General features: G+C 72.4%; 52 protein-coding genes (1 of these 52 only partly in view). 37 read left to right on the top strand and 15 right to left on the bottom strand.

All coding sequences use genetic code 11. The features are described from left to right. From RM812_RS13705 to RM812_RS13665, 9 genes are all read left to right on the top strand, one after another. Window positions 1-40, top strand: the 3' portion of a protein-coding gene (locus RM812_RS13705) for a hypothetical protein (protein ID WP_217141430.1). 155 nt of this gene lie to the left of the window's left edge; the window shows 40 of its 195 coding nt (coding positions 156-195); its start codon lies off the left edge, out of view; the stop codon is at window positions 38-40. A gap of 268 nt (window positions 41-308) precedes the next feature. Continuing rightward, the gene (gene tatA / locus RM812_RS13700; RefSeq protein ID WP_311572780.1) at window positions 309-596 is read left to right on the top strand and encodes a Sec-independent protein translocase subunit TatA; all 288 of its coding nucleotides are present in this window, start codon (window positions 309-311) and stop codon (window positions 594-596) included. A gap of 47 nt (window positions 597-643) precedes the next feature. Next, the gene (gene tatC, locus RM812_RS13695; RefSeq protein ID WP_311572779.1) at window positions 644-1594 is read left to right on the top strand and encodes a twin-arginine translocase subunit TatC; all 951 of its coding nucleotides are present in this window, start codon (window positions 644-646) and stop codon (window positions 1592-1594) included. Between the two features lie 82 nt (window positions 1595-1676). Continuing rightward, complete coding sequence (locus RM812_RS13690) at window positions 1677-4529, top strand: DEAD/DEAH box helicase (protein WP_311572778.1); 2853 nt, start codon at window positions 1677-1679, stop codon at window positions 4527-4529. Between the two features lie 405 nt (window positions 4530-4934). Then, window positions 4935-6554, top strand: a complete 1620-nt coding sequence (locus RM812_RS13685) for a sensor histidine kinase (RefSeq protein ID WP_311572777.1) — start codon at window positions 4935-4937, stop codon at window positions 6552-6554. 26 nt (window positions 6555-6580) lie between these two features. Continuing rightward, window positions 6581-6958 carry a roadblock/LC7 domain-containing protein gene (locus RM812_RS13680; RefSeq protein ID WP_394816453.1) on the top strand — a complete coding sequence of 126 codons (378 nt, stop codon included), beginning with the start codon at window positions 6581-6583 and terminating at the stop codon, window positions 6956-6958. Further along, the gene (locus tag RM812_RS13675) at window positions 6955-7371 is read left to right on the top strand and encodes a DUF742 domain-containing protein (RefSeq protein ID WP_311572775.1); all 417 of its coding nucleotides are present in this window, start codon (window positions 6955-6957) and stop codon (window positions 7369-7371) included. Before RM812_RS13680 ends, RM812_RS13675 begins: the two co-directional genes overlap by 4 nt. After that, entirely contained in the window at window positions 7352-7972 is a 621-nt protein-coding gene (locus RM812_RS13670) for a GTP-binding protein (protein ID WP_311572774.1), read from the top strand. Before RM812_RS13675 ends, RM812_RS13670 begins: the two co-directional genes overlap by 20 nt. A gap of 54 nt (window positions 7973-8026) precedes the next feature. After that, on the top strand, window positions 8027-9520 hold the full coding sequence (locus tag RM812_RS13665) for a cytochrome P450 (protein WP_311572773.1): 1494 nt from the start codon (window positions 8027-8029) through the stop codon (window positions 9518-9520). Here the strand turns inward: RM812_RS13665 and RM812_RS13660 are convergent. After that, entirely contained in the window at window positions 9514-10482 is a 969-nt protein-coding gene (locus tag RM812_RS13660; protein WP_311572772.1) for an RluA family pseudouridine synthase, read from the bottom strand. The genes RM812_RS13665 and RM812_RS13660 overlap by 7 nt on opposite strands. Before the next feature lie 90 nt (window positions 10483-10572). Between RM812_RS13660 and RM812_RS13655 the strand changes: the two genes are divergently transcribed. Then, window positions 10573-11154 carry a GNAT family N-acetyltransferase gene (locus RM812_RS13655; RefSeq protein WP_311572771.1) on the top strand — a complete coding sequence of 194 codons (582 nt, stop codon included), beginning with the start codon at window positions 10573-10575 and terminating at the stop codon, window positions 11152-11154. 232 nt (window positions 11155-11386) lie between these two features. Here the strand turns inward: RM812_RS13655 and RM812_RS13650 are convergent, their stop codons facing one another. Then, window positions 11387-12229, bottom strand: a complete 843-nt coding sequence (locus tag RM812_RS13650) for a siderophore-interacting protein (RefSeq protein ID WP_311572770.1) — start codon at window positions 12227-12229, stop codon at window positions 11387-11389. Window positions 12230-12435: 206 nt separating this feature from the next. Beyond that, window positions 12436-13341, bottom strand: coding sequence for a 5'-3' exonuclease (locus RM812_RS13645; protein ID WP_311572928.1), 906 nt, complete (start codon window positions 13339-13341; stop codon window positions 12436-12438). A 264-nt stretch (window positions 13342-13605) separates the two neighbouring features. On the opposite strand from RM812_RS13645, the gene RM812_RS13640 reads away from it, so the two are divergent. The 4 genes from RM812_RS13640 to RM812_RS13625 all read left to right on the top strand — a co-directional run bounded on the left by RM812_RS13640 (window position 13606) and on the right by RM812_RS13625 (window position 19008). Continuing rightward, the gene (locus RM812_RS13640; protein WP_311572769.1) at window positions 13606-14694 is read left to right on the top strand and encodes a quaternary amine ABC transporter ATP-binding protein; all 1089 of its coding nucleotides are present in this window, start codon (window positions 13606-13608) and stop codon (window positions 14692-14694) included. Then, window positions 14687-17302, top strand: coding sequence for an ABC transporter permease/substrate binding protein (locus tag RM812_RS13635; protein ID WP_311572768.1), 2616 nt, complete (start codon window positions 14687-14689; stop codon window positions 17300-17302). Before RM812_RS13640 ends, RM812_RS13635 begins: the two co-directional genes overlap by 8 nt. Window positions 17303-17711: 409 nt before the next feature. Next, window positions 17712-18281 carry a helix-turn-helix domain-containing protein gene (locus tag RM812_RS13630; protein WP_311572767.1) on the top strand — a complete coding sequence of 190 codons (570 nt, stop codon included), beginning with the start codon at window positions 17712-17714 and terminating at the stop codon, window positions 18279-18281. A gap of 7 nt (window positions 18282-18288) precedes the next feature. Then, the gene (locus tag RM812_RS13625; protein ID WP_311572766.1) at window positions 18289-19008 is read left to right on the top strand and encodes a helical backbone metal receptor; all 720 of its coding nucleotides are present in this window, start codon (window positions 18289-18291) and stop codon (window positions 19006-19008) included. On the opposite strand, the gene RM812_RS13620 is transcribed toward RM812_RS13625, so the two are convergent. After that, a complete protein-coding gene (locus tag RM812_RS13620) occupies window positions 18935-20092 on the bottom strand; it encodes a TDT family transporter (protein ID WP_311572765.1) in 1158 nt (385 codons plus the stop codon). The two genes, RM812_RS13625 and RM812_RS13620, sit on opposite strands and share 74 nt — an antisense overlap. A gap of 70 nt (window positions 20093-20162) precedes the next feature. Here RM812_RS13620 and RM812_RS13615 point away from each other — a divergent pair, with 70 nt between their 5' ends. Next, window positions 20163-21131: a LysR family transcriptional regulator gene (locus RM812_RS13615; RefSeq protein WP_311572764.1), complete on the top strand. Its 969-nt coding sequence runs from the start codon at window positions 20163-20165 to the stop codon at window positions 21129-21131. Between the two features lie 587 nt (window positions 21132-21718). Here RM812_RS13615 and RM812_RS13610 read toward each other — a convergent pair. Further along, window positions 21719-22441, bottom strand: a complete 723-nt coding sequence (locus tag RM812_RS13610) for a gamma-glutamyl-gamma-aminobutyrate hydrolase family protein (RefSeq protein WP_311572763.1) — start codon at window positions 22439-22441, stop codon at window positions 21719-21721. A 73-nt stretch (window positions 22442-22514) separates the two neighbouring features. Further along, a complete protein-coding gene (locus RM812_RS13605) occupies window positions 22515-23249 on the bottom strand; it encodes a FadR/GntR family transcriptional regulator (RefSeq protein ID WP_311572762.1) in 735 nt (244 codons plus the stop codon). A 73-nt stretch (window positions 23250-23322) separates the two neighbouring features. On the opposite strand from RM812_RS13605, the gene RM812_RS13600 reads away from it, so the two are divergent. The 4 genes from RM812_RS13600 (at window position 23323) to RM812_RS13585 (ending at window position 28003) form a co-directional block, all read left to right on the top strand. Then, entirely contained in the window at window positions 23323-24687 is a 1365-nt protein-coding gene (locus tag RM812_RS13600) for a glutamine synthetase family protein (RefSeq protein ID WP_311572761.1), read from the top strand. A gap of 79 nt (window positions 24688-24766) precedes the next feature. Then, window positions 24767-26146, top strand: coding sequence for an aldehyde dehydrogenase family protein (locus tag RM812_RS13595; protein WP_311572927.1), 1380 nt, complete (start codon window positions 24767-24769; stop codon window positions 26144-26146). After that, window positions 26143-26934: a 3-oxoacyl-ACP reductase gene (locus RM812_RS13590; protein WP_311572760.1), complete on the top strand. Its 792-nt coding sequence runs from the start codon at window positions 26143-26145 to the stop codon at window positions 26932-26934. The genes RM812_RS13595 and RM812_RS13590 overlap by 4 nt, the downstream gene beginning before the upstream one ends. A gap of 37 nt (window positions 26935-26971) precedes the next feature. Then, complete coding sequence (locus RM812_RS13585) at window positions 26972-28003, top strand: DUF2510 domain-containing protein (protein WP_311572926.1); 1032 nt, start codon at window positions 26972-26974, stop codon at window positions 28001-28003. A 10-nt stretch (window positions 28004-28013) separates the two neighbouring features. Here RM812_RS13585 and RM812_RS13580 read toward each other — a convergent pair whose 3' ends face one another. Then, complete coding sequence (locus tag RM812_RS13580; RefSeq protein ID WP_311572759.1) at window positions 28014-29216, bottom strand: amino acid deaminase/aldolase; 1203 nt, start codon at window positions 29214-29216, stop codon at window positions 28014-28016. A gap of 288 nt (window positions 29217-29504) precedes the next feature. On the opposite strand from RM812_RS13580, the gene RM812_RS13575 reads away from it, so the two are divergent. Further along, entirely contained in the window at window positions 29505-30848 is a 1344-nt protein-coding gene (locus RM812_RS13575; protein WP_311572758.1) for a hypothetical protein, read from the top strand. Beyond that, a complete protein-coding gene (gene mycP / locus RM812_RS13570) occupies window positions 30845-32026 on the top strand; it encodes a type VII secretion-associated serine protease mycosin (RefSeq protein WP_311572757.1) in 1182 nt (393 codons plus the stop codon). The genes RM812_RS13575 and mycP overlap by 4 nt, the downstream gene beginning before the upstream one ends. On the opposite strand, the gene RM812_RS13565 is transcribed toward mycP, so the two are convergent. Beyond that, window positions 32011-33099, bottom strand: a complete 1089-nt coding sequence (locus RM812_RS13565) for a serine hydrolase (protein ID WP_311572756.1) — start codon at window positions 33097-33099, stop codon at window positions 32011-32013. The two genes, mycP and RM812_RS13565, sit on opposite strands and share 16 nt — an antisense overlap. Window positions 33100-33216: 117 nt before the next feature. Between RM812_RS13565 and RM812_RS13560 the strand changes: the two genes are divergently transcribed. After that, window positions 33217-33960, top strand: a complete 744-nt coding sequence (locus RM812_RS13560; protein WP_311572755.1) for an SseB family protein — start codon at window positions 33217-33219, stop codon at window positions 33958-33960. On the opposite strand, the gene RM812_RS13555 is transcribed toward RM812_RS13560, so the two are convergent. Further along, complete coding sequence (locus RM812_RS13555) at window positions 33951-34307, bottom strand: DUF1844 domain-containing protein (RefSeq protein ID WP_311572754.1); 357 nt, start codon at window positions 34305-34307, stop codon at window positions 33951-33953. The genes RM812_RS13560 and RM812_RS13555 overlap by 10 nt on opposite strands. 399 nt (window positions 34308-34706) lie before the next feature. Here RM812_RS13555 and infC point away from each other — a divergent pair, with 399 nt between their 5' ends. The 9 genes from infC to RM812_RS13510 all read left to right on the top strand — a co-directional run bounded on the left by infC (window position 34707) and on the right by RM812_RS13510 (window position 44677). Continuing rightward, window positions 34707-35360, top strand: coding sequence for a translation initiation factor IF-3 (infC, locus tag RM812_RS13550; RefSeq protein ID WP_217145413.1), 654 nt, complete (start codon window positions 34707-34709; stop codon window positions 35358-35360). A gap of 110 nt (window positions 35361-35470) precedes the next feature. After that, window positions 35471-35665, top strand: a complete 195-nt coding sequence (gene rpmI, locus RM812_RS13545; RefSeq protein WP_003977225.1) for a 50S ribosomal protein L35 — start codon at window positions 35471-35473, stop codon at window positions 35663-35665. A gap of 95 nt (window positions 35666-35760) precedes the next feature. Continuing rightward, window positions 35761-36144 (top strand): 50S ribosomal protein L20, encoded by a 384-nt coding sequence (rplT, locus tag RM812_RS13540; RefSeq protein WP_003977226.1) that lies wholly within the window; start codon window positions 35761-35763, stop codon window positions 36142-36144. A 208-nt stretch (window positions 36145-36352) separates the two neighbouring features. Then, on the top strand, window positions 36353-37201 hold the full coding sequence (locus RM812_RS13535) for a TrmH family RNA methyltransferase (protein WP_311572753.1): 849 nt from the start codon (window positions 36353-36355) through the stop codon (window positions 37199-37201). Between the two features lie 50 nt (window positions 37202-37251). Further along, complete coding sequence (locus RM812_RS13530) at window positions 37252-38391, top strand: sensor histidine kinase (protein ID WP_311572752.1); 1140 nt, start codon at window positions 37252-37254, stop codon at window positions 38389-38391. A gap of 161 nt (window positions 38392-38552) precedes the next feature. Continuing rightward, window positions 38553-39674, top strand: a complete 1122-nt coding sequence (gene pheS / locus RM812_RS13525; protein ID WP_311572751.1) for a phenylalanine--tRNA ligase subunit alpha — start codon at window positions 38553-38555, stop codon at window positions 39672-39674. After that, window positions 39674-42196: a phenylalanine--tRNA ligase subunit beta gene (pheT, locus tag RM812_RS13520; protein ID WP_311572750.1), complete on the top strand. Its 2523-nt coding sequence runs from the start codon at window positions 39674-39676 to the stop codon at window positions 42194-42196. Before pheS ends, pheT begins: the two co-directional genes overlap by 1 nt. Window positions 42197-42628: 432 nt before the next feature. After that, window positions 42629-43972: a transcriptional regulator gene (locus tag RM812_RS13515; protein ID WP_311572749.1), complete on the top strand. Its 1344-nt coding sequence runs from the start codon at window positions 42629-42631 to the stop codon at window positions 43970-43972. A 144-nt stretch (window positions 43973-44116) separates the two neighbouring features. Beyond that, a complete protein-coding gene (locus tag RM812_RS13510) occupies window positions 44117-44677 on the top strand; it encodes an NUDIX hydrolase (RefSeq protein ID WP_311572748.1) in 561 nt (186 codons plus the stop codon). On the opposite strand, the gene RM812_RS13505 is transcribed toward RM812_RS13510, so the two are convergent. Beyond that, entirely contained in the window at window positions 44674-44931 is a 258-nt protein-coding gene (locus tag RM812_RS13505) for a hypothetical protein (protein WP_311572747.1), read from the bottom strand. The two genes, RM812_RS13510 and RM812_RS13505, sit on opposite strands and share 4 nt — an antisense overlap. Before the next feature lie 245 nt (window positions 44932-45176). Continuing rightward, the gene (locus tag RM812_RS13500; RefSeq protein WP_311572746.1) at window positions 45177-45722 is read right to left on the bottom strand and encodes a TetR/AcrR family transcriptional regulator; all 546 of its coding nucleotides are present in this window, start codon (window positions 45720-45722) and stop codon (window positions 45177-45179) included. Between the two features lie 136 nt (window positions 45723-45858). On the opposite strand from RM812_RS13500, the gene RM812_RS13495 reads away from it, so the two are divergent. Further along, window positions 45859-46872: an NADP-dependent oxidoreductase gene (locus RM812_RS13495; RefSeq protein WP_311572745.1), complete on the top strand. Its 1014-nt coding sequence runs from the start codon at window positions 45859-45861 to the stop codon at window positions 46870-46872. A 197-nt stretch (window positions 46873-47069) separates the two neighbouring features. Further along, window positions 47070-47552, top strand: a complete 483-nt coding sequence (locus tag RM812_RS13490; protein ID WP_311572744.1) for a nuclear transport factor 2 family protein — start codon at window positions 47070-47072, stop codon at window positions 47550-47552. A gap of 158 nt (window positions 47553-47710) precedes the next feature. Here RM812_RS13490 and RM812_RS13485 read toward each other — a convergent pair whose 3' ends face one another. Further along, window positions 47711-48583 (bottom strand): 3-hydroxybutyryl-CoA dehydrogenase, encoded by an 873-nt coding sequence (locus RM812_RS13485; RefSeq protein ID WP_311572743.1) that lies wholly within the window; start codon window positions 48581-48583, stop codon window positions 47711-47713. A gap of 177 nt (window positions 48584-48760) precedes the next feature. On the opposite strand from RM812_RS13485, the gene RM812_RS13480 reads away from it, so the two are divergent. Beyond that, window positions 48761-50032, top strand: a complete 1272-nt coding sequence (locus RM812_RS13480; protein ID WP_311572742.1) for a glycoside hydrolase family 10 protein — start codon at window positions 48761-48763, stop codon at window positions 50030-50032. A 1-nt stretch (window position 50033) separates the two neighbouring features. Here RM812_RS13480 and RM812_RS13475 read toward each other — a convergent pair whose 3' ends face one another. Together RM812_RS13475 and RM812_RS13470 are read right to left on the bottom strand one after the other, a co-directional pair. Further along, window positions 50034-50228, bottom strand: coding sequence for a DUF1918 domain-containing protein (locus RM812_RS13475; RefSeq protein ID WP_311572741.1), 195 nt, complete (start codon window positions 50226-50228; stop codon window positions 50034-50036). Between the two features lie 28 nt (window positions 50229-50256). Continuing rightward, window positions 50257-51183: a DMT family transporter gene (locus RM812_RS13470; protein WP_311572740.1), complete on the bottom strand. Its 927-nt coding sequence runs from the start codon at window positions 51181-51183 to the stop codon at window positions 50257-50259. Here RM812_RS13470 and RM812_RS13465 point away from each other — a divergent pair. Both RM812_RS13465 and RM812_RS13460 read left to right on the top strand, forming a co-directional pair. After that, the gene (locus tag RM812_RS13465) at window positions 51182-52621 is read left to right on the top strand and encodes an aminotransferase-like domain-containing protein (protein WP_311572739.1); all 1440 of its coding nucleotides are present in this window, start codon (window positions 51182-51184) and stop codon (window positions 52619-52621) included. The two genes, RM812_RS13470 and RM812_RS13465, sit on opposite strands and share 2 nt — an antisense overlap. A gap of 53 nt (window positions 52622-52674) precedes the next feature. Then, complete coding sequence (locus RM812_RS13460; RefSeq protein WP_311572738.1) at window positions 52675-53115, top strand: GNAT family N-acetyltransferase; 441 nt, start codon at window positions 52675-52677, stop codon at window positions 53113-53115. A 329-nt stretch (window positions 53116-53444) separates the two neighbouring features. Here the strand turns inward: RM812_RS13460 and RM812_RS13455 are convergent, their stop codons facing one another. Then, on the bottom strand, window positions 53445-53936 hold the full coding sequence (locus RM812_RS13455) for a DUF6314 family protein (RefSeq protein ID WP_311572737.1): 492 nt from the start codon (window positions 53934-53936) through the stop codon (window positions 53445-53447). Between the two features lie 139 nt (window positions 53937-54075). On the opposite strand from RM812_RS13455, the gene RM812_RS13450 reads away from it, so the two are divergent. Continuing rightward, window positions 54076-56550, top strand: a complete 2475-nt coding sequence (locus tag RM812_RS13450; protein ID WP_311572736.1) for an alpha-L-arabinofuranosidase C-terminal domain-containing protein — start codon at window positions 54076-54078, stop codon at window positions 56548-56550. Window positions 56551-56592 lie beyond the last annotated feature (42 nt).

Genomic DNA, 56592 nt, shown 5'->3' with positions numbered 1-56592 from the left:
CGCCACCGAGAGCGCCGCCCGCGCCGTGGACGCGTTGTGAAAGTCACGGCTGACGTTCGTGCGTGACATGGGTGGACGCCGTGAGTCGCGTTTCGGGGCACTTCGCCCTGTCACCCCAAGGGCCCCTGAAGGTACGCTGCTGGTCGCGGCCAGGAAAACGAGGCCCGGCCGCGGACGGGAGTACGCACAGGGATTGCCTCACGTTTACTCCTGAGCGTTACGATCGCTGCACAAGACGATCGATCGGATGTACGTCCGACCGGTCGGACAGCACCCACCCAGCCGCCTCGGTGAGAAGGTAAAGACTTATGTTCGGAAGGCTCGGCGCCCCCGAGATCATTCTCATCCTCGTCGTCATCATCCTGTTGTTCGGCGCGAAGAAGCTTCCGGACATGGCGCGGTCGCTCGGCAAGTCCGCCCGGATCCTCAAGAGCGAGGCGAAGGCGATGAAGAGCGAGAGCAAGTCCGACGACTCCGCTCCCGCAGACCCGCCCACCCCCGAGCAGGCGGCGAACCAGCGCACCATCCAGGCCGCCCCCGGCGACGTGACCAGCTCCCGACCGGTCACCGAGCCGACGGACACGACCAAGCGCTGACGCAGGGCCGGTGACCTCCGGCCCGCCGCACGAGATGGGAACGTGGGTTGCTGAAGCCTGCCCGCAACAAGGAGAAGGATCCCGAGGGGCGGATGCCCCTCGCGGAGCACCTTCGTGAGCTCCGCAACCGGCTCGCCAAGGCGCTGCTGGCCATCGTCGTGGTCACGGTCGTCGCAGCCTTCTTCTACAACGACATCATCAACTTCTTCACCGACCCGGTCCTGGACTCGGTCGGCTGTGCGAAGTCGTTCGAAGAGCTGGCGAAGTCGTCGGCCAACACGGACCCGTGCGCGCAGATCACCATCAACGGTCTGCTCGGTCCCTTCACGCTGGCGCTGAAGGTGTCCCTGATGGCCGGTGTCGTGTTCGCCTCGCCGGTCTGGCTCTACCAGCTGTGGGCGTTCGTCGCCCCCGGACTGCACCGGAACGAGAAGAAGTACGCCTACGCGTTCGTCGCCACCGGTGCCCCGCTCTTCCTCTTCGGCGCCTACTTCGCCTACGTGGTGCTGCCCACCACCGCGAAGGTGCTGATCGAGTTCACGCCGTACGAGGTCGACAACCTGCTTCCGCTGGACGACCTGCTGGACCTCGTCACGCGCATGGTCGTGGTCTTCGGTCTCTCCTTCGAGCTGCCGCTGCTGCTGGTGATGCTCAACTTCACCGGGGTGCTGACCGGCAAGCGGATGCTCAGCTGGTGGCGCGCCATGATCATGGGCATCACGCTGTTCGCGGCCATCGCCACGCCGAGCACGGACCCGCTGACCATGTTGTGGCTGGCCGGTCCGATCTGGGTCCTGTACTTCGCCGCGGTCGGCGTCTCCCTGCTGAACGACCTCCGCAAGTCCCGCCGCGAGGCCCTGGAGCCCGACGACGACGAGGCGTCCGAGCTGGACCTCACCCCCGAGGACATCGGCGAGGTCGAGGCGGTGACCACCGCCCGCGCGCTGCCCGAGCAGGCCACGAAGGACCGGGTCAACGGCTACGACGACGTGACCTGATGACCCGGTCGGGGCGGTGACGGCGCGCGTCACCGCCCTCACGGAACGTGCCGCGGGGTCCCCCACCGGAACGATCCCGATAATGATCGTCCTGTTGTCAGTGGGGCCCGGTACGCTCGAAAGTACGATGACAGAGGATCTCTCACCGGCCGAGCGGTACGCGGCAGCCCGTCAGCGCGCTGCCGAGCAGGCCACCGCACTCGCGTCCTTCCGCGAGATGTACGACTTCGGCCTCGACCCCTTCCAGATCGAGGCCTGCCAGGCGCTCGAGGCCGGCAAGGGCGTGCTGGTGGCGGCGCCCACCGGCTCCGGCAAGACGATCGTCGGCGAGTTCGCCGTCCACCTTGCCCTGCGGCAGGGCAAGAAGTGCTTCTACACGACGCCCATCAAGGCGCTGTCGAACCAGAAGTACGCCGACCTGTGCCGGCGCTACGGCGCGGACAGGGTGGGCCTGCTCACCGGCGACAACAGCGTGAACTCCGACGCCCCCGTGGTCGTGATGACCACCGAGGTCCTGCGGAACATGCTGTACGCCGGCTCGCAGACCCTCCGCGGCCTCGGATACGTGGTCATGGACGAGGTGCACTACCTCTCCGACCGCTTCCGCGGCGCCGTGTGGGAGGAGGTGATCATTCACCTCCAGGAGTCGGTGACCCTGGTCTCGCTCTCGGCGACCGTGTCGAACGCGGAGGAGTTCGGCGACTGGCTCGACACCGTCCGCGGCGACACCCAGGTGATCGTCTCCGAGCACCGGCCCGTGCCGCTGTTCCAGCACGTGCTGGCCGGGCGTCGGATGTACGACCTGTTCGAGGAGGGTGAGGGCCACAAGAAGGCCGTCAACCCCGACCTCACGCGCATGGCCCGCATGGAGGCGAGCCGCCCGTCCTACCAGGACCGCAGGCGCGGCCGTGCCATGAAGGAGGCCGACCGGGAGCGTGAGCGCAGACAGCGCTCCCGCATCTGGACGCCGAGCAGGCCGGAGGTCATCGAGCGGCTCGACGCCGAGGGGCTGCTGCCCGCGATCACCTTCATCTTCAGCCGCGCCGCCTGCGAGGCCGCCGTCCAGCAGTGCCTGTACGCCGGTCTCCGGCTCAACGACGAGGACGCGCGGGACAGGGTCCGCGCCCTCGTCGAGGAGCGCACGGCCTCCATCCCGACCGAGGACCTGCACGTCCTGGGGTACTACGAGTGGCTGGAAGGCCTGGAGCGGGGCATCGCCGCCCACCACGCGGGCATGCTGCCGACGTTCAAGGAGGTCGTCGAGGAGCTGTTCGTGCGCGGACTGGTCAAGGCCGTCTTCGCCACCGAGACCCTCGCCCTCGGCATCAACATGCCCGCCCGCTCCGTGGTGCTGGAGAAGCTGGTCAAGTGGAACGGCGAGCAGCACGCCGACATCACCCCCGGCGAGTACACCCAGCTCACCGGCCGGGCCGGCCGGCGCGGCATCGACGTCGAGGGACACGCCGTCGTGCTGTGGCAGCGCGGTATGAACCCCGAGCACCTCGCGGGGCTGGCCGGCACGCGCACGTACCCGCTGCGCTCCAGTTTCAAGCCGTCGTACAACATGGCGGTCAACCTGGTCGAGCAGTTCGGCCGGCACCGTTCGCGGGAACTGCTGGAGACCTCGTTCGCGCAGTTCCAGGCGGACAAGTCGGTCGTCGGTATCTCCCGGCAGGTGCAGCGCAACGAGGAGGGGCTGGAGGGCTACAAGGCCTCCATGACCTGCCACCTCGGCGACTTCGACGAGTACGCGCGGCTGCGCCGTGAGCTGAAGGACCGGGAGACCGAGCTGGCCCGGCAGGGGGCCAACCAGCGGCGGGCCGAGGCCGCCGTGGCGCTGGAGAAGCTGAAGCCGGGCGACGTCATCCACGTCCCCACCGGGAAGTACGCGGGCCTCGCCCTGGTGCTGGACCCGGGCCTGCCCGCCGGGCGGTCCAACGGCCACCGCGGCTTCGAGCACCACGACGGTCCGCGCCCGCTGGTGCTGACCGCCGAGCGGCAGGTCAAGCGGCTGGCGTCGATGGACTTCCCGGTGCCGGTCGAGGCGCTGGAGCGGATGCGGATCCCGAAGTCCTTCAACCCGCGCTCGCCCCAGTCCCGCCGGGACCTCGCCTCCGCGCTGCGCACCAAGGCCGGCCACATCCCGCCGGAGCGGGCCCGCAAGAAGCGGTCCCAGGCCGCCGACGACCGGGAGATCGCGCGGCTGCGCAAGGCCATCCGCGCCCACCCCTGCCACGGCTGCGACGACCGCGAGGACCACGCACGCTGGGCCGAGCGCTACCACCGGCTGCTGCGCGACACCTCGCAGCTGGAGCGCCGGATCGAGGGCCGGACGAACACCATCGCCCGCACCTTCGACCGCATCGTCGCGCTGCTGACGGAGATGGACTACCTGCGCGGCGACGAGGTCACCGAGCACGGCAAGCGCCTCGCCCGGCTCTACGGCGAGCTGGACCTGCTCGCCAGCGAGTGCCTGCGCGAGGGCGTGTGGGAGGGCCTCTCCCCGGCCGAGCTCGCCGCCTGCGTCTCGGCGCTGGTCTACGAGTCGCGGGTCGCCGACGACGCGATGGCGCCGAAGCTCCCCTCGGGCAAGGCCAAGGCCGCGCTCGGCGAGACGGTCCGCATCTGGGGCCGCCTCGACGCCCTGGAGGAGGACTTCCGGATCAGCCAGACCGAGGGCGTCGGCCAGCGTGAGCCCGACCTCGGTTTCGCCTGGGCCGCGTACATGTGGGCGTCCGGCAAGGGCCTCGACGAGGTGCTGCGCGAGGCGGAGATGCCGGCCGGCGACTTCGTGCGCTGGTGCAAGCAGGTCATCGACGTCCTCGGCCAGATCTCGGCAGCCGCGCCCACCGACGGCTCGACGGTCCCCAAGAACGCGCGCAAGGCGGTCGACGGTCTGCTGCGCGGGGTGGTCGCCTACTCGTCCGTGGGCTAGACCCGCCAGTCACAGGCCCGGCAGGGCGCAGTCCGTCCGGGAGTCCGGGGCGGGAGCGCCCCGCCGGGCCCTGGTGCGTCCGGGGTGCTGTGGCGTGGGTGCCCTGGCGCCTCTTTCACTGATCACGGTGAGTGGCGTTCGCATGCCCGCACACGCTTACACACGGTGTTCGAATGACTCCTCGGCGTGCAAATGGGCCCGAGACTACTCCAGTCCCCGTGCCCGTCTCAGGTGCTTGCTGAATATGACATGGCGATGATCCCCCCGGACTAGGCTCGCCCGCAGCGCACCGAGTTGAGGTGAAATCGCGCACTTGTTCCCAATGTGCCGAAGATCCCGACAACTCACTGACATACCCCGCCGCAAGCTCCCCCATCCCAGCCGATTCGTTTTCAGAGGGCCTACATGGTGAGTGTTGATTCCCCTCCAGGTCGCCGTGAACTTCCTTACGCGCGAACGCTGTTGCTGCCGGCCATAGTGATGGCCGCGGCCACCGGGGCCGCCGTCGCCCTGGTGGCGGAACCGGCCCGGCTCGCCGTCGGCTGGTGCGGCGCCGTCGCCACGCTCCTGGTGATCGCCACGGCGGCCGAAGCGGTTCGTCGCGGCCGTACCCTGCGGGCCCTGCGCATCGAGCACGCCCGTCACAGTGCGTATCTGGAACGCCGGGTCGCGGGCCATCACGAGGAGATGACCTACCTCGGTGAAGAGGTCCTGCCCGCCGTGCTGCAGTACATGCGCCGGGGCAACACCCCCGCGGAGACGATGCGTCACCTGGGGGACATCGACCCGTCGTACACCGATCTCGGCGAGCCGCAGCGCAGGTTGATCCGCATGGTGTGCGAGATCGTCGACCACGAGGACGCGATGCGTGAGTCGGCCGAGCGTTCCTTCGTGGACATCGCCCGTCGCGTCCAGGCGATCGTCCACCAGCAGAACAAGGAACTCCGCGAGATGGAGGAGGACCACGGCCGCAACCCCGAGGTCTTCGACGACCTCCTGCGCATCGACCACGGCACCGCGCTGATCGGCCGCCTCGCCGACTCCATCTCCGTCATCGGCGGCGGCCGGCCCGGACGCCAGTGGCCGGATCCGGTCGCCCTGTACAGCGTGCTGCGCGGTGCCATGTCCCGGATCCTGGAGTACCGCCGGATCAACCTGGCCTCCATCGCCAAGGTCAACATCAAGGGCACCGCGGTCGAGCCGGTCATCCACGCCGCCGCGGAGCTCCTCGACAACGCCACCCGCTACTCGCCGCCCGGGTCCAAGGTGCACGTCACCGCGACCGAGGTGCAGAGCGGCGTGTGCATCGAGATCGAGGACGCCGGCGTCAGCCTCAGCGAGGAGTCCCGCGCCCGCATCGAGGGCCTGCTGGAGGACGCCAAGCGCGGCACCGACGTCCAGGACCTCAGCCAGCACCCGCGTCTCGGCCTGTCCGTCGTCGGCCGGCTGTGCACGCAGTACGGCATGGACGTGTCGCTGCGGGCCTCCGCGTACGGCGGGGTCCGGGCCATCCTGATCGTGCCGAGCAAGATGATGACCACCGAGCCCGGCGTCGGACTCGCCCACGGCATCGGCGCGACCTCGATCCCCACCCCGGGCCCGGACGCCCTTCCCGGGCCCCAGCGCCGGCCCAAGAAACGCCGTCCCACCAGCCCCCGCATCCCGGCCACGGTCTCCCTGGAGGACGAGGTCCCCGAGGTCACCGAGTGGACGGCGGGCGGCCTCCCGCAGCGCCGCAGCCGGGTCAAGATGCCGCTCAGCCAGCGGCTCGCCGAACAGGCGGCCTGGGAACGCGAGGAGGCCGAGCGCGAGGCCCGGGAGGCGGCCGAGCGCGCCCGGAACGGCTTCCCGGCAGCCCCGGAACCGGAGCCCGAGGGCGAGAAGGCAGAGGAGCTCCCGCCGGGGCACTGGATCGGGGCCTTCTGGGAGGGCCTCAAGCAGTACCCGGGCATCACCCAAGCCCACCAGCAGTCCAGCAGTGAGCCGGCCCACGCCCCGGCAGACGACGAGGGGAACCTCAAGTGATCGAGCAGCAAGGCAAGTTCGACTGGATGCTCCGGGACCTCTACGACGGCGTCCCGGGAATCGAGATGATCGTGGTGCTCTCCGCCGACGGCCTGCGCATCGCCCGCTACTCCGGCGACCCCGACGCCGCCGACCGGGTCGCCGCCGCCTGCGCGGGCCTGCAGAGCCTGGCGGGAGCCGTCTCCCAGGAGATCCCGACCAGCGACGGCGACATGAAGATGGTCCTCATCGAGATGAACGGCGGCTACTTCTACCTGATGGCCGCCGGCCCCAACGCCTACCTCGCCGTGCTCTCCGACGTGCGGTGCGAGCCGGGCCGGATGGCACTGAGCATGGCCGACCTGGTCGCCCGCATCGGCCCCCATCTGACCAGTCCCGCGCGGCGCAACGGGCAGACCGTATGACTCCTCCGCAACGCCAGAGGCGAACTCCCGGTCAGGAGCCGTCCGCCACGTCCGACCCCGCCGTTCCGTCCGCCAAGGCCGGCGAGGTCCGCAACCCCGAGCGGCTGTTCGTCATCGGCGGGGACGGGGGCGGCGAGCGCGCCGACCTCGACCTGGTCACGCTGATCGTGGCCCGCGCCGACCCGCCGGTGTCCGCCACGCCGGAACAGGCGGCCCTGCTGCGGCTGTGCGTCGCACCCCTGTCCGTGGCCGAGCTGTCGGCCTACCTGAGCCTGCCGTTCAGCGTGGTGACCGTGCTGCTCACCGACCTCCTGGCGACGGAACTGGTGCAGGCCCGCGCCCCGATCGTCCGCCAGAAGGTCGCCGACCGAACCCTCCTCGAAGCGGTGATGCATGGACTTCAAAGACTCTGACACGATCCCGGGCCCACGGACCGAGGACCGGCTGCCGCACACGGCCGAGGCCGCCGTGAAGATCGTCATCGTGGGCGGTTTCGGGGTCGGCAAGACCACCATGGTCGGCTCGGTCAGCGAGATCAGACCGCTGACCACCGAAGAGACGATGACCCAGGCCGGCATCGGGGTCGACGACAACTACGGCTCCGCGTCCAAGACGGCCACCACGGTGGCCATGGACTTCGGCCGCATCAGCATCACCGACCAACTGGTGCTGTACCTCTTCGGCACGCCGGGCCAGGAGCGCTTCTGGTTCCTGTGGAACGGCCTGTTCGAGGGCGCGCTCGGCGCGGTCGTACTCGTCGACACCCGTCGTCTGGAGGTCAGCTTCGACGTCATGGGGCGACTGGAGGAGCGCGGCGTGCCGTTCGTGGTCGCCGTCAACTCCTTCCCCGACGCCCCCCGTTATCCCGTCGCGGAGCTCCGGACGGCGCTCGACCTGCCCGAGGAGATCCCCATCCTCGACTGCGACGTGCGGCGCCGGGCCTCCAGCCGGGACGTCCTGATGACGCTGATGCGCTTCCTGCACTCCCTCGCGATGAAGGGCGCGCTCACCTGACCGGGCGCGGCCGACCGACCCCCCTGACCCACACTTCTGTTGCGGAGCGACACTGTGACGCCTGAACGCCACTCCCTGACCGGAACGGGCGACCCCCTGCTCGAACCACCGCCCGGCTGCCCCGCGCACGGCCTCGGGCCGGGCGGACTGCGCCGGCTGCACGAGGCGGACGACCTGGACGAGCTGTACCAGCGGCTGCGCGAGGAGCACGGACCGGTGGCACCGGCGCTGCTCCACGACGACGTACCGATGTGGGTGGTCCTCGGGCATGCCGAGAACCTGCACATGGTGAGCACCCCCGCCCAGTTCTGCCGTGACAGCCGCATCTGGACGCCGCTCAACGAGGGCATGGTCAAGCCCGACCATCCGCTCATGCCGCACATCGCCTGGCAGCCCATCTGCTCCCACGCCGAGGGCGACGAGCACAAGCGACTGCGCGGCGCGGTCACCGGCGCCATGTCCACCATCGACTTCCGGGAGCTGCGCCGGCACATCAAGCGGTACACCCAGCGCCTCGTCAACCGGTTCTGCGAGGAGGGCCGCGCCGACCTGATCAGCCAGTTCGCCGAGCACCTGCCGATGGGCGTGATGTGCCATCTCCTCGGCATGCCCGACGAGTTCAACGACCGGATGGTGGAGGCCGCCCGCGACACGCTCAAGGGCACCGAGACGGCGATCACCAGCCACGCCTACGTCATGGACGCCCTGGGCCGGCTCACCGCTGCCCGCCGGGCCCGGCCCGAGAACGACATCGCCGGCCATCTCGTCACCCACCCCGCCGGACTCACCGACGACGAGGTCAGGGAGCACCTTCGGGTGGTCCTCCTGGCCGCCTACGAGGCGACCGTCAACCTCATCGGCAACGTGCTGCGCGTGGTGCTCACCGACCCGGGCTTCCGCGCCCAGCTCAGCGGCGGCCAGATGACGGTGCCCGAGGCGGTCGAGCAGTCCCTGTGGGACGAGCCGCCGTTCAGCACGGTCCTCGCCTACTTCGCCAAGCAGGACACGGAACTGGGCGGTCAGCGCATCCGCGCCGGCGACGGACTGCTGCTCGGCATCGCGCCGGGCAACGTCGACCCGCGCATCCGTCCCGACCTGTCCGCCGGCATGCAGGGCAACCGCTCCCACCTCGCCTTCGGCGGCGGCCCGCACGAGTGCCCCGGCCAGGACATCGGGCGCGCCATCGCCGACGCGGGCATCGACGCGCTGCTGATGCGGCTGCCGGACGTCCGGCTCGACTGCGACGAGGACGAACTGCGGTGGCGTTCGTCGATCGCCTCGCGGCACCTGGTGGAGCTGCCGGTGCGGTTCGAACCCAAGGCACAGCAGGAGGTGACGCAGCAGCCCAGCCACGCCCCGGTCCCGCAGCAGCGTGCCGACTGGCACGTCGGCATCCCGCAGCCCGAGCCGTCGGCTCCGCCCGCCCCGTCGCTCCCGCCGGAGCCCGTGTCGGTGGCGGCCGCCCGGCCGCAGCCGGTCGCGGGACCGGAGAGTCCGCGTCCCCGTGGCGCGTGGCAGCGCTTCCTGCTCTGGTGGCGCGGCTACTGAGGGCCGGCCCAGTCCTCGTACGCCGCCCAGGCGTCGAGGGACCGTCCGCTGCGGAACCGGTGTTCGCGCCCCGTGACCGGATCGGTGAACCCCAGCTCCCGCGCCAGCAGTTGCAGCGGACGCCGGAAGTCACCGGCCGGCACGGCGGCGGCCACCTCGGGGTACAGGGGGTCGCCGAGGATCGGCACGCCGAGCGCGTTCATGTGGACGCGCAACTGGTGGGTCTGGCCGGTGCGCGGCACCAGCCGGTACCGAGCCAGGCCCGGTTCCGCCGCCGGGCCCGGGCGGTGGGCGATCAGCTCGACGCGGCTCACCGCGTTGGGCTCGCCCTCGACCTCCCGGGCGGCCAGTACCCCGCGTTCCTTCAGGATCCGGCTGCTCATGGTCCGGGGCAGGGCGAGCGCGGGATCGTACGGGGCGACGGCCTCGTACTCCTTGTGCACCCGCCGGTCGCCGAACAGCGTCTGGTACGCGCCGCGCTCCTCGGGGCGCACCGTGAACAGGACCAGTCCGGCGGTGAGCCGGTCCAGGCGGTGCGCGGCGCCGAGCGCCGGAATGCCCAGCTCGCGGCGGAGCCGGGCGAGCGCGGTCTCGGTGACGTGGCCGCCGCGCGGGGTGGTGGCCAGGAAGTGCGGTTTGTCGGCGACGACGATGTGCTCGTCGCGGTACACGATCTCCAGCGGGAAGGGCACCGGAACTTCGGCGGGCAGCTCGCGGTGGAACCACACGAACATCCCGGGCTCGTACGGCGCGTCCCCGGGCACGGCCCGCCCGTCCGCCCCGACGACCAGCCCCGCGTCGAACATGCCGTCGACCACACCGGCCCCCGCGCCGGACAGCCGCTCCACCAGGTGTTCACGCACCGTGGACCACGGTCCGGCCGCGGGCAGCCGCACCCGCACGGCGTCGATGCCGTCGCGCTGCGGCAGGGGCGAGGGCGGGGGAGGGGTACGGCGTCTCATCACCCGACAGCGTAGCCAGCGCACGAGGCGCGTGGACGACGCCGGAAAACCAGTGGGCCGCCGGCCCGCGCCGTTGGCACGATGCGGGGCATGCCCTTCCTGACGCGCCCGGTACTTCCCGCGGGCACCCTCGCCCGCACCCCGCAGCCCACGATCCCCACCGGCGACGGGCTGTTCCTGCGTCCGTGGCGGGCCGAGGACGCACCCGCCGTCCACGCGGCCTTCCAGGACCCGCTGATGCACCAGTGGCACATCCGCGCCGCCGACTCCGAGGCGGAGGTGCGCGGCTGGATCACCGAATGGCAGCAGGCCTGGGAACAGGAGCGGAGCGTCCAGTGGGCCGTCGCCGACGCGGCCGACGACCGGCTCCTCGGCCGGGTCGCGCTGCGGGGGATCATGCTCGGCGACGCGGTGGCCGAGGTCGCGTACTGGACCACGGCGGCGGCTCGCGGCCAGGGCGTCGCCGCCCGCGCCACGGCCGTGCTCGCCCACTGGGCCCTCGACGAGATCGGCTTCCAGCGCCTGGAACTCAGCCACTCCGTCGCCAACCACGCCTCCTGCCGGGTCGCGCAGAAGACGGGCTTCGCCCTGGAGGGCACGAAGCGCAGCGCGCTGCTGCACGCCGACGGCTGGCACGACATGCACCTCCACGCGCGCGTACGCGGCGACTGAGGCGGAGGCCCGCCTTGCGGGTGTGGGTGGGCACTGCCGACAGGGTCGCCGCTCGCATGCGGGGAGCGGGGCACGGGGGTGCGGGCGGCGCGTGGTGGTGACGGCTGCGGCGCTGTGGTCGGCGCGTGGAGGGGTGCCGGTCGGCCAGGCATTGCCGCCGCGGGCCGGGGCGTTGCCGCCGTGCAGTCGGCGCCGCCCGTTCGGCCCGCGGTGTCCGGGCGGGCGGCGCGCGTTACGCGGTCGGCGTGCCCTCCTGCTCCGCCTCGACGCGTGCGTTCCATTCCCGCTTCGACGCCTGCCAGCCGTCCTCGTTGTGGCCGAGGCGCCAGTAACCGGAGATGGACAGGTCCTCGCGGGGGATCCCGCGCTCCACCCGCAGGAGCTTGCGCAGTTCCTTCACGCAGCCCGCCTCCCCGTGCACGAACGCGTGCACCCGGCCCTCGGGGAAGTCCAGGGCGCGCACGGCCTCGACCAGTGCCTGGCCGACCGGCCGGTCGCCGCGGTGCAGCCAGACGACCTCCACGTCGGAGTCGATCTTCTGCTCCTCCTGGCCCCCGTCGACCTCGATGAAGGCGAACGCGCGGGCGCCGTCGGGCAGCGCCTCCAGGGCACGGGCGATCGCGGGCAGCGCGCTCTCGTCACCGGCGAGCAGGTGCCAGTCGGCGGCGGGATCGGGGGCGTAGGCGCCGCCGGGGCCCAGGAAACGGACGGTCTCGCCCGGCTGGACGCGCTTCGCCCAGGGGCCGGCCAGCCCCTCGTCACCATGGATCACGAAGTCCAGGGTGAGCTCACGGTGCTCGGCGTCCCACTGACGCACCGTGTACGTCCGGGTCACCGGCCACTGTTCGCGCGGGAACTCCTCGCGGATCCGCTCCATGTCGAAGGGTTCCGGATAGGTCGCGCCCTCGGCGGGGAACAGCAGCTTCACATAGTGGTCGGTGCAGGTGTCCGCCGAGAATGCGGAGAGTTCCTCGCCGCCGAGCACCACGCGCTGCATGTGCGGGGTCAGCCGCTCGGTGCGGACGACCCGCGCGGTGTGCGGTGTGCGCGGCTTGCGCCCCGGACGGTCTGCCATGACGGCCTCCCTGCTCCCTGCGTGAGGGTCCCTGAGTTAGGTATACCTAAGCTAACATCCCTGTCTCGCTTGTCACCTCATGGACGAAGGCCCGACGAAGCCTCGACGAAGCCCCGCGCAGGTACGGCTCCCCCTCCTCGGGTCTCCCATGCGCCGCCGCGCGGGCATCCGCCCGCGCGGGCGGATGCCCGCCCGGACGGCCCGGCTCAGGCGGTGAGGGTCGTCAGCAGCCGCTCCAGCGAACCGCCCAGTCCCCAGCGGGCCGCCAGTCCGTCCAGCGCCGCGGGGTCGCGCGGCGTGTGCGGCAGCGCGGTGTCGACGTCCGGCAGCGGGACGTCGTCGGCGACCCTGACGACCTTCGGGGCGACCGCGAGGTACGGCCGGGCCTCGGTCAGCCGCTTGCGCTGCGAGGGGGTGAGCTTCGCGTCGGGATCGTCGACCGCGGCCTGGATCCCGGCCAGGTCCCCGAACTCCGCGAGCAGCTTGGCGGCCGTCTTCTCGCCGATGCCCGGCACCCCCGGCAGGCCGTCGCTCGGGTCGCCCCGCAGCAGCGCCAGGTCGGCGTAGCCGCGGCCGTCCACGCCGTACTTCTCGCGCAGTGCGGCCTCGTCGGTGAGGTGGAGCGTGCCGACGCCCTTGACCGGGTAGAGCACGCGCACGCCACGGGCGTCGTCGACGAGCTGGTACAGGTCCCGGTCGCCGGTGACGATGTCGACCGGGCCCTTCGCCCGCGCCGTGTACGTGCCGATGACGTCGTCGGCCTCGTACTCGGCCACGCCGACGCGGGCGATGCCGAGCGCGTCCAGGACGGCCTCGATGACCGGCACCTGCGGCGAGAGCGTGTCGGGCACCTCCTCGGTGTCCGGGCCCGCCGGGTGCTCCTCGGCGACGCGGTGCGCCTTGTACGAGGGGATCAGTTCCACCCGCCAGTGCGGGCGCCAGTCGGCGTCCATGCAGGCGACCAGGTGCTCGGGCCGGTGGTCCTTCACCAGGCGGTCGATGAAGTCGAGGAGTCCGCGCACGGCGTTTACCGGCGTGCCGTCCGGCGCCTTCACGGAGTCCGGTACGCCGAAGTAGGCGCGGAAGTAGAGGGAGGCGGTGTCGAGAAGCATCAGTCGTCCGGTCACGCCTCGCAATCATGCCGCAGGTGATGTGCGCGAGCGGTGGAGGGCATGTGAACTGGATCACTCAAATGTTTGGGTCGGGATGATCAGGGCAGGCGCGCATCCGGGCCGAAGCTGGTTGATGCATTCAACTGTTAGCGAGTCTTCGCATCAACGAGTCGTATCGACGAGTCCTCTCAACCAGTCGTGTCGACACGTCGTGACAGCGAGTCTTCACGGCCCCTGCCCCTGCCCCCGATCCAAGAGGTAAGCGTGTCAGCCAGGCTAGAGGCCGAAAACCTGTACAAGGTCTTCGGCAGAAAACCGGACCAGGCAGTCGGACGACTGCGCGAGGGAACCGACCGGGACGAACTGCGCGCCGACGGCACCACGGCCGCCGTCATCGACGCGTCCTTCACCGTGGAGCCCGGCGAGATCTTCGTGGTCATGGGGCTGTCCGGGTCCGGCAAGTCCACGCTGCTGCGCATGCTCAACGGTCTGCTGGAGCCGACCGCCGGGCACGTCCGCTTCGGTGGTCAGGACCTGACGGAACTCGGCGACCGCGGACTGCGCGAGGTCCGCTCCAAGAAGATCAGCATGGTGTTCCAGCACTTCGCGCTCTTCCCGCACCGCAGCGTCCGTGACAACGCCGCCTACGGTCTTGAAGTGCAGGGCGTGCCCCGCGCCGAGCGCGAACGCCGCGCCGACGAGGCGCTCGCCCTGTGCGGCCTGGCCGGCTGGGAGAAGTCCTGGCCCGACGAGCTGTCCGGCGGTATGCAGCAGCGGGTCGGCCTCGCCCGCGCGCTCGCCACGGACGCCGACCTGCTGCTCATGGACGAGTCCTTCAGCGCTCTCGACCCGCTGATCCGCCGCGACATGCAGGACCAGCTGCTCGAGCTGCAGAAGACCCTGAAGAAGACCATCGTCTTCATCACCCACGACCTCAACGAGGCCATGCGCCTCGGCGACCGCATCGCCGTGATGCGCGACGGCCGGATCGTGCAGATAGGCACCGCGCAGGACATCCTGATCCGCCCCGCCAACGACTACGTCGCCTCCTTCACCCAGGACGTCGACCGCTCCCGCGTACTCACCGCCGGTGCCGTCATGGACACCGAACTGCGCGGCGACGAGGCCGACTGCGCGTGCGAGACGGCGACGCCCGAGACGCCGTTCACCGAACTGTGCGCGATCAGCGCGCGCGTGCCGCACGCCGTGGCGGTCCTCGACGGCGACCGCGAGCTCGTCGGAGTGGTTCCGGCCCGCCGCCTCGTCGGCTTCCTCGGCGACGAGCAGTCCGAGGTCGGCACCTGCGACTCCCCGCGCGACAAGGGCCCCGAGAAGGTGATGGCCCGTGCCTAGGATTCCGCTCGGCGACTGGGTCAACGACGCCGTCGACTGGCTGCTCGAACACGTCGCCTGGCTCTTCGACTTCCTCAAGACCGTCTTCACCGGCACCTACGACGGCATCAACGCCGTCCTCCAGGCGCCCGAACCGCTGCTCCTCGTCGGCATCTTCGCGATCATCGCCTTCTGGCTGCGCGGCACGGTCGCCGGTGTTCTCACCTTCCTGGGATTCGCGTTCATCGTCTCCATGGAACTGTGGGAGAACGCGATGATCACCCTGGCGCTGGTGCTCGTCGCGACCATCATCGCGCTGGTCGTCGCCGTACCGGTGGGCATCTGGGCGGCCCGCTCCGACCGGGTCAGCGGCATCGTCCGGCCGGTGCTGGACTTCATGCAGACGCTGCCCGCGATGATCTACCTCATCCCGGCGATCCTGTTCTTCGGCACCGGCGCCTCCGCCGGCATCGTCGCCACCCTGATCTTCGCGCTCGCCCCGGGCGTGCGCATGACCGAGCTGGGCATCCGCCAGGTCGACAAGGAGCTGGTCGAGGCCGCCGAGGCCTTCGGCACCACCCCCCGCAACACGCTGCTGCGCGTCCAGCTCCCGCTGGCGCTGCCCACGGTGATGGCGGGCGTCAACCAGGTCATCATGCTCGGCCTGTCCATGGCCGCGATCGCCGGCATGGTCGGCACCGGCGGCCTCGGCGGCGACGTCAACGAGGCCATCGGCCAGCTCAACGTGGGCCTCGGCTCCGAGGCCGGTGTCGCCATCGTGATCCTGGCGATCTACCTGGACCGCATGACCGGAGCCCTGGGCACCCAGGTCTCGCCGCTCGGCCGGCGCGCCGCCGCCCGGGCCCGGGCCGCGGGCGGCCTGAAGATCTGGTCCTACCGTCCCCGTCCGCAGATCGCCGTGATCGGCGTCGTGATCCTGGCCCTGGTGGCCGGCGGCATGGGCATGTTCGGCGGCTCCGGCGACTCCGAGAGCGTCGCCGACGGGAAGAACGTCGGCCAGGGCAAGAAGGTCACCCTCGGCTACGTCCCGTGGGACGAGGGCGTCGCCTCCACCTTCCTGTGGAAGGAGCTGCTCGAACAGCGCGGCTACGAGGTGGACGCCAAGCAGTTCGACGCCGGGCCGCTGTACACCTCCCTGGCGCAGGGCGACATCGACATCGTCACCAACTCCTGGCTGCCGACCACCCACGAGCAGTACTGGAAGAAGTACGGCGACCGGCTCGACGACCTCGGCTCCTGGTACGACAGGACGTCGCTGGAGCTGACCGTCCCCACGTACATGAAGGACGTCAACTCGCTGGCGGACCTCAAGGGGAAGGCCGCCGAGTTCGGCGGGAAGATCACCGGCATCGAGTCCAGCGCCGGCGAGATGGCCCTGCTGAAGAGCAAGGTCCTCGGGGAGTACGGCCTGGACAAGGAGTACAAGGTCGTCGACAGCTCCACCCCGGCGATGCTGGCCGAGCTGAAGCGGGCCATGAGCAAGCAGGAGCCGATCGTCGTCACGCTGTGGTCCCCGCACTGGGCGTACAACGACTACGACCTGAAGAAGCTGAAGGACCCCAAGGGTGCCTGGGGCGAGGGCGACGGCGTGCACACGCTGTCCCGCAAGGGCTTCGCCGGCGACGACCCCACCGTCGCCAAGTGGCTCAAGGACTTCAAGCTCACCGAGAAGCAGCTCACCGGCCTCGAGGCCGAGATCAACAAGGTCGGCAAGGGCAAGCAGCAGGACGCCGTCCGTGCCTGGCTGAAGGCCAACCCGGGCGTCGTCGACGAGCTGGCCCCGGTCGAGGGCGGCGGTGGCGCCACCCCCGCCGAGGCCAAGCGGCCCGTGGACGTGGCCTGGTTCCCCTGGGACGAGGACATCGCCGTCACCTACCTGTGGAAGAACGTCCTGGAGCGGCGCGGCTACAAGCTGAACCTGAAGCAGATGGAGGTGGGGCCGGTCTACACCGGCCTGGCCTCCGGTGACCTCGACCTCAACTTCGACGCCTGGCTGCCCCACGCCCAGAGCAACTACTGGGAGAAGAACAAGAACAACCTCACCGACCTGGGCACCTGGTACGAACCGACCTCGCTGGAGATCGCCGTTCCCTCGTACGTGAAGGACGTCAAGTCCCTCGCGGACCTCAAGGGCAAGGCCGACCTCTTCGACGGGAAGATCATCGGCATCGAGCCCGGCACCGGTGAGATGCAGCTGCTGAAGAGCAAGGTCATGCCGGGCTACGGCCTGGAGGACGAGTACGAGGTCGTCGACGGCTCCACGCCGGCGATGCTGGCCGAGCTCAAGCGCGCCCTCGCCAAGGAGGAGCCGGTCGCGGTCGTCCTGTGGTCGCCGCACTGGGCGTACAGCGAGTACGAGCTGACCAAGCTGAAGGACCCCAAGAAGGCCTTCGGCGAGGGCAACACGATCCGCACCATCTCCAGCAGGAAGTTCCCCGAGCAGTACCCGCAGCTCACCGAGTGGATCAAGGGCTTCCATATGAGCGAGGACGAACTCGGCAGCCTGGAGGCCGAGATCAAGGACCGCGGTCAGGGCCACGAGGAAGAAGCCGTGGCGGCCTGGCTGAAGGAGCACCCGGACATGGTCGACCGGATGACCCCGCAGTAGTACGAGCAGTACCTCGTAGGACGGTCCCCGAGGGGTGGGCCGGCCGCGCCCCTGACGGTGCGGTCGGCCCACCCCTCGGGTCGTCCGGGACGGGGACACGGTCAGGATCCGGACAACCACGGAGTGCCAAGCCCTCACCTGAGCCTCCTTGACCGGGGCACGAGGGACCGGTGGGAACATGGAAGACGGTCCGTGCCTTGAACCGGTAGGGCGTTCGGCGCGGCCGACGGGTCGGCCGTCCGGTGGCGAGAAATGTGAGGTCGCGGCCACCGCACCGTGACGTCGATGTGACGGCCGCATGAAACGGTTTGCCGAACATGCGTAGGGTGCAGAGAACCCAACAGGAGGACGGCGCCCGAAGACGGGCACCGCGACGGTACGGCGACGGGTGAAGGAGGGAGCCGGAGCGATGGGCGACCACAAAGATCAGCACCTCCGGGTGGGCGCGGCCGTACGGCGGCGGCGCCGGGCCCTCGAGCTCACCCTCGCCGTCGTGTCCGAGCGCAGCGGGCTCTCGGTGCCCTTCCTGAGCCAGATCGAGAACGACCGGGCGCGGCCCAGCCAGAGTTCCCTGGAGAAGGTCGCCGACGCCCTGCGCACCACCGCCGTGGAGCTGCTCGCCGCCGCCGACCCCGCGTGCAGCGTGGACGTGGTCCGCGCCGAGGAGCCCGACCCGGAGCTGGCCCCCAAGGTGCGCTCCCTGGTGCGCGGACACCATCAGATGCACGCCACGGAGTTCACCGGCGACCACGACGCGGGCCGTGAACTGCAGTACCGCAACGACCAGTTGATGTTCGTCACCGAGGGGGCCGTGGAGATCGAGGCCGAGGGCCGCGCCTACCGGCTGGGGCGCGGCGACACGCTGTATCTCACCGGCGGGGTGCGGCACCGCTGGCGGGCCACGGTGCCCGACACCCGGCTCGTGGTGGTGGCCGTCGCCGAGCACATCGAGGCGGTCCGGGACCGGCCGCGCCAGTGAGAGCGCCGTGAGAGTCGTCTCGCTGGTCCCGTCGCTGACCGAGGCCGTGGCCCGTACGGTCCCCGGCGCCCTGGTCGGCGCCACCGACTGGTGCACGCACCCGGCCGGCCTCGACGTCGTACGCGTCGGGGGCACGAAGAACCCCGCGATCGAGCGGATCGTCTCCCTCGCACCCGACCTGGTGGTGGCCAACGAGGAGGAGAACCGCGCCCCCGACCTGGAGGCCTTGCGCGCGGCGGGCGTCGAGGTGCTGGTGACCGAGGTGCGCACCGTGCCGCAGGCCTTCACCGAGCTGGACCGGGTGCTGACGGCCTGCGGCGCGCCGTCCCGGCCCCGGTGGCTGGACGCGGCGGAGGCGGCCTGGTCGGCCCTGCCGTCCCCGGAGCGGCGCCGTACGGCCGTCGTGCCGGTCTGGCGCAGACCCTGGACGGTGCTGGGGCGGGACACCTTCGCGGGTGACGTACTGGGCCGCCTCGGCGTCGACCACCTGTACGCCGGTGACGCCGGGCGTTACCCGAAGGTCCCGGTCGAGGAGTTGCGGGCGGTGCGCCCGGACGTCGTGGTCCTGCCGGACGAGCCGTACCGCTTCACCGCCGACGACGGCCCTGAGGCCTTCCCCGGCCTGCCCTGCGCCCTCGTCGACGGGCGGTACCTCACGTGGTACGGGCCGTCGCTGGGCGAGGCGCCCCGGGTGCTGGGCGCGGCTCTGCGAGCAGCGCGCCGCTGACCAGGCCGCGCGCGGTGTGCACGGCGGCGACGGCCCAGGCGGCGACGAGAACCGCGTACAGCAGGACCGTGAGCCCGTCGTAGACGGCGAGCCCGGTGTGCCGGGCCAGCGCCTCGGCGCCGGTGACACAGGTGCCCACCGGGAAGGTGAACGACCACCACGTCATCGAGAAGCCCATGCCCTCCCGCCGGGCCCGCACGACGTGCGCGACGGCGAGGCACAGCCACACCAGCGCGAAGCCCGTCACGGGCACGCCGTACAGCACGGCGAGCACCCCGAAGCCCTCGGCGTACGGGGCCGGTACGACCCCTGGGGCCACGTCCGCGAACTTCCCCACGGCGGTCGTCGACTGCCCGAGCGGGCCCAGCACCAGGAACAGCGACGGGGTGAGCGCCGACGGCAGGGGACCGCCGGTGAGCAGCCGGCCGAAGATCAACGGCAGTGTCACCAGGGTCGCGAGCAGACTCACCCCGAACATCGCGACACAGGCCAGCAGCAGCGTCTCGCGGGCCTGCCCCGGCGGAAGGTGCGGGACCAGCAGCGGCCCGACGGCCGCGGAGACCATCGGCGCCACCAGCGGCAGCAGCCACACCGGACTGGCCTGCCCCGGCTCGATCCGGTGCCGTGCGGTCATCAGATACGGCACGGCGACGGCCGCCGCGAGGCCGACGGCGGTGCCGGCGGTGAAGAGCACGGTGTCCAGGGCGACCGCGGCCCGGGTCCCTGTCCAGTCCCGGCCCACGGTCACCGCGCCACCGCCGACGGCCAGCAGCGCCATCGCCAGGCAGCCGTAGAACGGGGCCGCCGCCGGGTCGAGCAGATGGGCGCGGGCCTGGTCGCGGTGGTGCCGCCAGTGCAGGGACCGGGCCACCAGCAGGACGGCGAGCAGGACGAGGGACAGCGCCCAGACCGTGGCGCAGACGGCGCGCAGCCCGGGCACGCGCCAGGGCAGCGCGGCGCCCGCGGTACCGACGATGGCGGTTCCCATGACGCAGGCGTACCAGTTGGGCCCGAGATGACGGACGGCAGGGACGCGCCGGGGTGGGGCGGCGGCAGGGGAGAGGGGCTGGGCTGCGGTGACCATGCGTCCACGGTCTCCGCGGGCGGGGCCCCTGACCAGGGACCATGTCCCTATGAGGGCATAAGCTGAAGTTATGAGCAGCAGTGCGGACAGTGCGCAGGGCGTACACGGCGTACAGGGCGTACAGGGCGCGCCGGGGCGGCAGGTGGTGGGGTCGCTGGCGCACCGGGTACCGGATCTGGGGGCCCTGGAGCTGCTGCTGGCGGTCGCCCGCCTGGGCAGCCTCGGCGGGGCGGCACGCGAGCTCGGCATCACGCAGCCGGCCGCCAGCAGCCGCGTCCGCTCCATGGAACGCCAGCTGGGGGTCGCCCTGGTGGACCGCTCGCCGCGAGGCTCCCGGCTCACCGACGCCGGCGCGCTGGTCACGGACTGGGCCCGCCGGATCGTGGAGGCCGCCGAGGCGTTCGACGCGGGCGCGCAGGCGCTGCGGGACCGGCGGGACTCGCGGCTGCGGGTGGCGGCGAGCATGACGATCGCCGAGTACCTGCTGCCGGGCTGGCTGGTCGCGCTGCGGGGGCAGTTGCCGGACACCGCGGTGTCGCTGCTCGCCGGGAACTCGGCGGCGGTGGCGGAGCGCCTGCTGTCGGGCGAGGCCGACCTGGGGTTCGTGGAGGGGGTGAGCGTGCCGTCGGGCCTCGACTCGGCCGTCATCGCCCATGACCGGCTGATCGTCGTGGCCGCGCCCGGCCATCCCTGGGCCCGTCGCCGGCGCCCGGTCGCGGCGGCCGAACTGGCGGCCACCCCGCTGATCCTGCGGGAGAAGGGCTCCGGCACCCGGCAGGTCCTCGACGCGGCGCTGGGCGGTCTGGCCCGCCCCCTGATCGAACTGTCGTCGACCACCGCGGTGAAGGCGGCGGCGGTGAGCGGCGCCGGTCCTTCCGTCCTCAGCGAACTCGCCGTCGGCGAGGAACTGGCGACCCGGCGCCTGGTGAGCGTGCCGGTGGCCGACGTCGCCCTCGCCCGCGACCTGCGGGCGGTGTGGCCGACGGGCCACCGCCCGACCGGCCCGGCCCGCAGGCTGCTGTCGCTGACGCGGGCCTGACCGCGCCCCGCCGGCGCCCTCGCGCTCGGTTCGCCCGCGCTGGGGGGTTCCATGCCGCCGCCCGCCGCGGCAGCGGGGAAGGCCACCGTCGCCCGCGCCTCGCAGTCGCACACACCGGGCTCCGCCCGCGAGCCACGTCACTTCTTACCAGGCCGGCCTGGTCCGGTCCGGCTCGGCTCGATCCGGTTCGGTCCTGGCCTGGCTCGGCTGGGCCCGACGGTTGCCGTCGCCGGCGTCTCCGGAGGCCCGTCGGGGCGGGTGCGTCCGCGCTGTGCCCGGCCTGGCTCGGTCCGGTCCGCCCCGCCTGGCTCGGCTCGACCCGGCCTGGCTCGTCCCGGGTCGGCCGAATCCGGCGGTTGCTGTCGCCGGCCGGGGGCCTGATGCCTCCGGAGGCCCCGCCGGGGCCGGTGCGTTTCGCGCCGTGCTCGGTGGCGCGGGGTTGGTGACGGTGGCCCGTCGTGGGCCTCCCCGCCCGAGAGGTGGGCGTGTGCGGGGCGGCTCGTGCGGGCGGTGGGCGGTCGTCGGCGTCGGGCCTGGCCCGGGGGCCGTCCCGTCGGGCCGGGGCCGTGGAGCCGGTGCCGGGTCGCTCACCCGTGGGCCGGGACCGCCGCCCGGCCCCGGCCCGACCTCGCCGCGTCCACCAACGCCCGCATCACCCGCACGTCCTCGCCCATCTCCGGGTGCCACTGCACGCCGAGGACCCAGCCGGGGCCGGACGGCAGTTCCAGGGCCTCCACGGTCCCGTCCGCCGCGTGGGCCGAGGCCACCAGACCCGTGCCGAGCCGGTCCACCGCCTGGTGGTGGTACGTCGGCACGAACGTTTCCTCCGGCACGACACCGGCGTACAGCGTCCCCGGCACCGGCTTGACCGGGTGGCCGCCGAACACGCCGACCACCTCGGCGTGGCCCTCGATGTGCTGGACGAGGGTGCCGCCCAGGGCGACGTTCAGCAACTGCATGCCCCGGCAGACGCCGAGCAGCGGGAGGCCCGCGGCCAGGGCCGCCTCGATGAGCGCCAGTTCCCAGGTGTCCCTGGCCCGGGCCGGCGGGCCGGTGCGCGGTCCGGGCTCGGCGCCGTAGCGGACCGGCTCCACGTCCGGGCCGCCCGCGATCACCAGCCCGTCCAGGCGGGCGACGGTCTCCGCGGCGTGCTCGGGCCCGTCGGGCGGGAGCATCGCGGTCAGCCCGCCGGCCCGCTGCACGAGCCGCGGGTACCCGGCCGGCAGCAACGCTGCCTCCAGCTCCCACACGCCCCAGCGCGCCCCGGTCTCCAGGTACGTGCTGACGCCGATCAGTGGCCTGCCCGCCATTCGACCTCCCAGGGATCGCCGGTAATGGCCCCTCCCCATACCTTTGCCGCACCGCGCCGGGGCGGCAACACCCTCACGCCAGGAACCCGCGCAGCAGCGCCGCCGTCCCCGCGCAGTGCTCCCGCATGATCTCCCGCGCCCCGTCCGCGTCCCCGTCGAGCACGGCCTCCACCAGCGCGGTGTGCTGCCGCTGGGAGTGCTCCAGGTTGCGCACCAGCAGCGGGATGCAGTCCAGCAGGCCGTTCACGGTCGCCCGTACGCCCGCGTACTGCGCGGTCAGCGTCGGTGAGCCGCACAGGTCGGCGAGTGCGATGTGCAGCATCGTGTCCAGCCGCCGGTACTCCGCCAGCGGCGCGTCGTGCGTGCCGTCCAGCGCCGTGCGCAGCCGCGCCGCCTGCCCGTCCGCCAGCCCGTGCGCCGCGCACAGCCCGGCCGCGCCCACCTCCAGCACCTCCCGGAAGCGCAGTACGTCCTCGAGGTCGACCCCGACGACCCGGCGCCGCAGCTCGTCCTCGCCGCCGGCGTCCGGGCGGGGCAGCACGAAGGTGCCGCCGTACCGGCCGCGCCGGGCCTCCACCAGCCCCTGGTCCTGCAGCACCCGCAGCACCTCGCGCAGCGTCACCCGGCTGATCCGCAGCCGCTCCGCCAGCTCCCTTTCCGCGGGCAGCCGCTCACCCGCGGGCACCAGGCCCAGCCGGACGACCTGGAGGATCTGCTCCAGCGCCTCCTCGAAGCCGTTGCCGGCCCGCACCGGTCGCAGTACCGGCGTGAGCCGGTCCGGCACGCTCCCCCCGGTCGCCTCCGACATACGGCCGCGTCCCCTTCCCAAGCAATGGTTCTCACCAATACCTTATGGTCCCCGGCCAGAAGGAGCCCTCCTCGTGGCAGACCGCACGCCTCCGCTCGGTGTCGAGGAACTGCACGCGGCCGTCGCGGCCGGTGAGATCGACACCGTCGTCCTGGCTTTCCCCGACATGCAGGGCCGCCTCCAGGGCAAGCGGTTCGCCGCGCGCTTCTTCCTCGACGAGGTCCTCCGGCACGGAACCGAGGGCTGCAACTACCTCCTCGCCGTCGACGCCGACATGAACACCGTCGACGGATACGCGATGTCCTCCTGGGACCGCGGCTACGGCGACTTCGCCCTGCACCCCGACCCGGCCACCCTGCGCCGCCTGCCGTGGAACGAGGGCACCGCGATGGTCGTCGCCGACCTCGCCTGGGAGGACGGCTCCCCGGTGCCCGCCGCGCCCCGGCAGATCCTGCGCCGCCAGCTCGAACGCCTCGCCGGGCAGGGGTACACGGCGCAGGCCGGCACGGAACTGGAGTTCATCGTCTTCCGGGACACCTACGAACAGGCCTGGGACGCGAACTACCGAGGCCTGACCCCCGCCAACCAGTACAACGTCGACTACTCGATCCTCGGCACCGGCCGCGTCGAGCCCCTGCTGCGCCGCATCCGCAACGAGATGGCCGGCGCCGGCCTCACCGTCGAGTCCGCCAAGGGCGAGTGCAACCCCGGCCAGCACGAGATCACCTTCCGCTACGACGAAGCCCTGGTCACCTGCGACCAGCACGCCGTCTACAAGACCGGCGCCAAGGAGATCGCCGCCCAGGAGGGCGTCTCGCTCACCTTCATGGCCAAGTACAACGAGCGCGAGGGCAACTCCTGCCACATCCACCTCTCCCTGGCGGACGCCGACGGCAACAGCGTCATGGCCGGCGACCAGGAGGGCGGCATGTCCGAGGTCATGCGGCACTTCCTCGCCGGACAGCTCGCGGCGCTGCGCGAGTTCTCGCTGCTCTACGCCCCCCACATCAACTCCTACAAGCGGTTCCAGCCGGGCTCCTTCGCCCCCACCGCCGTCGCCTGGGGGCACGACAACCGCACCTGCGCCCTGCGCGTCGTCGGCCACGGACGCTCCCTGCGCTTCGAGAACCGGCTACCCGGCGGCGACGTCAACCCGTACCTGGCGGTCGCGGGCATGGTGGCGGCCGGCCTGCACGGCGTCGAGCAGCGCCTGGAACTGCCCGAGCCCTGCCCCGGCAACGCGTACACCGCCGGCTTCGCGCACGTCCCCACCACCCTGCGCGAGGCCGCCGAACTCTGGGAGAACAGCGCCCTCGCCAAGGCCGCCTTCGGGGACGAGGTCGTCGCCCACTACCGCACCATGGCGCGCGTCGAACTGGACGCCTTCGACGCCGCGGTCACGGACTGGGAGCTGCGCCGCTCCTTCGAACGCATGTGAGGCCCCGTTGTCGCTTCCCGAAGAACCGCCCCGGCCCGAAGAACCGCCCCACCCCGGAGAACCGTCGCCGCCCGATGAGCTGCGCGTACTGAACCCCGCCACCGAAGAGGTCCTCGCCACGGTCCCCGCCGCCTCCGCCGCCGACGTCGACGCCGCCGTCGTACGGGCCGCACGGGCGCAGGAGAGGTGGGCCGCGCTCGCCCCCGGCGACCGTGCCCGGCTGCTGCGCCGGTTCGCCTCCGTGGTCGACGGGCACCTGGAGGAGCTGGCCCTGCTGGAGGTCCGGGAGGCCGGACACACCGTCGGCAACGCCCGCTGGGAGGCCGGCAACGTCCGCGACCTGCTCGACTACGCCGCCGGGGGAGTGGAGCGCCTCACCGGCCGGCAGATCCCGGTCGCCGGCGGCCTCGACGTGACCCTCCTCGAACCCCTCGGCGTCGTCGGCGTCGTCGCACCCTGGAACTTCCCGATGCCGATCGCGGCCTGGGGTACGGCACCGGCGCTCGCGGCGGGCAACGCGGTCCTCCTCAAGCCCGCCGAGACCACCCCGCTGACCGCGCTGCGGCTGGCCCGACTCGCGCTGGAGGCAGGTCTGCCCGAGGACCTGTTCCAGGTGCTGCCGGGACACGGCCCGGTCGCGGGCGACGCGCTCGTCGGGCACCCGGGCGTCGCGAAGATCGTCTTCACCGGGTCGACCGGTGTGGGCCGGCGGGTGGCGGCCAAGGGCGCGGCGCTCCTCAAGCCCGTCACTCTGGAACTCGGCGGCAAGAGCCCCAACATCGTCTTCGCCGACGCCGACCTGGAGGCCGCCGCGGCCGCCACCCCGATGTCCTTCCTCGACAACTCCGGCCAGGACTGCTGCGCCCGCACCCGCATCCTCGTGCAGCGCACGGTGTACGACCGCTTCCTCGGCCTCCTCGCCCCCGCGATCGAGTCCGTCCTCGTCGGGGACCCGGCCGACGAGCGCACCGACATGGGCCCACTGATCTCCCGGGCCCAGCTGGACCGCGTCCGGTCCTACGTTCCCGAGGACGCCGACGGCATCCGCGGCAAGGCCCCCGAGGGCGGCCCGGGCTTCTGGTTCCCGCCCACCGTCCTCACCGGCGTCGACCCGCACGCGCGCGTGGCCGTCGAGGAGGTCTTCGGCCCCGTCGCCGTCGTCCTGCCCTTCGAGGACGAGGCCGACGCGGTCCGCCTGGCCAACGCCACCGACTACGGCCTGTCCGGCTCGCTCTGGACCCGGGACGTCGGCCGCGCCCTGCGTGTCTCCCGGGCGGTGCGGGCCGGGAACCTGTCCGTCAACTCCCACTCCAGCGTCCGCTACTGGACGCCGTTCGGCGGGTTCAAGCAGTCCGGCCTCGGCCGCGAACTCGGCCCGGACGCGCTGACCGCCTTCACCGAGACCAAGAACGTCTTCATCAGCAACGTCCCGTCGAGCACGGAGGACCCCGCACAGTGAGCGAAGCGACCGAGGACATCATCTGCCGCCGCCTGGTCGGCCGTACCGCCGTCGTGACCGGGGCCGGCAGCGGCATCGGCCTCGCCGCCGCCCGCCGGCTCGCCTCCGAGGGCGCGCACGTCGTCTGCGGCGACGTCGACGAGACCCGGGGCAAGGCGGCGGCCGAGGAGGCCGGCGGGACCTTCGTCAAGGTCGACGTCACCGACCCCGAGCAGGTGGAGGCGCTGTTCAGGACGGCGTACGACACCTACGGCAGCGTCGACGTCGCGTTCAACAACGCCGGCATCTCGCCGCCCGACGACGACTCCATCCTCGAGACCGGCCTGGAGGCGTGGAAGCGCGTCCAGGAGGTCAACCTGACCTCCGTCTACCTGTGCTGCAAGGCCGCCATCCCGTACATGCGCCGTCAGGGCAAGGGCTCGATCATCAACACGGCGTCCTTCGTGGCCAGGATGGGCGCCGCCACCAGCCAGATCTCGTACACCGCATCCAAGGGCGGCGTCCTTGCCATGTCACGTGAGCTGGGCGTGCAGTTCGCCCGGGAGGGCATCCGCGTCAACGCCCTGTGCCCAGGACCGGTCAACACCCCGCTCCTCCAGGAGTTGTTCGCCAAGGACCCGGAGCGGGCCGCGCGCCGCCTCGTCCACATCCCGGTCGGGCGGTTCGCCGAGGCCGCGGAGATCGCCGCCGCCGTCGCGTTCCTGGCCAGCGACGACTCCTCGTTCGTCAACGCCACCGACTTCCTGGTGGACGGCGGGATCTCGGGGGCGTACGTCACACCGCTGTAGATCACGGCGGGCGGCGTCCTACAGTGCCGCAATGAGCATGACGCCTCCCCCCGGCTGGTACCGCGACCCGTCGGGCCCGCACCAGGAACGCTGGTGGGACGGAACGGCCTGGACCGGGCACCGGCGCGCACCCGAGACCGCCGGGTACGGGGCGCCCCTGCCCCCGCATCCGATGCCGCAGTCGGTGCAACAGCCGGTGCAGCAGGCGGTGCCTCACGTGTCGCCCGGTCAGCCGTCGACCGTGCCGCTGTTCACGGGCGCGGGCCCCGGCCGGCGGCAGCCGGGCGCCGGGGCCGGGCGCGGAAAGGCCGTCGCGCTCGTCACCGCCGCGGCCGTCCTGGTCGCGGCGATCGTCACCGGCGTGTTCGTCCTCGGCGAGGACGACGGCGACGGCCCCGAGGCGCGGACTCCGCCGGCCACGGCGACCGCCACCGACCCCGCGCCGACGAGCGGGACGCCGAGTGCGTCGCCGACCCCCACCGAGTCCTCCGCCGACGGTCCGGCCGTGGTCGAGGACCAGCTCAACGGCATCACCTTCCCGCTGCCGGACGGCTGGATCCCGCCGAAGTACGTCACCGAGGACGACGTCATGATGATCACGGACGGCACCTACGACTGCCCCGCCGACGGCCGTGTGTGCCGGCACGGCCTCGTCATCTCCCGCACCGTCACCGCGAACGCCGAGTCCTCCCCGAAGACCCTCGCCGAGCAGGACATCGAGGACGCGGCCGACGACGCCTACGACCGCGACCTCGTCGGCAACAAACCCTTCGGGGGCATCCGGTCCCACGAGGAGGTGGGGTCCGGGCCGGTCGCGGTCGCCGGACGCGCCGGGTACTACGTGCGCTGGCGGGTGAGGACGGCCGAGGGCCCCGGCGGCTACGTCCAGTCGCTGGTGTTCCCCTCCACCGTCGGCACCGAGTCCCCGATCCTCGTCCGCTACGTCTTCGACGCGGGCGAGGACGGACCGCCGCTCGCCGAGATGGACCGGATCACCAAGGGCATCCGGCCCGTCGGCGACGCGGACACGGGCGGCGGCGTGGGCAGCGGCATCGGCCCGACGCACTGACCCGGCCGGCCTACAGGAAGGTGCGCCCCTCGCCCCGGTACGTCGGCACCGCCGCCGTCACGGCGTCCCCCTCCACCAGGTGCAGCGTGTCGAACCGCTCGCACAGCTCACCGGCCTTCGCGTGCCGGAACCACACCTTGTCGCCGATGAGGAGGTCGTCGGCGGGCGAGCCGAGCAGCGGCGTCTGCACCTCGCCGGCACCCTCCTGGGGGTCGTAGCGCAACCCCTCGGGCAGATACGGCACGGGCAGCCGGTCGCCCCCGGCCGCGCCGGAGGCCGGGTAGCCGCCGCCCAGCACGGTCACGACCCCGACCCCCGGCCGCCGTACGACGGGCTGTGCGAACAGCGCCGCCGGACGCCCGCTGAACGACGTGTAGTTGTCGAACAGCCGCGGCACGTACAGACCGGACCCGGCGGCGACCTCCGTCACCGCGTCCTCCGCGGCGGTGTGCTGCACACTGCCCGTGCCGCCGCCGTTGACGAACTCCAGGCCGGGCACCACGGCCCGGACCGCCCGCACCACCGCGGCACGCCGCTCGGCGAGCTCCCGGCGGGCGGCGGCCTGCATCAGCCGCACCGCCCGCGACCGCAACGGCCGGCCGGCCACCGCGTCCCCGACACCGGCGACATGACCCTCGTACGCCATGATGCCGACGACCTCGAACCCCGGCCGACGGACCACCGACCGGGCCAGGTCGGCGACTTGTGCGGGGGAGTGCAGCGGGGAGCGGCGGGCCCCGACCCGCACCCGTCCGCCGAGCAGCCTCAGCGAGGTGTCCAACTCCAGGCAGACCCGCACCACTTCACGACCGCCCTCGCGCGCCGCGTCGACGAGGTCCAGCTGCGCCGGGTCGTCGACCATCACGGTCACCGCGGAGGCGAGCTCGGGGTCCGCGGTCAACTCCGCGTACCCGGCGCGGTCCGCCGACGGATAGGCGAGCAGTACGTCCTCGAAACCGGAGCGCGCCAGCCACAGCGACTCGGCCAGGGTGAAGGACATGACGCCCGCGAAACCGTCCCTCGACAGGGCCCGTTCCAGCAGCGCGCGGCAGCGTACGGACTTGCTGGCGACCCGGATCGGCTTGCCGCCGGCCCGGCGGACCAAGTCGTCCGCGTTGGCGTCGAAGGCCTCCAGGTCCACGATCGCCACGGGGGCGTCCAGATGGGCGGTGGCCCGGTCGTAACGGGCCCGGTCGGCGGCGCGCGCAGTCATGAACGCAGCCTGCCAGACGGGATTACCGCAGGGTAGGGGGACGTTCCGGGCCAATGCCACGGCCGCGCGGACTGGTTCCCCGCCGGGCGGGGGCACGCCGTAGAGTGACGCGCACGCACGGTGGTACGGCCCGGGCGGCAGGGCCCCGGGGTCCGCGCCGGGATGGCGGTCCGCCCGTGCGGGTATGCGTGCCCGGGACGGATCGGTCCGCGCCGGGCCGGGGCAGGAGACCACATCACCGGCCCGCGTCGGAGAAGAACGGCCCGGGCCCGAGGAAACGGGGGGTGCATGAGCACGGAAGCGCGCCGCGCCCCCGTCCCTCCGCGCCCCGACACCCCGCCCCGCCCCGAGGCTCCGCCCCACCCTGACGCCTCGTCCCGGCCCGGTGTCCTGTCGGGCGCCGACGCCTCGTCCCGGCCTGACGGTGCCGACCCCGCGGCCCCGCCACCCCTCCCCTCCGCCCGTTTCCCGGACGCCCCGCCGGCCGTGGGCCGCGGTGCCTCCGGCGAGAACGAGGCGCCGCAGGCGCACCACCCCACCGCGCCCCCGACACGGCGTGCGGGCATCCCCGAGCAGCCCCCACGAGGGAACTCCGCGCCGCGGCATCGCCCCGGCGCCCCCACGGAGACTCCGGAGGAGACGACCACGCGTCTTCGCCCGATCCCGGCGCAGCCCGCACCCGAACCGGCCCCCACGTCACCACCGCGAGCCGCACCGACCCCGATGGACGCCTCAGCCTCAGCCGCCGCCTCCGCTCCCGCCCCCGACCCCGCCCTGTCCTGGAGCGCCCCGCCGCCCTCCGCCGACCGGCGGCCCAGGGTGTCCTTCGGGCAGCCCGAGGGGTACGACGAGCCCGCCCGGCCACGACCGCTCGGTGGGAGCCGTCGGCCCCAGGCCGTCGCCGCCGCCGTCTGTCTCGTGCTCGGGCTGGGGCTCGTCACCGGCGCCGTCACCGGCAGCTGGCTCGCCGGGGACGCCGGGGACGGCGACGCGCGCAGCGCCTTCACCACGGCCGGGGACCTGTGGCACAGCGTGCCGGTCGACCAGCTGTTCCCGCCCGTCGTGCAGGGTCAGGGCGCCGGCCCCGGCGGTGCCGACCGCGCCTGGACGCGGGTCGCCGTCGCCCCGGACAGCGACTGCGTGGGCGCCTTCGACCCGCTGCTGGCCAAGGTCCTCGACCCGGTCGGTTGCCGACGCCTGCTGCGCGCCACCTACACCGATGCCACGCAGAGCCACGTCACCACCGTCGGCCTGCTCTTCGCCAAGGCCGACGCCGCCGCCATGACCTCGCTGGCGGGCCGGTTCGAGAAGGAGGACCTGGGCCGACGCGACGACCTCATGCCGCTGCCGTACGCCGCGAAGGACACCGTCGCCGCGGGCTTCGGCGCGCGACAGCGGGCCTCCTGGACCGTCTCCGTCCTCACCGACGCCCCCGTCGTCGTCTACGCCGTCTCCGGCTGGGCCGACGGCCGCACCGTCGACGAGCCGGAGCCCGCCGAGGAGGCCATGGAGTCCGGCGCCACGTCGGCCCCGGCCCAGGCCGGTCTCGGCCACGAGGCGCAGGGCCTCGCCGACCGCGTCGAACGTGCCCTGCGCAAGAATGTCGGCTCGGCCACGGAGCACCCGTCGTGAACGCCCCCCACGCCCGCCGGGCAGGCGGCGCCCTGAGCCTGCTCCTCGCCGCCTCCCTCGTCCTCGTCCCCGCACCCGCCGCGCACGCCGACGGTATCCGCGCCCAGCAGTGGGCCCTGGACGCGATGCACACCCAGGAGGCGTGGCGCACCACCAAGGGCGCGGGCGTCACCGTCGCCGTCCTGGACACCGGCGTCGAGGCCGACCATCCGGACCTGGCCGGCAACGTCCTGGCCGGCAAGGACCTGGTCGGCTTCGGCGCGAGCGAGGGCGACCGGGCCTGGGCCCGGCACGGCACCGCGATGGCCGGGCTCATCGCCGGTCACGGCCACGGGGCCGGCCACGCCGACGGCGTCATGGGCGTCGCTCCGGAGACGAAGATCCTGCCGGTGCGCGTCATCCTGGAGGACGGCGACCCCTCCCGCGCCAAGGCCCGCAAGACCCGCGGCAACGCCCTCGCCGAGGGCATCCGCTGGGCCGCCGACCACGGCGCCGACATCATCAACCTCTCCCTCGGCGACGACTCCGCCTCCGCCCACCCCGAACCCGCCGAGGACGAGGCCATCCAGTACGCCCTGAGGAAGGGCGTGGTCGTGGTCGCCTCGGCCGGCAACGGCGGCGCCAAGGGCGACCACATCTCCTACCCGGCCGCCTATCCGGGCGTGATCGCCGCCACCGCCGTCGACCGCTACGGCACCAGGGCCTCGTTCTCCACCCGCAGCTGGTACGCCACGGTCAGCGCGCCCGGCGTCGACGTGATCATCGCCGACCCGGACCACCGCTACTACGAGGGCTGGGGCACCAGCGCCGCCTCCGCCTTCGTCTCCGGCGCCGCCGCCCTGGTGAAGTCGGCGCACCCCGATCTCACTCCGGCCCAGATCAAGGGTCTCCTGGAGGACACGGCCCGCAACGCCCCCGCCGACGGCCGTGACGACTCGCGCGGCTTCGGCTTCGTGGACCCCGCGGCCGCCATCGAGGCCGCCGGACGTCTGAAGCCGGAGGGCCTGAAGGCGGCGGCGTACGGCGAGAGGTACTTCGGCTCCGGCCCGGACGTCCCCGCCCCCGACGACGGGACCTCGGCCTGGGCCGCCCCGCTGGCCGGCGGCGCGGGCGGCGTCCTGGTGGTCGCCGCCGTCGTCCTGTGGCGCGGCCGCCGCGAACGCTACGACGACTTCTGACCCCGGCCACCGCCGTCGCCCGCCGCGCCCCCGGCGGTGCCCCCTTCGGCGGCTGCGCCCCCGGCGGTGCCCCCTTCGGCGGCTGCGCCCCCGGCGGTGCCCCCTTCGGCGGCTGCGCCCCCGGCGGTGCCCCCTTCGCCCGCTGCGCTCCCGGCGGTGAACACGGACACCGCCGCCCGCGCCGCCGCCTCCGTCAGCGCGATCCCCTCCGCCCGGGTCGCGCTGCCCCGCGACACCACCGCCACCAGGTAGTCGTGGCCGCCCGACGTGACCTGCCCGATGCTGTTGACCACCCACAGCCCGGTGGTGCTGCGCTGCAACCAGCCGTTCTTCAGCGCCCACGCCGAGCCGCCGGCACCGTCGGCCGCCGCCGACACACCCCACCGCTGCCCGTCCGCGATCCGCCCCATCAACCCCCGCACGTACGCCCGTGAGGCCTCGTTCAGCCGCGAACCGTCCGCCACGAACACCTGCCGCAGCAGCGCGACCTGATCGGCGGCCGTGGTCTGCGTCAGCCCCCACAGCGCTCCGTCGCCACCAGCCGTCCGCGTGAGCCCGAAACGCTCGTTCGCGGCGTCAAGCCCGTCCGCCGCCCCGATCGCCCGCCACAGCGCCGACGCCGAGTCGTTGTCACTGTTCTCGATCATGGCCACGGCGTACGACGTCTCCGCGGCGGTCAGCGCACGCCCGGTGTCCTGAGCCCGGAGCAGCAGTGCCGCCAGGATGTCGACCTTGACGATGCTCGCCGTGTCGAAGACACCCGTGCCGTACGAGGCGCTCTCGCCGGAGTCCGCGTCGAGCACCGCCACCGACACCTCGGCCCCGTCCGCCACGGTCACCGACCCCATGGCCGCGGCCAGCAGCGCGCCACGGTCCACGACCGGCTCGACCGTCTCCACCGATGCCTCCCCGCCCGCGGGTGCCGAGACCGACGACGATACGGTCCAGCCCGCGCCCGGCCGCGCATGCCCCTGCCAGTACACCGCCCCGGTGGCCGTACCGCCCACGACGGCGAACGCGACCAGGGCGCACCACACCGGGGCGCATCGCCGCCGGACTTCCGAGTACTCCATGCCCGTGATGCTTCTGGCGGTGGCTGTGCGGTCCGTGGGACCCGGGTTAAATCCCGGTCAGGGATCCCTGAGAGGCCGGTGAGGACCGCCGTCCACCCCCCGATAGGGTCGGGGACCGTGGCGAACAAGAACATTCCCGACTCCGGCTACTCCGACGACGACGGCTCCGCCGACCCGCGGCTGAGCGCGGCGCTCGCCGCCTGGGCCGAGGACCGCACCGCCCTGGCACCCGTGCTGGCGGCGCTCAAGGGCGCCCGGCTGCTCGTCCCGGTCGTGGCCGTCCTCGGTGAGGTGGAGGAGGACCAGAACGGGCTGCGCCGCGAGAAGACCAGCGACATGGCCGTACCGACGCTGAAGGCCGGTGACCGCACCGCCCTGCCCGCCTTCACGTCCACCGACTCGCTCGCGCGCTGGGACCCGGGGGCCCGCCCGGTCGCCGTACCGGTCCACCAGGCGTTGCAGGCCGCCGCGCACGAGAAGGCGGACACGGTCGTACTGGACCTGGCCGGGCCGGTGCCGTTCGAGCTGACCGGAGCGGTGCTGCTGGCGCTGGCCGAGGGCCGTACGTCGACCGATCCGCTCGCCGACCCGGCCGTCGCCGAGGCCGTACGCGCCGCCCTGGCCACCGAGCCCGCCGTACTGCGGGCCCACCTCGGGCCGGGCCGGGCCGACGGCACCCTGGCGCTGGTCCTGGACCCCGGGGCCGACCCGTCGCGAGCCGCCCGCGCCGTCGCCGAGCGACTGGCCGCCGACGAAACACTGAGGGCCCGCCTGGTGCGCGGCCTCGACCTGGCACTACTGCCGGCCGGGGCGACGCCACCGGGCGAGCCCTTGTACGTCAGGGAACAGGGTCAGCCGTAGATCGGCCCCGTGTACTTCTCGCCCGGCCCCTGGCCCGGCTCGTCCGGGACCAGTGAGGCCTCGCGGAACGCCAGCTGGAGCGACTTCAGGCCGTCGCGCAGCGGCGCCGCGTGGAACGAGCTGATCTCGGTCGTGCTCGCGTCGAGCAGACCGGCCAGCGCGTGCACCAGCTTGCGGGCCTCGTCCAGGTCCTTGTGCGCGTCGCCCTCCTCGGTCAGGCCCAGCTTCACGGCGGCGGCGCTCATCAGGTTGACGGCGACCGTCACGATCACCTCGACCGCGGGAACCTCGGCGATGTCGCGGGTCATGGCGTCGAAGTCGGGTGTCTCAGGAGGGGTCTCACTCATGCCGCACACGATAGGGCCCCGCCCCGGACCTCCCGACAGCAGGAGGGCCGGGAGACGTCCGGATAGCGCGCCCGTTCCCGAGCTGCTAACCTTGTGTAACGACCGGTCGGACACTCACGCCCCACGGCGGTGAGCCCGGCCCACAAGTGGAGGCTTCGAACTCCCACCTGGCCGTCCTCAGGACGGCGGGTCACCGGTCAGGCGGTCCCGTCCCAGCGGCGGCGACCGACCCGAAATCGCGCCCCGCGGCTGTCGCGGCGGTGCTCCGGTAGCAGTTCGAGGAGCCCCGCCTGTGATCGTCCGGGGCATTTTTTGTGTGCCGGCGCGGTTAGGTCTAACGAACACAGACGTTACGCGGCTGTCCGCCAGACCGTCGCGTGGTGCTACCGAGGAGGATCCATCAGCGCCGAGCCCCGCATCAACGACCGGATTCGCGTTCCCGAGGTGCGACTTGTCGGTCCCAGCGGCGAGCAGGTCGGGATTGTCCCGCTTGCCAAGGCCCTGGAGCTTGCGCAGGAGTACGACCTCGACCTCGTCGAGGTCGCGGCGAACGCCCGTCCGCCCGTGTGCAAGCTCATGGACTACGGGAAGTTCAAGTACGAGTCGGCCATGAAGGCCCGTGAGGCGCGCAAGAACCAGGCGCACACGGTCATCAAGGAGATGAAGCTCCGGCCGAAGATCGACCCGCACGACTATGACACCAAGAAGGGTCACGTCGTCCGGTTCCTCAAGCAGGGCGACAAGGTCAAGATCACGATCATGTTCCGTGGTCGCGAGCAGTCCCGGCCGGAGCTCGGCTACCGACTGCTGCAGCGCCTCGCGGAGGACGTCCAGGACCTCGGCTTCGTGGAGTCGAACCCGAAGCAGGACGGCCGAAACATGATCATGGTCCTCGGTCCGCACAAGAAGAAGACCGAGGCGATGGCCGAGGCTCGCCAGGCGCAGGAAGCCCGCAAGGCGGAGGCGAAGGCCAACCCCGGCCGCTCGCAGAACGCCGCGGACGACGACGCCGTGAACGCCGAGGCTCCGGCCGAGGCTTCCGCCGAGGCGTGACTCCGGGGGACTCCGGTCCCCAGGACTTAACCGATACAAGAGCGACGCTCCACCGTGCCCGGTTTCGCGACCGGGCATCGGAGCGCCACCGACGAGGAGATAACGGCGCTATGCCGAAGAACAAGTCGCACAGCGGTGCCAGCAAGCGCTTCAAGATCACCGGCTCCGGCAAGGTGCTCCGCGAGCGCGCCGGCAAGCGCCACCTGCTCGAGCACAAGTCGTCCCGCGTGACGCGTCGCCTCACCGGCAACGCCGAGATGGCCCCGGGCGACGCCGCGAAGATCAAGAAGCTTCTCGGCAAGTGACGCCGGCGCCACCGAGCGCCGTACGTCAGGACCGGGACCCAGTCGATACCGGGCCGTGTGAGGACCACCGCGGCCCCGCTACAAGGAGTTAACAAGTGGCACGCGTCAAGCGGGCAGTCAACGCCCACAAGAAGCGCCGGGCGATCCTCGAGCAGGCCTCCGGCTACCGCGGTCAGCGTTCGCGCCTGTACCGCAAGGCCAAGGAGCAGGTCACCCACTCGCTGGTCTACAACTACAACGACCGCAAGAAGCGCAAGGGTGACTTCCGCCAGCTGTGGATCCAGCGCATCAACGCCGCTGCCCGCGCCAACGGCATCACGTACAACCGCTTCATCCAGGGCCTGAAGGCCGCCAACGTCGAGGTCGACCGCAAGATCCTCGCCGAGCTGGCCGTCAACGACCCGAACGCGTTCGCCGCGCTCGTCGAGGTCGCCCAGAAGGCGCTGCCGAGCGACGTCAACGCGCCGAAGGCCGCGTGACGCTGCGCTGGCTCTGAGCCGACGCCGAAGGACCCGCAGGCCTGAAGCCTGCGGGTCCTTCGATTGCCGCCGTCTGCCCGTCCTTCGGCCGCGGGGCCGCGTTGTGGCCGGTCGCGCCCACGCGGCGGAGCCGCACCGTGTCAAAGCCCCGCGCCCCTGACGGAGCGCCGCAGCCCGCGTCGAGATATCTGTGAAGGTGAACAAGCACATGCCCCCCGCCGCCCCCGAGCTGATCTCCCCCCGTTCCCCCCGTGTCGCCGCCGCCCGGCGGCTGGCCAAGCGGAACTTCCGGGGCAAGGAGCGGCTGTTCCTGGCCGAGGGGCCGCAGGCCGTGCGGGAGGCCGCGGGGTACGGGGACACCCTGGTCGAGCTGTTCGCCACGGTCGAGGCGGCCGAGCGCTACGCCGACATCATCGGCGCCGCCCGTGACGCGGGCGCCCGCGTCCACCTCGCCGACGAGCAGGTGATCGAGGACATCTCCACCACCGTCACCCCGCAGGGCCTGGTCGGGGTCTGCCGGTTCCTGGACACCCCCTTCGACGCGATCCTCGCCGCCCGCCCCAAGCTCGTCGCCGTCCTCGCCCACGTCCGCGACCCCGGCAACGCCGGGACCGTGCTGCGCTGCGCCGACGCCGCCGGCGCCGAGGCCGTCGTGCTGACCGACGCCTCCGTCGACCTCTACAACCCCAAGGCCGTACGCGCCTCCGTCGGCTCCCTGTTCCACCTGCCCGTCGCCGTCGGCGTACCGGTCGAGCGGGCCGTCGCCGGCCTCAGGGACGCCGGGGTCCGCGTCCTCGCCGCCGACGGCGCGGGCGAGGCCGACCTCGACACCGAGCTGGACGCCGGCACCATGGGCGGGCCCACCGCCTGGGTGTTCGGCAACGAGGCCTGGGGGCTCCCGGAGGAGACCCGCGCCCTCGCCGACGCCGTCCTGCGCGTCCCGATCCACGGGAAGGCCGAGAGTCTGAACCTGGCCACCGCCGCCGCCGTATGCCTCTACGCGTCGGCGCGTGCACAGCGCGCCGCCGGAGGGTGCCGCTCCGTCACCGAGAGCTAGTAGGGTGACCAGCTCAAGGCCCCTACGCGGCTGAGAGGTGGGGTACGGGGATGAGCGTCGGCACGAGCAGCGCACCGGGAGCACGGGGGGCGCCGCGTCCGCCCGCGCCCCGCACGCCCGGTGATCTCTCCGACCTCGGCATCGGCCCCGACCAGCTGCCCGACGGCCTCGTCGTCGCGGACGAGCGGGGCCGCGTCATCTGCTTCAACGCGGTCGCCGTCCGCATCACCGCCGTCCCCGCCGCCGAGGCCCTCGGACAGCCCCTGGAGAAGGCGCTGCCCCTGGAAGACCTGGAGGGGCGGCGCTGGTGGCAGCTGACCGACCCCTACGGCGGGCTCGCCATCCGCGTCCACCAGCCCGAGCGCAACCTGCTGCTCCCCGGCGGCCGGGAGGTCCTCGTCTCCGCCCGCTACGTCCGCACCGAACCCACCGGTCCCGTCCACCGCGTCGTCGTCACCCTGCGCGACACCGAGGCCCGCCGCCGCACCGAGCGCAGTCACGCCGAGCTGATCGCCACCGTCGCCCACGAACTGCGCTCGCCGCTCACCTCCGTCAAGGGCTTCACGGCGACGCTGCTGGCCAAGTGGGAGCGGTTCACCGACGACCAGAAACGGCTGATGCTGGAGACCGTCGACGCCGACGCCGACCGGGTCACCCGGCTCATCGCCGAACTGCTGGACATCTCCAGGATCGACTCGGGACGCCTCGAGGTCCGCCGCCAGCCCGTCGACATGGGTGCCGCCGTCGGCCGGCACATCCAGGCGTACGTCGCCGCCGGCCAGCGGGCCGACCGCTTCCTGCTCCGCCTCGCCCAGCCACTGCCCGACCTGTGGGCCGACCCGGACAAGATCGACCAGGTGCTCAGCAACCTGCTGGAAAATGCCGTGCGGCACGGCGAGGGAACCGTCACCATTGACGTCACGCCCACGGCGTCCCCCCGCGAAGGGGAGGACGTCGGCACGTCGGTCACGGTGAGCGACGAAGGGGCCGGCATCCCGGAGGAGTCCATGAACCGCGTCTTCACCCGCTTCTGGCGGGGCAGCAAGCGCGGCGGCACCGGCCTCGGGCTGTACATCGTCAAGGGCATCGTCGAAGCCCACGGCGGCACCATCACGGTCGGCCGCGCCCCCGGCGGCGGCGCCGAGTTCCGATTTACGCTGCCCGTGGCGGCACCGGCGTACCTCAGCTGAGACGCCTTCGGACCCCACGGGCGCATCCGCCTTCCTCCACCCCGTTAGACTCGGCCTTTGGCACCTTTGTGTCCCGCAGACGGAGACGCTCAGACGCAGAAGCTTCGTCCACGAGCCGGTGACGGGGACCATCAGCCAGCCAATCGGAAGCACGGGAAGAGATGTCGGCACCGAATAAGTCGTACGACCCTGTCGAGGTCGAGGCGTTGAAACCGGAAGAGATCGAGCGCATGCGGGACGAGGCGCTCGCCGCCTTCGCCGCCGCGGACTCCCTCGACGCGCTCCAGGAGGCCAAGGTCGCCCACACCGGCGGCACCTCCCCGCTGGCGCTGGCCAACCGCGAGATCGGCGCCCTGCCCCCGCACGCCAAGGCCGAGGCCGGCAAGCGCGTCGGCATGGCCCGGGGCGCCGTGAACAAGGCGCTGGCCGCCCGCCAGACCGAGCTGGAGGCCGAGCGGGACGCCCGGGTGCTGGTCGAGGAGGCGGTGGATGTCACGCTGCCCTACGACCGCGTACCGGCCGGCGCCCGCCACCCGCTCACCACGCTCTCGGAGCGCATCGAGGACATCTTCGTGGCCATGGGCTACGAGGTCGCCGAGGGCCCCGAGGTCGAGGCGGAGTGGTTCAACTTCGACGCCCTGAACATCGGCCCGGACCACCCGGCCCGCGGCGAGGCCGACACCTTCTTCGTCGAGGGCCCCGAGGGAGGCACCGAGTCCGGCGCCGTGCTGCGCACCCACACCTCCCCCGTGCAGATCCGCTCCGCGCTCGGCCGCGAGCTGCCGGTCTACGTGATCTGCCCCGGCCGCGTGTACCGCACCGACGAGCTGGACGCCACGCACACCCCCGTCTTCCACCAGGTGGAGCTCCTCGCGATCGACGAGGGCCTGACCATGGCGGACCTCAAGGGCACCCTGGACCACATGGTCCAGTCGCTGTTCGGCGCGGAGATGAAGACCCGGCTGCGGCCGAACTTCTTCCCCTTCACCGAGCCGTCCGCCGAGATGGACATGCTCTGCTACGTCTGCAAGGGCGCGTCCGTCGGCAACCCCGACCGGCCCTGCCGCACCTGCTCCAGCGAGGGCTGGATCGAGCTCGGCGGCTGCGGCATGGTCAACCCGCGGGTGCTCACCGCCTGCGGCGTCGACCCGGAGAAGTACAGCGGCTTCGCCTTCGGGTTCGGCATCGAGCGGATGCTGATGTTCCGCCACAACGTCGAGGACATGCGAGACATGGTCGAGGGTGACGTGCGCTTCACCCGGCCGTTCGGGATGGAGATCTGATGCGGGTCCCGCTTTCTTGGCTGCGGGAGTACGTCGACCTGCCGGCCACGCAGACCGGCCGTGACGTCCAGGCCAAGCTCATTTCGGCCGGGCTCGAGGTCGAGACCGTCGAGCACCTCGGTGCCGACCTCAAGGGCCCCCTCGTCGTCGGCCAGGTGCTGACCATCGAGGAACTGGAGGGCTTCAAGAAGCCGATCCGCTTCTGCACGGTCGACGTCGGCCGGGCCAACGGCACCGGCGAGCCCCAGGAGATCGTCTGCGGCGCCCGGAACTTCGCCGTCGGCGACAAGGTCGTCGTGGTCCTTCCCGGCGCCACCCTGCCGGGCGGCTTCTCGATCAGCGCCCGCAAGACCTACGGCAAGACGTCCCACGGCATGATCTGCTCCAGCGACGAGCTGGGCATGGGCGACGACGGTGCCCACGGCATCATCGTGCTGCCGCCGGAGACCGAGGTCGGCAGGGACGCCATCGAGCTGCTGGAACTGGTCGACGACGTCCTGGACATCGCCGTCACCGCCAACCGCGGCGACTGCCTGTCCATCCGCGGCGTCGCCCGCGAGACCGCCATCGCCTACGGCCTGCCGCTGCGCGACCCGGCCCTGCTCGACGTGCCCGGCCCGAACGCATTCGGCTACCCGGTGAAGATCGCCGACCCCACGGGCTGCGACCGTTTCACCGCCCGCACGGTCACCGGCCTCAGCCCCGAGGCACGCTCCCCGATCTGGCTCCAGCGCCGGCTGCAGAAGGTCGGCATGCGCCCGATCTCGCTCGCCGTCGACGTCACCAACTACGTGATGATGGAGCTCGGCCAGCCCCTGCACGCCTACGACCGCTCCCTGGTCCAGGGCACCATCGGCGTGCGCCGGGCCGAGGAGGGCGAGAAGATCGTCACCCTCGACGGCGTCGAGCGGAAGCTGCACGCCGAGGACCTGGTCATCACCGACGACCGCGGCCCGATCGGGCTCGCCGGCGTCATGGGCGGCGCCAACACCGAGATCGCGGACCACGACGCCGCGGACAACGGCGGACAGTCGACCAGCGACGTGGTCATCGAGGCCGCCCACTTCGACCAGGTGTCCATCGCACGCACCGCCCGCCGGCACAAGCTGTCCTCCGAGGCCTCCCGCCGCTTCGAGCGCGGCGTCGACCCGCAGGCCGCGGCGGCCGCCGCCCAGCGGACCGTCGACCTGCTGGTGCTGCTCGCGGGCGGCACCGCCGAGGCCGGCGTCACCGAGATCAGCGCCCCGTCCGCGCCGCACACCATCAGCGTCCCGGCCGACCACCCGGACAAGGTCGCGGGCGTGGAGTACGGCCGCGAGAGCGTCGTACGACGCCTCCAGGAGGTCGGCTGCGACGTGTACGGGCAGGACGAGCTGATCGTCACCGTGCCGTCCTGGCGGCCCGACCTCAGGGACCCGAACGACCTGGCCGAAGAGGTCATCCGCCTGGAGGGCTACGAGAACCTGCCCTCCACGCTGCCCCGGCCCCCGGCGGGCCGCGGCCTGACCTCCCGGCAGCGGCTGCACCGACGTGTCGGGCGTGCCCTGGCCGGCGCCGGTTACGTCGAGGCGCCGAACTACCCGTTCGTCAGCGAGCAGGTCTTCGACCAGCTCGGGCTGGACGCCGACGACCCGGCCCGCCGCGTCGTCAAGCTGGTCAACCCGCTCAGCGACGAGGAGCCCGCGCTGCGGACCTCGCTGCTGCCGGGCCTGCTCGGCGCGCTGCGCCGCAACGACGGCCGGGGCTCGCACGACCTCGCGCTGTTCGAGACCGGCCTGGTCTTCCGGCCGCGCGACGAGCAGCGGATCGCCGCCAACCTGCCCGTCGACCGGCGCCCCAGCGAGGAGGACATCGCCGCGCTGGACGCCGCGCTGCCCGACCAGCCCCGGCACGTCGCCGTCGTCCTGGCCGGCGCCCGCGAGCAGTCCGGCTGGTGGGGCAAGGGCCGTCCGGCCGACTGGGCCGACGCGGTCGAGGCCGCCCGCACCGTCGCCCGCGAGGCCGGCGCCGAACTCGGCACCCGCAAGGGCCAGTACGGGCCCTGGCACCCGGGCCGCTGCGCCGAGCTGACGGTCACCGTCGACGGCACCGAGCGGGTCATCGGGCACGCCGGCGAGCTGCACCCGGGCGTCCTGAAGACGCTGGGCCTGCCTGCCCGCAGCTGCGCGATGGAGCTGGACCTCGACGCCCTGGAACAGGTCGGCGACGGCACTCCGCAGGCGCCGGGCATCTCCACGTTCCCGGTCGCCACGCAGGACGTCGCGCTGGTCGTCGACGCGTTCGTCCCGGCGGCGGACGTCGAGGCGGCGCTGCGCGAGGGCGCCGGTGAGCTGCTGGAGTCCATCCGGCTGTTCGACGTCTACGACAACGCCGAGCAGCTCGGCGAGGGGCGCAAGTCCCTGGCGTACGCGCTGCGCTTCCGCGCGGGGGACCGGACGCTGACGGTCGACGAGGCGTCGGCCGCCCGCGACGCGGCGGTCGCCCTCGCGGGCGAGCGTGTCGGAGCGGTGCTGCGTAGTTAACGGGGCGCCCAAGGGGCGGGGGCTTCTGCCGGGCGGCGGCTGCGGGTGCGTCGTGGCCGCTCGCGCAGTTCCCCGCGCCCCTATGGGCGTCAGCGCAACGCCCCTTCAGGGGCGCGGGGAACCGCGCGACAAGCCACGACGCACCCGCGGCCGCCAACGCACCGCCATCCTCCCCGCACCGGCGGAGCCGGCTCGCCGCCCGCCCCGCCACGGAGTGTCGGGCAGGCAGCCGGGCGGACGGCGTGGAAACGGGCCGCCGTACTGTACGAGGGGGACCGACGGCCCGGCCGGCCTCTTTCGAGGCAGTTCAGTCAACCGGCGCCGGCACTCTCCGCGACAGCGCGCACACGGTGCGGATGCGCGTACTCCGTTCACACCCCGTGTGAAGACCGACGCACTACGCTGTCGGGACCGAGTCACCGGGGGGCACCCATGCAGCCCAACACCCTGCTCGACGCGATCCTGGACGAGGCCGGGATCTCGCATGCGGGACTGGCCGCGCACGTCAACCAGGCGGGGCGGTCGCGCGGACTCGCTCTGAAGTACGAACACACCGCCGTCGCACGGTGGTTGAAGGGGCAGCGCCCCCGTGGTCAGGTCCCCGACCTGATCTGCGAGGTCCTCGCGTCCCGGCTGCACCGGCCCGTCACCCTCGACGACATCGGCCTCGGCGTGTCCGGCGGCGAACCGGCCGCCCCGCACACCGGCTCACTGTCCGGGTTCGTGGAGCGCGCGACCGCCCTGTGGCGCTCCGACCAGCAGCGGCGTCCGCACGTCCTGGGCGCCCCCGCGCTCACCGGCACGCCCGCCGTGATGCCGGTGTGGGAGTGGGAGAACCCGCCCGAGGACGTGGACGTCTCCCGCGGCGGCCGACACCGGGTCACCGCCTCCGACCTGGAGATGCTCCGGTGTGCGCGCACCCACTACGAGCAGATGTACCGCAAGGCCGGCGGCATCGCGACCCGCGCCCGCATCGTCGGCTTCCTCAACTCCGAGGCCGCCCCGCTGCTGCGCGGCAGCTACACGGACGCCACCGGCCGCCGGCTCCACCGGGCCACCGGTGGTCTGGTGGCGGTCGCCGGCATCTGCGCGTACGACTCCGACGCGCACGGCCTCGCGCAGCGCTACTTCCACCAGGCGCTCAGACTCGCGAAGGCCAGCGGTGACCGGGGACTGGGCGCCTATGTCATCGCCCTGCTGGTCAACCAGGCGTTGTTCATGCGGGAGTACCGGCAGGCCGTCGCCTTCGCCGAGGCCGCCCTGCGCACCGCCGGCCGGCACATCACCCCGGCCCTCGCCTCCGACCTGTACGCGATGCAGGCGAAGGCGTACGCCCACCTCGGCGACGGCACGAGCGCCCTGTCCTGCATCGGGCGGGCCGAGCAGGCCGCCGAACGCATCCGGCGCGGACACGAACCCGACGAGACCGGCTATGTCCAGCCCGGCCTGGTCAACGTCCAGGTGGCCGAGGCACTGCTGAGCCTCGGCGAACTCACGGCGGCCGGGGAGCACGCCGCGGCGGCCGTCGACAACCCCGCGCACGACCGGGGCCGTGTGCACCGGCTCGCCATGCTCAGCACGATCGAACTGCGCCGGGGCAACGCCGACAAGGCGGTCGCCACCGCGGTGCGGATGGCCGAACAGGCCCGGGGCATGGAGTCGCAGCGGCTGCGGGACAGACTGCGCGCGGTGCGCGAGCACCTGGTGCGCAACGGGTGCGCGGGCACCGCCGAGGCCGCCGAACTCATCGACGGGGCACTGCGCGTACCGCTCTAGCTAGGGCCTGTCTGACAGGCCCTAGCCCGGCCGTCCTTCGGCGACACTGCGCCCGCCACTGCTCCGTGAGCGGCCGTCGTGCGCCTGCTGCCGGGCCGCTCCTGCTGCGATATTGCCACCTACTCCATGAAAGGTGGCAGAACCGTGCAGTGGACGAAACAGAACGAGCAAACCGTGTACTCAAATCGCTGGTTCCGCGTCAATCTTGCCGATGTCGCGCTACCGGACGGCCGGCATCTCGACCACTTCCTCATACGGATGCGCCCCGTCGCCGCGGCCACGGTCGTGAACGGGGCGGGCGAGGTCCTCCTGCTGTGGCGGCACCGCTTCATCACCGACAGCTGGGGCTGGGAACTCGCGGCCGGTGTCGTCGAGGACGGCGAGGACATCGCGGTGGCGGCGGCCAGGGAGCTGGAGGAGGAGACCGGCTGGCGGCCGGGACCGCTGCGCCACCTCATGAGCGTGGAGCCGTCCAACGGACTCACCGACGCCCGGCACCACATCTACTGGGCCGAGGAGGGCACGTACGTCGGACACCCCGTGGACGACTTCGAGTCGGACCGCCGGGAGTGGGTCCCGCTCAAACTCGTTCCCGACCTGGTCGCCCGTGGGGAGGTCCCGGCCGCCAACATGGCGGCGGCGTTACTCCTGCTGCATCACCTCAGGCTCGGGCAGGACGCGCCCCGCCCCGGTGACGGTGCCTAACGCCCGAGGGCCTGCCAGACCGCCACGACCAGGGAGCCCACGGCCGTGACGACCGCGAGCGAGGGAAGCGGCCAGCGGGCGTGTTCCAGGGCGGTCAGCCGTGCGTTCAGATCCTCCAGCTCCTTGGCGGTCTCCTCGGTGCGGTGGGAGAGCAGGGCCAGTCCGCCCTCGACGCGGGCGTAGGCCACGTCGAGCCGGCGGCGTAACTCTGCGAGTTCTCCCTGTACGACGGAATGCTCGGGACCGGCGGTCACGAACCGCTCCTTTCCGTAGTCGACTCTCATCCCTTGCATGTGCATGGTGAGTCAACCCGCCTGGTGGGCGCAGGGGGAGGGTGTGCGGAGGGCATATGCGGGCCCGGCGCGCACACGGCGTGTGAACGCCGCGGGTCCGGCACCTCGTCCGGTGCCGGACCCGCGGGGGTCACTCTTCGTGGTCAGGCGGAGGAGGAGAAGACGATGTCGGCCGAGGCCCCCGGCGTCACCGCTCCCTGGGATCGTCAGCTCGTCAGGATCGCGCTCGCGAAGACATCGAGGAGGTGATCGGCGCGTGGCGCGAACGACGGTTGGTCGCCGAGCCACGCGAGCGCCGCGACCAGCGCGAACAGATCGGCACCGTCGATGTCCGTCCGCGCTGTGCCCGCGGCCTGAGCGCGGGCGAGGAGCCCGGTGCCGGCTGCGCGCATGGTGACGCACGAAGCGTGCAGTGCGGAGTCGGGCTCCTCGATGGCGGCCGCCATCAGCTCTGTGACGCCCCGGTACTCGTGTGCGACGGCTACGCAGTCGCGCAGCCATGAGACGAGAGCGTCCTCGGGCGAGCCCGCCGCCTCGAGCTCGCCGGCCTTCGCCGTCAGCTCGTCGAAGCTCGTGCGGAGCAGGGCGTCGAGCAGCGCCTCGCGTGTGGGGAAGTGACGGAGCAGCGTGGCGAGCCCCATGTCGGCCCTCCGTGCGATGTCGCGCAGCGACGCCTCGGCACCCTGCTCGGTGATGACGGCGCCCGCGACTGCGAGCAAGTGGTCACGGTTCTTCCTGGCGTCGGCCCGCATCTGCCCCTCCTGGATATCCGGATCAGTGGTTCACTTGACTGTCCGGATCAGTGGTCCATATATTCGGATCAGTGGTCCGGATAACTGGATCACCGATCCACTAAAGCGTAGCCCCAGGAAGGGGCAGGAGGAAACGATGTCAGCACGCACGATGAGGGCCGTCCAGCTGCACGAGCGCGGTGGCCCCGAGGTCCTGAGCTACGACGAGGTGCCGGTGCCCGAGCCGAAGCCGGGTGAGGTGCTCGTCCGCGTCCACGCGGTCGGCATCAACCCTCCGGACTGGTACCTGCGCGACGGGCTGAGCAACATCCCCCCGGAGACCAGGCCCAAGTTCGATCTGCCCGTGATCCCGGGCACGGACGTCTCGGGCGTCGTCGAGGCCGTCGCCGCGGATGTGGAAGGCTTCTCCGCCGGTGACGAGGTCTTCGGCATGCTCCGTTTCCCCAGCTTCGAGGGCCGGGCGTACGCCGAGTACGTGACCGCGCCCGCCTCGGACCTCGCCCGCAAGCCGGCCGGTATCGATCACGTGCACGCCGCCGGGGCGCCCATGTCCCTGCTGACGGCGTGGCAGTTCCTGGTCGAGCTCGGGCACGACCACCCCTCGCCCTTCCAGAAGGCGCGGCACCGTCCGGTGGCACTCGACGCCGACACGACGGTGCTCATCAACGGCGCCGCGGGCGGCGTGGGACACTTCGCGCTGCAACTGGCGAAGTGGAAGGGCGCACGGGTCATCGCGGTGGCCTCGGGCACGCACGAATCCTTCCTGCGCGAGCTCGGCGCCGACGAGTTCATCGACTACACCAAGGGCCGTCCCGAGGAACTCGTCCACGACGTCGACCTCGTTCTCGACGCCGTCGGCGGCCGCGAGAGCAGCCGTTTCCTGCGCACGCTCAAGCGCGGCGGCGCCCTGTTCCCCGTGTTCTTCGGCGAATACGACGAGGAAGAGACCGCGAAGCTGGGCGTCACGGTCTCGGGCACCCAGGTCCGCTCGAACGGCGCGCAGCTCGCCGAGGTGGGGCACCTGCTGGACGCGGGCGCGATCCGCGTCGCGATCGACAGCACCTTCGCGCTCGCGGATGCCCGGGCGGCACACGAACGCGCCGCCAGGGGCCACATCCAGGGCAAGGTCGTGCTCACGGTCGCTCCGTGACGAACGCGCCGTTTCACAGGCCCGTCCGACGGCCTGACGGCCCAACGGTCGCTCGCGGGCCGGCGCGTGCCACTGACGTCACGCGCCGGCCCTCCCCTCGCACAGCCGCGCGGCCGTTCCCGCCGACCGCGCTCTCTCTGTCACCCGCATGTCACGCGCATCATCCACCCGACCACCGAGCACGAGCGAGGCAGGACATGACGACAACCGGGGCTTTCGGCTGGGGAAGCCACCACCTCGAAGCAACACCCGCGGGAGAGGTGCGTCTCGACCCCGCCGGACAGCTCGCCGTCCGGCAGACACTGGCGCGCTACGTCTTCGCCCTGGACCACGCGGACATGGCGGCGCTGGAGGGTGTCCTGACCGAGGACGCCACCTGGACCGCCGTGATCGCCGACGAGACCGAGCAAGGCCCGTTCATCGGACGCGCGGCGATCCTCGACCTGGTGCGGGGTGCGGCACAGGCGCAGACCGACCAGCGAAGGCACCACCTGACCAACCTCGTCTTCCGCCGTGCGGACGACGGCACGGCGGTGGTGTGGGCCTACCTGACGCTGACGTCGAACGCGGACGGGGACCCGGCCGTGGTCACGACCGGCTTCTCCACGTTCACGCTGCGGCACGCCGAGAACGCCTGGCGCATCACGGACCTGTTCATCGGGCTGGACAGCGCCGCATGAGGCCCGGCGCCCACCACGTCCTCACGGACGGGCAGCGGCTCGTACCGCACTGAAAGAGTCGAACCCGGGGCGACGCACCTCGGCACAGCCGTGAGCCCGTCAGGGCACGGCTGTGGGCCTGACCCGGAAATCCCCAGGTCAGGCCCACAAGTCCGCCGTCAGCCGTAGGTGTAGAACCCCGACCCTGACTTACGTCCGAGACGCCCCGCGTCCACCATCCGCTGCAGCAGCGGAGGCGCCGCGTACAGCGGCTCCTTGTACTCCTCGTACATCGAGTACGCGACCGATGCGACCGTGTCCAGGCCGATCAGGTCGGCCAGCTTCAGCGGGCCCATCGGGTGGGCGCAGCCCATCTCCATGCCGTTGTCGATGTCCTCGCGGCTGGCGATGCCCGACTCGAACATCCGGATCGCGGAGAGCAGGTAGGGGATCAGCAGCGCGTTCACCACGAAGCCGGAACGGTCCTGGGCGCGGATGGCGTGCTTGCCGAGCACCTTCTCGGTGAACAGCTGCGCCCGGCTGAGCGTGCCCTCGGACGTGGTGAGCGCCGGGATCAGCTCGACGAGCTGCTGCACCGGGGCCGGGTTGAAGAAGTGGATGCCGATGACGTGGTCGGGCCGCGACGTGGCGACCGCCAGCTTCACCAGCGGGATCGAGGAGGTGTTGGACGCCAGGATCGCGTCCGGACGGGTCACGACCTGGTCGAGCACCTGGAAGATCTCGGTCTTCACCTGCTCGTTCTCGACGACGGCCTCGATCACCAGATCACGGTCGGCGAACTCGCCGAGGTCGGTGGTGAAGCTCAGCCGCGCCTGGGTGGCGTCCCGCTCCTCCTCGGTGATCTTGCCGCGCTCGGCGGCCTTGCTGAGCGAGTTGTACAGCCGGGTCCGGCCGATCTCCAGAGCCTCGCCGGTGGTCTCGGCGACCATCACCTCCAGACCGGAGCGGGCGCACACCTCGGCGATGCCCGCCCCCATCTGACCGCAGCCCACCACGCCGACACGTGCGATATCTCCCGAGATGCCGGTCACATCGTCCCTTTCGCTGATCTACGGCTGTGGCAGCAGGCCGGCCGGGGTCCCCGGCGCCTGCTCCGATCGTGCACGTTACCCCCGAATGGCCACGGATCCGTCCCCCGGGTCGGGCATGCTGAGGGACCGTACACGATCCGTGACCGTGCGGGTCCGCAACGTTCAGGAGGTCTTTCCATGGGCGGTGTCTCGCGTCGTGCCTTCGCGGTGGCGGCGTTGTCGGCGTTGACCATGATGCCCAGCGCGTCGGCGGCACCGGTCCCGTCGGGCACCCCCGCCCCGCCGGCGCTCCCGGGCCCCGCCGCGCCCGCGCGCCGTGCCGGCACCGCGATGCGGGGCATGTGGCTGGCCACGGTGGCCAACCGCGACTGGCCCACCCGTGCGGGGCTGCGCGCCTCCGAGCAGCGCGCGGAGCTGGTCGAGCACCTCGACACGGCGGTCCGGCACCGCCTGAACACCGTGTTCTTCCAGGTGCGGCCCACGGCCGACGCGCTGTGGCCGTCGGCGCACGAACCCTGGTCCGAGTACCTGTCCGGCAGCCAGGGCCGCGACCCGGGCTGGGACCCGCTGGGCACGGCCGTGAGGGAGGCCCACGCCCGCGGACTGGAGCTGCACGCCTGGTTCAACCCGTACCGCGTCGCCACGCACGACGACCCGGCCCGTCTGCTGCCCTCCCACCCCGCGCGCAAGCACCCCGAGTGGGTGGTGCCGTACAGCGGGAAGCTCTACTACGACCCCGGGCTGCCCGAGGTCCGGGCCTTCGTCCAGGACGCGATGCTCGACGCGGTGGAGAAGTACGCCGTGGACGGCGTCCACTTCGACGACTACTTCTACCCCTATCCGGTGGCCGGCCAGAGCTTCGACGACGACCGGACCCACGGCGCCCACGGCAGCGGCTTCTCCACCAGGGCCGCCTGGCGGCGCCACAACATCGACCTGCTGGTGCGCGAGACGGCGGAGCGCGTCAAGAAGGTCAGGCCGGCCGCCCGCTTCGGCGTCAGCCCCTTCGGAGTGTGGCGCAACGCGGCCACCGACGAGCGGGGCTCGGACACGAGCGCGGGCGTGCAGACGTACGACGATCTGTACGCGGACACCCGCAAGTGGGTGCGCGAGGGCTGGATCGACTACATCGTGCCGCAGCTGTACTGGAACATCGGCCTGGACGCCGCCGACTACGCGAAGCTGCTCCCGTGGTGGGCGGAGGTGGCCACGGGCAGCCGGACGCAGCTGTACGTGGGGGAGGCGCTGTACAAGGCCGGCGCCCCGGCACAGCCCGCCGCCTGGCAGGACCCGGCCGAACTGTCCCGGCACCTCACGCTGGCCGCGCGGTACCCGCAGGTACGCGGACACGTCTTCTTCTCCGCGAAGGACGTGGCCGAGGACCGCAACGGGGCGATGGCCCGGGTGACCGCCGACCACTACACACGGCCGGCCGACACCCCGCGCTGAGCTACAGCTGCGTCTCCCTGTGCCGGATCTCGGAGTCGGGGCCGGGCGAGCAGACGGCCTCGTGCCCGTCCTCGAACCGGACCCGGTACGGGGGAGCGCCCTCCTTGCCCATGACTTCGACGATCTCCGCGACCTTGTCGTGCTCACCGACCACCCGGCCGTGCTGGACCAGCTGGTCGCCCTTGATTGCGTGCATCCGTGAGGCCTCCTCACCTGTGTGCCGCTCAGCCCCGGGCCCGCTGGGTGACCGCGATGCAGACCAGTACCGCCGCGGCCGTCAGCGGAGCGGCCACCGTCAGGTGCTCGCCCAGGAGAAGTACCGACCACACCAGTGTGAGCAGCGGCTGCGCCAGCTGCAACTGGCTGGCCTTCGGGATGCCGATCGCCGCCATGCCCCGGTACCAGACGACCAGGCCGAGGAACTGCGAGCCCGCCGCCACCCACAGCAGCCCGGTCACGCTGTGCGCCGTCAGGTGCACCGGCTCGAACGACAGGGCGACGGCGGCCATCGGCACCGTCAGCGGCACGCAGAGCACCAGCGCCCACCCGATGACCTGCCAGCCCGGCATCTCCCGGGCCAGCCGGCCGCCCTCGGTGTAGCCGGCCGCGCACACCAGCAGCGCTCCGAAGAGATACGCGTCGGCCGAGGTCAGGGCCCCGCCGCTCTGCTGCACCGTGAAGGCCAGCACGGCCGCCGCGCCTGCCAGGGCCGCGATCCAGAAGGTGCGCGAGGGGCGGGTGCCGATGCGCAGGGCGGAGAGCAGTGCGGTGGTGAGCGGGAGCAGGCCGACCACGACGGCGGCGTGCGCGGTGGTCGAGGTCTGCAGCGCGAGGGTGGTCAGCAGCGGGAAGCCGAGGACCACTCCCGCGGCCACCACCGCGAGCCCGAACCAGTGCCGCCGCTCGGGCGGCGGCACCCGCATGACCAGCAGACAGCCGCCGGCGATCACCGCGGCGAGGATGCTGCGCACGGCGATCAGGGACCAGGGGCCGAAGCCCTCCAGACCCCAGGCGGTGGCGGGGAAGGTGAGGGAGAAGGCGACGACTCCGAGGCCGGCCTGGAGGGTGCCGAAGGACGGACCGTCGGTTGCCGTGCCCGGGCCGCTGACCGCTATCGCGGACGGTGCTGTAGCGCTACTCTGTGCTCTCATGCATGAGCGTAGCAGTGTCGCTGACCTGGCGAACAGGCTCCGATTGGAGCTCAACCGCTACTCACCCGGCGGAAAGCTCCCGTCCAGCCGGGCCCTCGTCGACCGGTTCCGGGTGAGCCCGGTGACCGTCTCCCGGGCCCTGGCACAGCTGGCCGCCGAGGGGCTGGTGGTCACCCGTCCCGGCGCCGGGGCCTTCCGCGCCGAGCCGCGTACCCCGGCCGCGCCCGCCGGGGACACCTCCTGGCAGGAGGTCGCGCTGAGCGCCGACGGCGCCGCCGACCTCGTACCGCGCTCCGTGGACGCCTCCGGAGTCCTGGTCTCGCTGGCCGCCCCGCCGCCCGGCGTCGTGGAGTTCAACGGCGGCTATCTGCATCCGTCGCTGCAGCCGGAGCGGGCGATGGCCGCGGCCCTGTCCCGGGCCGGTCGGCGGCCCGGTGCCTGGGGCCGGCCACCGGTGGAGGGGCTGCCGGAGCTGCGGGAGTGGTTCGCGCGCAGCATCGGCGGGGCCGTCACGGCGGCGGAGGTACTGATCACCGCGGGCGGCCAGTCCGCGCTGACCACCGCCCTGCGCGCCCTCGCCCCGCCCGGTGCCCCCGTACTCGTCGAGTCGCCGACGTACCCCGGCATGCTGGCCATCGCACGGGCGGCCGGGCTGCGTCCGGTGCCCGTTCCCGTGGACGCGGACGGCGTGCGGCCGGCGCTGCTCGCCGACGCCTTCCGCGCGACCGGCGCCCGCGTGTTCGTGTGCCAGCCGCTGTTCCAGAATCCGACCGGCGCGGTACTCGCCCGCGAACGGCGCGGTGAGGTCCTGAGCATCGCCCGTGCGGCCGGCGCCTTCGTCGTCGAGGACGACTTCGTGAGGCGGCTCGTGCACGAGGACGCGGGGCCACTGCCCGCGCCGCTCGCCGCCGACGACCCGGACGGCGTGGTCGTCCACGTCTGTTCGCTGACCAAGGCGACCTCGCCCAGCTTCCGGGTCAGCGCCCTGGCGGCGCGCGGGCCGGTGCTGGAGCGGCTGCGGGCCATCCAGGTCGTCGACATCTTCTTCGTGCCCCGGCCCCTCCAGGAGGCGGCGCTGGAACTCGTCGGCTCGCCCGCCTGGCCACGCCATCTGCGGGCGGTCTCCGCGGAGCTGAAGGCCCGCCGGGACGCGATGACGTCCGCCCTGCGTCTGCATCTGCCGGAGCTGTCGCTGCCGCACGTCCCGTCCGGCGGTTACCACCTGTGGCCCCGCCTGCCCGACGGCACCGACGAGGCCGTCCTCACCTCGGCGGCCCTGCGCGCGGGCGTCGCGATCACCCCGGGCCGCCCGTACTTCAGCGCCGAACCCCCGGCCGCCCACATCCGGCTGAGCTTCGCGGCGGTCGCGGGCGTCGGGGAGATAGCGGAGGGGGTACGGCGCCTGCGCACCGCCTGCGCCGAGGTGACGGGCGGCTGACGCGGGCGGATATCCGGTCGACGGTGTCTCACCGGCCCTGCGAGCATCCCGGCATGACCGACACACCGACCCTGCCCGAGGGCTACGAGATCTCCACCGACCCCCACCGGATCGACGCCGGGCGTGTGCACCACTGGCTGGCCACCGACGCGTACTGGGCGCTCGGACGGCCCCGCGAGAAGCAGGACCGGGCGATCGAGGGCTCGCTCAACTTCGGGGTGTACGAGGCGGTGACGGGGGAGCAGGTGGCGTACGCTCGAGTGATCACCGACCGGGCGACCTTCGCCTGGCTGTGCGACGTGTACGTCGACCCCTCGGTGCGCGGCAAGGGCCTGGGAACGGCGCTGGTCGGGGCCGTGCGCGAGCACCTGCGAGCGTACGGGCTGCGGCGCGTCCTGCTCGCCACGCACGACGCGCACGGGGTCTACGAGAAGCTCGGGTTCGCGGCGCTGGAGCGACCGGACCAGTGGATGGCGCTCACCTTCGGACGGTGACCGGCGCCTGCCAGGGTCTGGCGCCAGACCAGGCCATGGCGCCGCATTCCTACGACCCGGTGCCCGCGCAGGCCCTTGGGCCTCCGGGCTCCGGCTCCGGGCCTCCGGGCTCCGGCTCCGGGCCTCCGGGCTCCGGCTCCGGGCCTCCGGGCTCCGGCTCCGGGCCTCCGGGCTCCGGCTCCGGGCCTCCTGGCTCCGGCTCCGGGCCTCCTGGCTCCGGCTCCGGGCCTCCGGGCTCCGGCCCTGGCTCCGGCCCTGGGCCTCCGGGCTCCGGCCCCGGCCCCGCGCCTCCGGCCTCCGGGCCCTGGCTCTGGGCTGCGGGCCCTGGCTCAGGGCTCCGGGCTCCCGGGCCCCAGGCCCCCCAGTGCCTGGAATCCCGGCCTCTCGCGGAGGTAATCCGTCGTGAGCAGCAGGTCCTTGGCCGGGCCGCCCACCCGCCACACGGTCCGCCAGCGGTCCGCGTCCTGGACGGTGAACTCGCCGCGGTACAGGTCGGCGGCGCACGGGTGGTCGGCCACATGGTGCCCCGCGGTCAGGTCCAGGCCGTGGAAGGGCCTGCCGTCCGCGAAGCGCACGTCGGCGATGCCGGGCGCGGCGCCCGGCTCGTAGCGCAGCGTCCGCTCGGCGGGGCGGGTCGCGCCCTGCCAGGTGAAGGCGCCGGACTCGCGGCTCAGCAGCCCGCCGCCCGGGAGCGCGTCGAACACCGTGGTCCCCTCGAAGCGACCCTCCGCGCCGCTCGCCAGATCCCGCACCGACCGCTCGGTGCGCCACCGGCCCGCGAGATACGCCAGCACGTCCGGCACCGGCCACAACTCGGCCATTTCCACCTGCTTTCCGCCTCCGGCCCACTGGTTGCTGCGCGAACCATTGACGCGCCTCCGACCCCTCCCTATCTTGCCGTTCGAAGTGCTGACCAACGTCCGATATTTCGAACGACCTAGTGAGAGCCGCGGAGTATCCATGTCACGCACCCGCTGGAGACTCGGTCTCAGCGTCACCGCCCTCCTGTCGGCCTCGGCCCTGCTGCCGTCGCCGGCGCACGCGGAGGCCGTCACCGACTACGCGATCACCGTCGACCCGTCCGCAACGGGCGCCGCGATCGACGACACGATGTACGGCGTCTTCTACGAGGACATCAACCGCGCCGCCGACGGCGGCCTGTACGCCGAGCTCGTGCAGAACCGGTCCTTCGAGTACTCCACCGCCGACAACGCCTCGTACACGCCGCTCACCTCCTGGACGGCCGACGGCACGGCCGAGGTGGTGAACGACGAGGGCCGGCTGGCCGAGCGCAACCGCAACTACCTTTCCCTGGGCGCCGGTTCCTCGGTCACCAACGCCGGCTACAACACCGGCATCCGGGTGGAGAAGGGCAAGACGTACGACTTCTCGGTGTGGGCCCGCGCCGAGAACGGCACCACCCTCACCGTCACCCTCCGGGACGCCGCGGGCACGCTCGCCAAGGTCCGCCAGGTGGCCGCGAAGGGGCAGTGGCGCAAGTACACCGCCACCTTCACCGCCACCCGCACCAGCAACCGCGGCCGTCTCGCGGTGGCCACGACCGCGCCGGCCGCCCTCGACATGGTCTCGCTCTTCCCCCGCGACACCTACAAGGGCCAACCGGGCGGCCTGCGCAAGGACCTCGCCGAGAAGATCGAGGACCTCGACCCCGGCTTCCTGCGCTTCCCCGGCGGCTGCCTGGTCAACACCGGCTCCATGGAGGACTACAGCGCGGACTCCGGCTGGCAGCGCAAGCGGTCCTACCAGTGGAAGGACACCATCGGCCCGGTCGAGCAGCGCGCCACCAACGCCAACTTCTGGGGCTACAACCAGAGCTACGGCCTCGGCTACTACGAGTACTTCCGCTTCGCCGAGGACATCGGCGCCATGCCGCTGCCCGTCGTGCCCGCCCTGGTCACCGGCTGCGGCCAGAACAAGGCCGTCGTCGACGACGCGCTGCTGAAGCGGCACATCCAGGACACCCTGGACCTCATCGAGTTCGCCAACGGACCGGTCACCTCGACCTGGGGCAAGAAGCGCGCGCAGATGGGCCACCCCAAGCCCTTCCACCTCACCCACCTGGAGGTCGGCAACGAGGAGAACCTCCCGGTCGAGTTCTTCGAGCGCTTCAAGGAGTTCCGCGCCGCCATCGAGGCGAAGTACCCGGACGTCACCGTTGTCTCCAACTCCGGCCCGGACGACGCCGGGTCCACCTTCGACACCGCCTGGAAGCTCAACCGCGAGGCCGGCGTCGAGATGGTCGACGAGCACTACTACAACAGCCCCCAGTGGTTCCTCCAGAACAACGACCGCTACGACTCGTACGACAGGAACGGACCGAAGGTCTTCCTCGGCGAGTACGCCTCCCAGGGCAACGCCTGGAAGAACGCGCTGTCCGAGGCCGCGTTCATGACCGGCCTGGAGCGCAACGCGGACGTCGTCAAGCTCGCGTCCTACGCCCCGCTGCTCGCCAACGAGGACTACGTGCAGTGGAGCCCGGACCTGATCTGGTTCAACAACCACGCGTCCTGGAACTCGGCCAACTACGAGGTCCAGAAGCTGTTCATGAACAACGTCGGTGACCGCGTCGTGCCCTCGAAGGCGACCGGCACGCCGAACGTCAGCGGTCCCATCACCGGTGCCGTCGGCCTGTCGACCTGGGCGACGAGCGCGGCGTACGACGACGTGAAGGTGACGTCGGCGCAGGGGACGACGCTGCTCAGCGACGACTTCTCCGGTGACGCCTCGCAGTGGAAGCACTCGGGCGCCGGAAGCTGGAGCGTGCGCGACGGCGAGTACGTCCAGACGGACGCCGCCGCCGAGAACACCCTGGTCACGGCCGGTGACCCGGCGTGGAAGGACTACGACCTGCACGTGAGGGCCACCAAGAAGTCCGGCAAGGAGGGCTTCCTGGTCGCCTTCGGCGTCAAGGACACGGGCAACTACTACTGGTGGAACCTGGGCGGCTGGAACAACACCCAGTCCGCCGTCGAACAGGCCTCGGGCGGCGGCAAGTCGACGCTCCTGTCGAAGGCCGGGTCGATCGAGACGGGCCGCGCCTACGACATCGACATCAAGGTGCGGGGCCGGCAGGTGACCCTCTACCTCGACGGCAAGGAGTGGGGCAGCTTCACCGACGACAAGCCGGCCGAGCCGTTCCGCCAGATCGTCACCGAGGACGCGCGGACCGGCGAGCTGATCGTCAAGGTCGTCAACGCCCAGGACACGGCGGCCCGCACGGCCGTCGACCTCGGCGGCGCCAAGGTCGCCTCCAAGGCGCGCGTCACCACGCTGGCCGCCGACCAGGACGCGGTCAACACCGAGACGGACACCCCGGTGACCCCGGTGACCTCGACCTTCTCCGGAGTGGCGAGCGAGTTCACCTACACGTTCCCGGCGAACTCGGTGACGTTCCTGCGGATCAAGCAGCAGTAACCCTCCCGCAGCGGCCCGGGACGGCCCCACCCTCGAGCCCGG

This window comes from Streptomyces lancefieldiae (genome assembly GCF_031845825.1).
GTDB lineage: Bacteria > Actinomycetota > Actinomycetes > Streptomycetales > Streptomycetaceae > Streptomyces > Streptomyces lancefieldiae.
Note: the sequence above shows the minus strand (reverse complement) of the source record. Positions and strands in the feature narration are given on the sequence as shown.

What these genes read in the sequence shown, in the direction of transcription:
- RM812_RS13450 (WP_311572736.1), top strand. Translation starts at nt 54,076, where the DNA reads ATGTCACGCACCCGCTGGAGACTCGGTCTCAGCGTCACCGCCCTCCTG.
- RM812_RS13660 (WP_311572772.1), bottom strand. Translation starts at nt 10,482, where the DNA reads ATGAGACGCCGTACCCCTCCCCCGCCCTCGCCCCTGCCGCAGCGCGAC.
- RM812_RS13670 (WP_311572774.1), top strand. Translation starts at nt 7,352, where the DNA reads ATGGACTTCAAAGACTCTGACACGATCCCGGGCCCACGGACCGAGGAC.
- RM812_RS13495 (WP_311572745.1), top strand. Translation starts at nt 45,859, where the DNA reads ATGTCAGCACGCACGATGAGGGCCGTCCAGCTGCACGAGCGCGGTGGC.
- pheS (WP_311572751.1), top strand. Translation starts at nt 38,553, where the DNA reads ATGTCGGCACCGAATAAGTCGTACGACCCTGTCGAGGTCGAGGCGTTG.
- RM812_RS13460 (WP_311572738.1), top strand. Translation starts at nt 52,675, where the DNA reads ATGACCGACACACCGACCCTGCCCGAGGGCTACGAGATCTCCACCGAC.
- RM812_RS13515 (WP_311572749.1), top strand. Translation starts at nt 42,629, where the DNA reads ATGCAGCCCAACACCCTGCTCGACGCGATCCTGGACGAGGCCGGGATC.
- RM812_RS13555 (WP_311572754.1), bottom strand. Translation starts at nt 34,307, where the DNA reads ATGAGTGAGACCCCTCCTGAGACACCCGACTTCGACGCCATGACCCGC.
- RM812_RS13605 (WP_311572762.1), bottom strand. Translation starts at nt 23,249, where the DNA reads ATGTCGGAGGCGACCGGGGGGAGCGTGCCGGACCGGCTCACGCCGGTA.
- RM812_RS13455 (WP_311572737.1), bottom strand. Translation starts at nt 53,936, where the DNA reads ATGGCCGAGTTGTGGCCGGTGCCGGACGTGCTGGCGTATCTCGCGGGC.
- RM812_RS13685 (WP_311572777.1), top strand. Translation starts at nt 4,935, where the DNA reads ATGGTGAGTGTTGATTCCCCTCCAGGTCGCCGTGAACTTCCTTACGCG.
- RM812_RS13565 (WP_311572756.1), bottom strand. Translation starts at nt 33,099, where the DNA reads ATGGAGTACTCGGAAGTCCGGCGGCGATGCGCCCCGGTGTGGTGCGCC.
- RM812_RS13645 (WP_311572928.1), bottom strand. Translation starts at nt 13,341, where the DNA reads ATGCTTCTCGACACCGCCTCCCTCTACTTCCGCGCCTACTTCGGCGTA.
- RM812_RS13620 (WP_311572765.1), bottom strand. Translation starts at nt 20,092, where the DNA reads ATGGTCACCGCAGCCCAGCCCCTCTCCCCTGCCGCCGCCCCACCCCGG.
- RM812_RS13675 (WP_311572775.1), top strand. Translation starts at nt 6,955, where the DNA reads ATGACTCCTCCGCAACGCCAGAGGCGAACTCCCGGTCAGGAGCCGTCC.
- RM812_RS13535 (WP_311572753.1), top strand. Translation starts at nt 36,353, where the DNA reads ATGCCCCCCGCCGCCCCCGAGCTGATCTCCCCCCGTTCCCCCCGTGTC.
- RM812_RS13585 (WP_311572926.1), top strand. Translation starts at nt 26,972, where the DNA reads ATGACGCCTCCCCCCGGCTGGTACCGCGACCCGTCGGGCCCGCACCAG.
- rpmI (WP_003977225.1), top strand. Translation starts at nt 35,471, where the DNA reads ATGCCGAAGAACAAGTCGCACAGCGGTGCCAGCAAGCGCTTCAAGATC.
- RM812_RS13655 (WP_311572771.1), top strand. Translation starts at nt 10,573, where the DNA reads ATGCCCTTCCTGACGCGCCCGGTACTTCCCGCGGGCACCCTCGCCCGC.
- RM812_RS13650 (WP_311572770.1), bottom strand. Translation starts at nt 12,229, where the DNA reads ATGGCAGACCGTCCGGGGCGCAAGCCGCGCACACCGCACACCGCGCGG.
- RM812_RS13630 (WP_311572767.1), top strand. Translation starts at nt 17,712, where the DNA reads ATGGGCGACCACAAAGATCAGCACCTCCGGGTGGGCGCGGCCGTACGG.
- RM812_RS13470 (WP_311572740.1), bottom strand. Translation starts at nt 51,183, where the DNA reads ATGAGAGCACAGAGTAGCGCTACAGCACCGTCCGCGATAGCGGTCAGC.
- RM812_RS13480 (WP_311572742.1), top strand. Translation starts at nt 48,761, where the DNA reads ATGGGCGGTGTCTCGCGTCGTGCCTTCGCGGTGGCGGCGTTGTCGGCG.
- RM812_RS13465 (WP_311572739.1), top strand. Translation starts at nt 51,182, where the DNA reads ATGCATGAGCGTAGCAGTGTCGCTGACCTGGCGAACAGGCTCCGATTG.
- RM812_RS13690 (WP_311572778.1), top strand. Translation starts at nt 1,677, where the DNA reads ATGATCGTCCTGTTGTCAGTGGGGCCCGGTACGCTCGAAAGTACGATG.
- RM812_RS13490 (WP_311572744.1), top strand. Translation starts at nt 47,070, where the DNA reads ATGACGACAACCGGGGCTTTCGGCTGGGGAAGCCACCACCTCGAAGCA.
- tatA (WP_311572780.1), top strand. Translation starts at nt 309, where the DNA reads ATGTTCGGAAGGCTCGGCGCCCCCGAGATCATTCTCATCCTCGTCGTC.
- pheT (WP_311572750.1), top strand. Translation starts at nt 39,674, where the DNA reads ATGCGGGTCCCGCTTTCTTGGCTGCGGGAGTACGTCGACCTGCCGGCC.
- RM812_RS13475 (WP_311572741.1), bottom strand. Translation starts at nt 50,228, where the DNA reads ATGCACGCAATCAAGGGCGACCAGCTGGTCCAGCACGGCCGGGTGGTC.
- RM812_RS13575 (WP_311572758.1), top strand. Translation starts at nt 29,505, where the DNA reads ATGAGCACGGAAGCGCGCCGCGCCCCCGTCCCTCCGCGCCCCGACACC.
- RM812_RS13615 (WP_311572764.1), top strand. Translation starts at nt 20,163, where the DNA reads ATGAGCAGCAGTGCGGACAGTGCGCAGGGCGTACACGGCGTACAGGGC.
- RM812_RS13580 (WP_311572759.1), bottom strand. Translation starts at nt 29,216, where the DNA reads ATGACTGCGCGCGCCGCCGACCGGGCCCGTTACGACCGGGCCACCGCC.
- RM812_RS13530 (WP_311572752.1), top strand. Translation starts at nt 37,252, where the DNA reads ATGAGCGTCGGCACGAGCAGCGCACCGGGAGCACGGGGGGCGCCGCGT.
- RM812_RS13610 (WP_311572763.1), bottom strand. Translation starts at nt 22,441, where the DNA reads ATGGCGGGCAGGCCACTGATCGGCGTCAGCACGTACCTGGAGACCGGG.
- RM812_RS13500 (WP_311572746.1), bottom strand. Translation starts at nt 45,722, where the DNA reads ATGCGGGCCGACGCCAGGAAGAACCGTGACCACTTGCTCGCAGTCGCG.
- RM812_RS13680 (WP_394816453.1), top strand. Translation starts at nt 6,581, where the DNA reads ATGCTCCGGGACCTCTACGACGGCGTCCCGGGAATCGAGATGATCGTG.